56 protein-coding genes (2 of these 56 running past the window's edge) are annotated in these 56,062 nt (G+C 67.1%); 18 read left to right on the top strand and 38 right to left on the bottom strand.

The window, feature by feature from the left end:
- On the top strand, positions 1–30 hold the 3' end of the coding sequence (locus ABRP34_RS11185) for a hypothetical protein (protein WP_353710242.1). It extends 510 nt beyond the left edge of the window; 30 of the gene's 540 nt are visible here — the last part of the coding sequence; the start codon falls outside the window, past its left edge; the stop codon is at positions 28–30.
- A gap of 111 nt (positions 31–141) precedes the next feature.
- Here ABRP34_RS11185 and ABRP34_RS11180 read toward each other — a convergent pair whose 3' ends face one another.
- The gene (locus ABRP34_RS11180; protein ID WP_353710241.1) at positions 142–750 is read right to left on the bottom strand and encodes a LuxR C-terminal-related transcriptional regulator; all 609 of its coding nucleotides are present in this window, start codon (positions 748–750) and stop codon (positions 142–144) included.
- A 150-nt stretch (positions 751–900) separates the two neighbouring features.
- On the opposite strand from ABRP34_RS11180, the gene ABRP34_RS11175 reads away from it, so the two are divergent.
- Positions 901–2,121 carry an alkaline phosphatase family protein gene (locus ABRP34_RS11175; protein WP_353713349.1) on the top strand — a complete coding sequence of 407 codons (1,221 nt, stop codon included), beginning with the start codon at positions 901–903 and terminating at the stop codon, positions 2,119–2,121.
- A 13-nt stretch (positions 2,122–2,134) separates the two neighbouring features.
- Here ABRP34_RS11175 and ABRP34_RS11170 read toward each other — a convergent pair whose 3' ends face one another.
- A complete protein-coding gene (locus tag ABRP34_RS11170; protein ID WP_353710240.1) occupies positions 2,135–2,323 on the bottom strand; it encodes a hypothetical protein in 189 nt (62 codons plus the stop codon).
- 447 nt (positions 2,324–2,770) lie between these two features.
- On the bottom strand, positions 2,771–3,442 hold the full coding sequence (locus ABRP34_RS11165) for a GntR family transcriptional regulator (protein ID WP_003806277.1): 672 nt from the start codon (positions 3,440–3,442) through the stop codon (positions 2,771–2,773).
- Between the two features lie 153 nt (positions 3,443–3,595).
- Here ABRP34_RS11165 and glyA point away from each other — a divergent pair, with 153 nt between their 5' ends.
- The 7 genes from glyA to purU are packed head-to-tail and all read left to right on the top strand — an operon-like array spanning position 3,596 to position 12,397.
- A complete protein-coding gene (glyA, locus tag ABRP34_RS11160; protein WP_353713275.1) occupies positions 3,596–4,936 on the top strand; it encodes a serine hydroxymethyltransferase in 1,341 nt (446 codons plus the stop codon).
- Complete coding sequence (locus ABRP34_RS11155) at positions 4,933–6,153, top strand: sarcosine oxidase subunit beta family protein (protein ID WP_003806275.1); 1,221 nt, start codon at positions 4,933–4,935, stop codon at positions 6,151–6,153. Before glyA ends, ABRP34_RS11155 begins: the two co-directional genes overlap by 4 nt.
- Before the next feature lie 30 nt (positions 6,154–6,183).
- The gene (locus ABRP34_RS11150; protein WP_306926244.1) at positions 6,184–6,555 is read left to right on the top strand and encodes a sarcosine oxidase subunit delta; all 372 of its coding nucleotides are present in this window, start codon (positions 6,184–6,186) and stop codon (positions 6,553–6,555) included.
- The gene (locus ABRP34_RS11145) at positions 6,552–9,494 is read left to right on the top strand and encodes a sarcosine oxidase subunit alpha family protein (RefSeq protein ID WP_353713274.1); all 2,943 of its coding nucleotides are present in this window, start codon (positions 6,552–6,554) and stop codon (positions 9,492–9,494) included. The genes ABRP34_RS11150 and ABRP34_RS11145 overlap by 4 nt, the downstream gene beginning before the upstream one ends.
- Entirely contained in the window at positions 9,487–10,122 is a 636-nt protein-coding gene (locus tag ABRP34_RS11140; RefSeq protein ID WP_003806272.1) for a sarcosine oxidase subunit gamma family protein, read from the top strand. Before ABRP34_RS11145 ends, ABRP34_RS11140 begins: the two co-directional genes overlap by 8 nt.
- Positions 10,122–11,495, top strand: coding sequence for an L-serine ammonia-lyase (locus ABRP34_RS11135; RefSeq protein ID WP_353713273.1), 1,374 nt, complete (start codon positions 10,122–10,124; stop codon positions 11,493–11,495). The genes ABRP34_RS11140 and ABRP34_RS11135 overlap by 1 nt, the downstream gene beginning before the upstream one ends.
- A 2-nt stretch (positions 11,496–11,497) precedes the next feature.
- Complete coding sequence (gene purU / locus ABRP34_RS11130; RefSeq protein ID WP_353713272.1) at positions 11,498–12,397, top strand: formyltetrahydrofolate deformylase; 900 nt, start codon at positions 11,498–11,500, stop codon at positions 12,395–12,397.
- Between the two features lie 126 nt (positions 12,398–12,523).
- On the opposite strand, the gene bcp is transcribed toward purU, so the two are convergent.
- The 7 genes from bcp to ABRP34_RS11095 form a co-directional block, all read right to left on the bottom strand.
- The gene (bcp, locus tag ABRP34_RS11125; RefSeq protein ID WP_003806269.1) at positions 12,524–13,003 is read right to left on the bottom strand and encodes a thioredoxin-dependent thiol peroxidase; all 480 of its coding nucleotides are present in this window, start codon (positions 13,001–13,003) and stop codon (positions 12,524–12,526) included.
- Positions 13,004–13,078: 75 nt separating this feature from the next.
- Complete coding sequence (locus ABRP34_RS11120; protein WP_353713271.1) at positions 13,079–13,879, bottom strand: winged helix-turn-helix domain-containing protein; 801 nt, start codon at positions 13,877–13,879, stop codon at positions 13,079–13,081.
- Between the two features lie 10 nt (positions 13,880–13,889).
- On the bottom strand, positions 13,890–15,233 hold the full coding sequence (allB, locus tag ABRP34_RS11115; RefSeq protein WP_306926227.1) for an allantoinase AllB: 1,344 nt from the start codon (positions 15,231–15,233) through the stop codon (positions 13,890–13,892).
- A complete protein-coding gene (locus tag ABRP34_RS11110) occupies positions 15,226–16,467 on the bottom strand; it encodes a glycerate kinase (RefSeq protein WP_003806264.1) in 1,242 nt (413 codons plus the stop codon). Before ABRP34_RS11110 ends, allB begins: the two co-directional genes overlap by 8 nt.
- Before the next feature lie 68 nt (positions 16,468–16,535).
- A complete protein-coding gene (gene gcl, locus ABRP34_RS11105; protein WP_353713270.1) occupies positions 16,536–18,314 on the bottom strand; it encodes a glyoxylate carboligase in 1,779 nt (592 codons plus the stop codon).
- Positions 18,315–18,435: 121 nt separating this feature from the next.
- The gene (locus ABRP34_RS11100; protein ID WP_353713269.1) at positions 18,436–19,314 is read right to left on the bottom strand and encodes a 2-hydroxy-3-oxopropionate reductase; all 879 of its coding nucleotides are present in this window, start codon (positions 19,312–19,314) and stop codon (positions 18,436–18,438) included.
- Between the two features lie 88 nt (positions 19,315–19,402).
- Complete coding sequence (locus tag ABRP34_RS11095; protein ID WP_353713268.1) at positions 19,403–20,203, bottom strand: TIM barrel protein; 801 nt, start codon at positions 20,201–20,203, stop codon at positions 19,403–19,405.
- Positions 20,204–20,386: 183 nt separating this feature from the next.
- Between ABRP34_RS11095 and ABRP34_RS11090 the strand changes: the two genes are divergently transcribed.
- On the top strand, positions 20,387–20,623 hold the full coding sequence (locus tag ABRP34_RS11090; protein ID WP_353713267.1) for a hypothetical protein: 237 nt from the start codon (positions 20,387–20,389) through the stop codon (positions 20,621–20,623).
- 30 nt (positions 20,624–20,653) lie between these two features.
- On the opposite strand, the gene ABRP34_RS11085 is transcribed toward ABRP34_RS11090, so the two are convergent.
- The 3 genes from ABRP34_RS11085 to ABRP34_RS11075 all read right to left on the bottom strand — a co-directional run bounded on the left by ABRP34_RS11085 (position 20,654) and on the right by ABRP34_RS11075 (position 22,720).
- Positions 20,654–21,067 (bottom strand): SRPBCC domain-containing protein, encoded by a 414-nt coding sequence (locus tag ABRP34_RS11085; protein WP_353713266.1) that lies wholly within the window; start codon positions 21,065–21,067, stop codon positions 20,654–20,656.
- Entirely contained in the window at positions 21,064–21,378 is a 315-nt protein-coding gene (locus tag ABRP34_RS11080) for a metalloregulator ArsR/SmtB family transcription factor (RefSeq protein WP_353713265.1), read from the bottom strand. The genes ABRP34_RS11085 and ABRP34_RS11080 overlap by 4 nt, the downstream gene beginning before the upstream one ends.
- 142 nt (positions 21,379–21,520) lie before the next feature.
- Entirely contained in the window at positions 21,521–22,720 is a 1,200-nt protein-coding gene (locus ABRP34_RS11075) for an IS110 family transposase (protein ID WP_353713264.1), read from the bottom strand.
- A gap of 504 nt (positions 22,721–23,224) precedes the next feature.
- Here ABRP34_RS11075 and ABRP34_RS11070 point away from each other — a divergent pair.
- On the top strand, positions 23,225–23,431 hold the full coding sequence (locus tag ABRP34_RS11070; protein ID WP_003806251.1) for a hypothetical protein: 207 nt from the start codon (positions 23,225–23,227) through the stop codon (positions 23,429–23,431).
- 13 nt (positions 23,432–23,444) lie between these two features.
- On the opposite strand, the gene ABRP34_RS11065 is transcribed toward ABRP34_RS11070, so the two are convergent.
- The 7 genes from ABRP34_RS11065 to ABRP34_RS11035 are packed head-to-tail and all read right to left on the bottom strand — an operon-like array spanning position 23,445 to position 32,658.
- Positions 23,445–24,860: a UDP-glucose/GDP-mannose dehydrogenase family protein gene (locus ABRP34_RS11065; RefSeq protein WP_353713263.1), complete on the bottom strand. Its 1,416-nt coding sequence runs from the start codon at positions 24,858–24,860 to the stop codon at positions 23,445–23,447.
- Between the two features lies 1 nt (position 24,861).
- A complete protein-coding gene (locus tag ABRP34_RS11060; RefSeq protein ID WP_353713262.1) occupies positions 24,862–25,962 on the bottom strand; it encodes a phosphotransferase in 1,101 nt (366 codons plus the stop codon).
- Positions 25,959–27,254 (bottom strand): aminoglycoside phosphotransferase family protein, encoded by a 1,296-nt coding sequence (locus ABRP34_RS11055; RefSeq protein ID WP_353713261.1) that lies wholly within the window; start codon positions 27,252–27,254, stop codon positions 25,959–25,961. Before ABRP34_RS11055 ends, ABRP34_RS11060 begins: the two co-directional genes overlap by 4 nt.
- Complete coding sequence (locus tag ABRP34_RS11050) at positions 27,251–29,158, bottom strand: ABC transporter ATP-binding protein (RefSeq protein ID WP_353713260.1); 1,908 nt, start codon at positions 29,156–29,158, stop codon at positions 27,251–27,253. Before ABRP34_RS11050 ends, ABRP34_RS11055 begins: the two co-directional genes overlap by 4 nt.
- A complete protein-coding gene (locus tag ABRP34_RS11045; RefSeq protein ID WP_353713259.1) occupies positions 29,155–30,360 on the bottom strand; it encodes a glycosyltransferase family 4 protein in 1,206 nt (401 codons plus the stop codon). The genes ABRP34_RS11050 and ABRP34_RS11045 overlap by 4 nt, the downstream gene beginning before the upstream one ends.
- Positions 30,360–31,577 carry a glycosyltransferase gene (locus tag ABRP34_RS11040; protein WP_353713258.1) on the bottom strand — a complete coding sequence of 406 codons (1,218 nt, stop codon included), beginning with the start codon at positions 31,575–31,577 and terminating at the stop codon, positions 30,360–30,362. Before ABRP34_RS11040 ends, ABRP34_RS11045 begins: the two co-directional genes overlap by 1 nt.
- Complete coding sequence (locus ABRP34_RS11035; RefSeq protein WP_353713257.1) at positions 31,564–32,658, bottom strand: glycosyltransferase; 1,095 nt, start codon at positions 32,656–32,658, stop codon at positions 31,564–31,566. The genes ABRP34_RS11040 and ABRP34_RS11035 overlap by 14 nt, the downstream gene beginning before the upstream one ends.
- Positions 32,659–33,033: 375 nt before the next feature.
- Here ABRP34_RS11035 and ABRP34_RS11030 point away from each other — a divergent pair, with 375 nt between their 5' ends.
- Positions 33,034–33,177, top strand: a complete 144-nt coding sequence (locus ABRP34_RS11030; protein ID WP_353713256.1) for a hypothetical protein — start codon at positions 33,034–33,036, stop codon at positions 33,175–33,177.
- On the opposite strand, the gene ABRP34_RS11025 is transcribed toward ABRP34_RS11030, so the two are convergent.
- The 5 genes from ABRP34_RS11025 to ABRP34_RS11005 form a co-directional block, all read right to left on the bottom strand.
- Positions 33,174–34,133 (bottom strand): SRPBCC family protein, encoded by a 960-nt coding sequence (locus tag ABRP34_RS11025; protein ID WP_353713255.1) that lies wholly within the window; start codon positions 34,131–34,133, stop codon positions 33,174–33,176. The genes ABRP34_RS11030 and ABRP34_RS11025 overlap by 4 nt on opposite strands.
- A 284-nt stretch (positions 34,134–34,417) precedes the next feature.
- Positions 34,418–34,999 (bottom strand): AAA family ATPase, encoded by a 582-nt coding sequence (locus ABRP34_RS11020; protein WP_353713254.1) that lies wholly within the window; start codon positions 34,997–34,999, stop codon positions 34,418–34,420.
- A gap of 384 nt (positions 35,000–35,383) precedes the next feature.
- Positions 35,384–36,232, bottom strand: coding sequence for a PhzF family phenazine biosynthesis protein (locus tag ABRP34_RS11015; protein WP_353713253.1), 849 nt, complete (start codon positions 36,230–36,232; stop codon positions 35,384–35,386).
- Between the two features lie 19 nt (positions 36,233–36,251).
- Positions 36,252–36,773: a YbaK/EbsC family protein gene (locus ABRP34_RS11010; protein WP_353713252.1), complete on the bottom strand. Its 522-nt coding sequence runs from the start codon at positions 36,771–36,773 to the stop codon at positions 36,252–36,254.
- Complete coding sequence (locus ABRP34_RS11005; protein ID WP_353713251.1) at positions 36,770–37,282, bottom strand: hypothetical protein; 513 nt, start codon at positions 37,280–37,282, stop codon at positions 36,770–36,772. The genes ABRP34_RS11010 and ABRP34_RS11005 overlap by 4 nt, the downstream gene beginning before the upstream one ends.
- A gap of 160 nt (positions 37,283–37,442) precedes the next feature.
- Here ABRP34_RS11005 and ABRP34_RS11000 point away from each other — a divergent pair, with 160 nt between their 5' ends.
- Together ABRP34_RS11000 and ABRP34_RS10995 are read left to right on the top strand one after the other, a co-directional pair.
- Positions 37,443–39,206, top strand: a complete 1,764-nt coding sequence (locus ABRP34_RS11000) for an ABC transporter ATP-binding protein (protein ID WP_353713250.1) — start codon at positions 37,443–37,445, stop codon at positions 39,204–39,206.
- Positions 39,203–41,209 (top strand): ABC transporter ATP-binding protein, encoded by a 2,007-nt coding sequence (locus tag ABRP34_RS10995; RefSeq protein ID WP_353713249.1) that lies wholly within the window; start codon positions 39,203–39,205, stop codon positions 41,207–41,209. Before ABRP34_RS11000 ends, ABRP34_RS10995 begins: the two co-directional genes overlap by 4 nt.
- A 10-nt stretch (positions 41,210–41,219) precedes the next feature.
- Here ABRP34_RS10995 and ABRP34_RS10990 read toward each other — a convergent pair whose 3' ends face one another.
- Positions 41,220–41,369: a lmo0937 family membrane protein gene (locus ABRP34_RS10990; protein WP_139023443.1), complete on the bottom strand. Its 150-nt coding sequence runs from the start codon at positions 41,367–41,369 to the stop codon at positions 41,220–41,222.
- Between the two features lie 155 nt (positions 41,370–41,524).
- Positions 41,525–42,448, bottom strand: coding sequence for a LysR family transcriptional regulator (locus ABRP34_RS10985; RefSeq protein WP_003806232.1), 924 nt, complete (start codon positions 42,446–42,448; stop codon positions 41,525–41,527).
- 264 nt (positions 42,449–42,712) lie between these two features.
- Here ABRP34_RS10985 and ABRP34_RS10980 point away from each other — a divergent pair, with 264 nt between their 5' ends.
- On the top strand, positions 42,713–43,114 hold the full coding sequence (locus tag ABRP34_RS10980; protein WP_003806231.1) for a YgjV family protein: 402 nt from the start codon (positions 42,713–42,715) through the stop codon (positions 43,112–43,114).
- An 84-nt stretch (positions 43,115–43,198) separates the two neighbouring features.
- Positions 43,199–43,678 carry a hypothetical protein gene (locus ABRP34_RS10975; protein WP_003806230.1) on the top strand — a complete coding sequence of 160 codons (480 nt, stop codon included), beginning with the start codon at positions 43,199–43,201 and terminating at the stop codon, positions 43,676–43,678.
- 62 nt (positions 43,679–43,740) lie between these two features.
- On the opposite strand, the gene ABRP34_RS10970 is transcribed toward ABRP34_RS10975, so the two are convergent.
- The 3 genes from ABRP34_RS10970 to ABRP34_RS10960 are packed head-to-tail and all read right to left on the bottom strand — an operon-like array spanning position 43,741 to position 46,588.
- Entirely contained in the window at positions 43,741–45,153 is a 1,413-nt protein-coding gene (locus tag ABRP34_RS10970) for an MFS transporter (RefSeq protein ID WP_353713248.1), read from the bottom strand.
- Between the two features lie 39 nt (positions 45,154–45,192).
- The gene (locus ABRP34_RS10965; RefSeq protein ID WP_353713247.1) at positions 45,193–45,897 is read right to left on the bottom strand and encodes an SCO1664 family protein; all 705 of its coding nucleotides are present in this window, start codon (positions 45,895–45,897) and stop codon (positions 45,193–45,195) included.
- Between the two features lie 34 nt (positions 45,898–45,931).
- Positions 45,932–46,588, bottom strand: a complete 657-nt coding sequence (locus ABRP34_RS10960; RefSeq protein WP_353713246.1) for an MSMEG_4193 family putative phosphomutase — start codon at positions 46,586–46,588, stop codon at positions 45,932–45,934.
- 57 nt (positions 46,589–46,645) lie between these two features.
- On the opposite strand from ABRP34_RS10960, the gene ABRP34_RS10955 reads away from it, so the two are divergent.
- Both ABRP34_RS10955 and ABRP34_RS10950 read left to right on the top strand, forming a co-directional pair.
- Complete coding sequence (locus tag ABRP34_RS10955) at positions 46,646–48,034, top strand: sigma 54-interacting transcriptional regulator (RefSeq protein WP_003799007.1); 1,389 nt, start codon at positions 46,646–46,648, stop codon at positions 48,032–48,034.
- A gap of 30 nt (positions 48,035–48,064) precedes the next feature.
- A complete protein-coding gene (locus ABRP34_RS10950; protein ID WP_353713348.1) occupies positions 48,065–50,071 on the top strand; it encodes a VWA domain-containing protein in 2,007 nt (668 codons plus the stop codon).
- Between the two features lie 19 nt (positions 50,072–50,090).
- On the opposite strand, the gene ABRP34_RS10945 is transcribed toward ABRP34_RS10950, so the two are convergent.
- From ABRP34_RS10945 to ABRP34_RS10910, 8 genes are all read right to left on the bottom strand, one after another.
- Positions 50,091–50,420 (bottom strand): hypothetical protein, encoded by a 330-nt coding sequence (locus ABRP34_RS10945; RefSeq protein ID WP_353713245.1) that lies wholly within the window; start codon positions 50,418–50,420, stop codon positions 50,091–50,093.
- A 95-nt stretch (positions 50,421–50,515) separates the two neighbouring features.
- On the bottom strand, positions 50,516–51,505 hold the full coding sequence (locus tag ABRP34_RS10940; protein WP_353713244.1) for a cyclase family protein: 990 nt from the start codon (positions 51,503–51,505) through the stop codon (positions 50,516–50,518).
- Entirely contained in the window at positions 51,502–51,759 is a 258-nt protein-coding gene (locus ABRP34_RS10935; protein WP_003799015.1) for a hypothetical protein, read from the bottom strand. Before ABRP34_RS10935 ends, ABRP34_RS10940 begins: the two co-directional genes overlap by 4 nt.
- A 13-nt stretch (positions 51,760–51,772) precedes the next feature.
- Positions 51,773–53,107, bottom strand: coding sequence for a TRAP transporter large permease subunit (locus ABRP34_RS10930; protein WP_353713243.1), 1,335 nt, complete (start codon positions 53,105–53,107; stop codon positions 51,773–51,775).
- Between the two features lie 75 nt (positions 53,108–53,182).
- Positions 53,183–53,968: a DUF1932 domain-containing protein gene (locus ABRP34_RS10925; RefSeq protein WP_353713242.1), complete on the bottom strand. Its 786-nt coding sequence runs from the start codon at positions 53,966–53,968 to the stop codon at positions 53,183–53,185.
- 15 nt (positions 53,969–53,983) lie between these two features.
- Positions 53,984–54,610: a methyltransferase gene (locus ABRP34_RS10920; RefSeq protein WP_003799022.1), complete on the bottom strand. Its 627-nt coding sequence runs from the start codon at positions 54,608–54,610 to the stop codon at positions 53,984–53,986.
- 98 nt (positions 54,611–54,708) lie between these two features.
- Positions 54,709–55,710 (bottom strand): tripartite tricarboxylate transporter substrate binding protein, encoded by a 1,002-nt coding sequence (locus ABRP34_RS10915; RefSeq protein WP_353713241.1) that lies wholly within the window; start codon positions 55,708–55,710, stop codon positions 54,709–54,711.
- A gap of 52 nt (positions 55,711–55,762) precedes the next feature.
- Positions 55,763–56,062, bottom strand: the end of a protein-coding gene (locus ABRP34_RS10910; protein WP_353713240.1) for a tripartite tricarboxylate transporter permease. Its footprint extends 1,200 nt past the window's final position; only the last 300 of its 1,500 coding nucleotides appear in the window; its start codon lies off the right edge, out of view; it ends in the stop codon at positions 55,763–55,765.

Here is a 56,062-nt window from a genome sequence, read left to right as displayed (position 1 = left end):
AAAGGCGTGATCGGAGGCGGCGGCCGCTAGAAGCCACCTGAATTCACGCAAGAACAAGGAATCCCCCGGGACGGTCCCGGGGGATTCCCCGTTCCCCGCAAACGGTTCCTCACATCCCGTTGCCCCACCTGCGACGCGTCCTCAGATCCTGCCATTTGGTACCACTACCAACGGCTGGCCCAGCAGACCCAACCGGGCGGCTTTTTGAACGGCCATCAGGCGGTCGCCCACGTCAAGCTTGCGGTAGATGTGTTCGAGGTGCTTTTGGGCCGTCCGCGGCGAGATGTTGAAGTGATGGCCCAGGGATGTGGCGGTCAGCCCCTGGCCGAGCAGCTCCAGGACGGCGAGCTCCCGCTGGGTCAGTCCGGGCCGGTCTGCCGCCTTGTCCTCCGAGGCCCAGGAAAGTTGCCGGTACAGGCCTGTCAGCATCGGTTGAAGGGCCATGGCCAGGGTGAGCTCGTCCTCGTTGAACTCGCGGTCAGGTCTCGCCAGCAGGTAAGCGCGGTGAACGGGTCCATCCAGAAGCAGAGGGATGGCCAGCTGGTAGTTGATTCCCATCGGCTTGACCAGATCCTGCCATGCGGATTGCATGTGCCAATCCGCCACTTGGCTGGGGACCCGGGCCAGCGACTGGGGACCGGAAAGTCCGGATACGGCGTACCAGCGCAGCAGCGGCTGCCAGGTGGCATCAGGAATGCGCGGGCCGGGCGGCAGCTTGGGAAGATAATCGCCGGGCCAGCAGCCTTCCATATGGTCTACCCAGTCCGGCCCGACGCTGCTGCGGCTGCAGCAGGCAGCGTTGAACGACGCTGCGAGCCGCTTCGAGATGTCCTCTTCCGGACTGGGGTGGGCCGCAAATGCACGGCAACCGGCTTAAAGGCTGACAACAGTCCCGTGGAGATGTCGTTCCTGAAATTCGTCGTCACAGGTACCGGAGGCACGGTCACGGCCGCCAAGCTGCGGCTCTTCGTGGCGGACCCCTCGCCGGTTGGCGGCCAGTTCCGGCACGTGCCGGACAACGGCTGGGCCGAAGGATCTGTGACCTGGTCAAACGCCCCTGCCGCCAGCAGCACGAACATCGCATCGCTTGGAGCGGTCAGCACCGGAAGCTGGGTTGAAGTGGATGTCTTCAGTCTCATCAAGGCCGACGGCACATACTCCTTGCGCATCAGCAGCACGAACTCCGACGGAGCCATCTACAACTCAAGGGAATTCAGTGACGCCACCCGCCGGCCGCAGCTCGTCCTTACCACCGGCTCCACGCCTCCGCCGCCCCCGCCACCCCCGCCGGGAACCAATCCCTGCGGGACAGCGGCCGCACCGCCGGCGACCTACGACCACGTTATCTGGATCATTTACGAGAACAAGAGGTACTCCCAGGTCATCGGCAGCCCAAGCGCACCCTATATGACGCAGATGGCCCAAAAGTGCGCCAGCCTGACCAACTGGAGCGACGCTGGGTCCCAGTTCCCCTCATTGCCCAGCTACCTGGCGATGACATCGGGAAGCACGCAGGGTGTGTCGACAGACAATAGCCCGGGGAGCCTCCCGCCCATCACCGCGGATAATCTCTTCCGCCAGGTCCGGGCACGCGGACTGACCCAGAAGAGTTACCAGGAAGACATGCCGTCCAACTGCAGGCTGACCAATTCCGGTCTTTACGCGGTGCGGCACAATCCGGAGGCGTATTACCAAGGGACGGGCGACAGGGCCGCCTGCGCCACGAACAACGTCCCGCTCGGGACCACGACGTCCGGGAACCTGTTCAACGACCTGACGAACAATACGCTTCCCAGCTTCTCGCTGATCACCCCGAACGTCTGCAACGACACGCACGACTGCAGCATCACCACCGGCGACACGTGGCTTTCAAGGTGGCTGCCGGTAATCCTGGCGAGCCAAAGCTACCAGGCGGGAGGTACCGCCGTCGTGGTCCTGTATGACGAGGACACGCCCATCCCTAACTTCGTGGTGGCTCCATCCATCATTCCGGGGACTGTCGTTACCGGCGCCTACAGCCACTACTCGCTGTTGAGGGCCACGGAGGAAATGCTGGGCATCACCAACCTCCTGCTGAATGCCAGGACAGCGCCGAGGCTCCGGCCGCCGCTGAACCTCTAGCCCCGCTCCAGGCCTAGCCCCGGTCCAGGTTCACGGTCCAGCTGCCGCTGGCATTGACAGAGGAGCACTGGAATGCCGTGGGCGCGGGTTTGCCGGCCGTCGGGTCAGTGTATGAGCCGGTGGTCTCAAAAGTGCCGCTCTTCGCCTTGGCGTTGGACTTTGTTCCGGGCTGGACCTCGGCGGTGGGGTACTTCTCCGTCACGCGCATTTCGCAGACCGTGTTGGCCTGGTCCAGGAGCTCCGCGGCCGCCGGTTTCGCTGCTTCCTCCGTAGGGGAAGCGGAGGCCGGCGACGCGGAGCCCGGCGCGTCGGTGTCGGCGGCCGCAGATGAAGGGGAAGGGGGGTGGTGGCGGCCTGCTGGTCCGTCCGGGGTGCCTGCGCAGAAACGGCGATGGCCACACCCACCAGGACCACCACCACGGCAGCAAGGAGGATCAAAAGCAGACGACGCCGGGACGCGGCTGGAGGGGGCGGTGAAACGGACACGGCGTGCCTCTTTCGAAACGCTGGTCAGGCCTGGAAGTGGCAGGTACCTGGCCCTGCGGTCACCCTCATTGGCGGCGGACGTTTCTGGCAGAATAACCGCCGCCGTGACCGTCAACAAGCGCTCTGGCCGCCAACAAGGCCTGCGGCGATCCGACGCCGCGGTTCACAGCACCTTGCGGATGGTTTCCTCGAAGCTCGTGACGTGGTGCAGTGCGAGCTCGCCCGCCTTGTCCGCGTCACCCTCGGCCACGGCCTTGAGCAGGTCCACATGCTCGCTGATGTGGCCGCTCACCGACGGGACCTTGTCCAGGACCAGGCACCAGATGCGCGTGGCGAGGTTGTCGTAGCGGATCAGGGTGTCCTCGAGATGCGGGTTGGCCGCGGCACGGTAGATCAGGCGGTGCACCGTGAGGTCGTAGCGCATGAGCTCCCGCGACTGGGCTGGGGTGGGCGCCAGCTCCGAGATGGCCTTGGCGACGTCCAGCAGCTCCTCGCGCATGGCAGTGTTGGCCCGCTTGGCAGCCCGGCGCGCCGCGAGCGGCTCAAGCAGTTCCCGGATTTCCGAGACGTCGGCGAGTTCCGTGAAGTCCACGGTGGTGGCGAATGTTCCCCGGCGGGGGTAGGACACCACCAAGTGGTCCACCTCCAGCCGCTTGATGGCTTCACGCACGGGCGTCCGCCCGAAGCCCAGTTCAGTCGCCAGCTGGCCGTCATTGATGGGCTCGCCCGGGCGGATGTCCAGCATGATCAGCTTGTCGCGGAGCTGCCGGTAGGCAGCCTCGGCCTGGGACAGCGCTTCGTCCTCGGCGGGTGGCATGGCGGGAAGAGCATTCACAGCGAGGCTCCGTTCCTTGCTTTCAAGGGCTTCAGGCGGAAGCGAAGTGCCATTTTGCTTCCTGCTATTGACTATGTTGTGAGCTCAATCATACCATTGACCTCACACTGATATATCAGTCATAAGTAAAGTGGTATTTCATAAGGAGCATTCGTGGTTGAGCAGTTGAACGACCGACTTTCCGCAGTCGATCCCGAGATCCAGCAGGCCGTCGCACGCGAGCTGGACCGCCAGCAGTCCACGCTGGAAATGATCGCCTCGGAGAACTTCGCTCCTGCGGCCGTCATGGAGGCGCAGGGCTCGGTCCTCACGAACAAGTACGCCGAGGGCTACCCGGGCAAGCGCTATTACGGCGGCTGCGAGCACGTCGACGTCGTCGAGCAGCTGGCCATCGACCGCGTGAAGGCACTCTTCGGCGCCGAGTTCGCCAACGTCCAGCCGCACTCCGGCGCGCAGGCCAACGCCGCCGCCATGTTCGCGCTGCTGAACCCGGGCGACACCATCCTCGGCCTGGACCTGGCCCACGGCGGCCACCTCACCCACGGCATGCGCATCAACTTCTCCGGCAAGCTCTACAACGTGGTCCCGTACCACGTCCGCGAGTCCGACTTCCGCGTGGACATGGCCGAGGTCGAGGCCCTGGCCCTGGAGCACAAGCCGAAGCTCATCGTGGCCGGCTGGTCCGCCTACTCCCGCCAGCTCGACTTCGCCGAGTTCCGCCGGATCGCCGACCTCGTCGGTGCCTACCTGATGGTGGACATGGCCCACTTCGCCGGCCTCGTCGCCGCAGGCCTGCACCCGAACCCGGTGCCGTACGCCGACGTCGTCACCACCACCACGCACAAGACCCTGGGCGGTCCCCGCGGCGGCGTCATCCTCGCCAAGGAGCAGTACGCCAAGAAGATCAACAGCGCCGTCTTCCCCGGCCAGCAGGGCGGCCCGCTGGAGCACGTCATCGCCGCCAAGGCCGTGGCCTTCAAGCTGGCAGCAACCGAGGGCTTCAAGGAGCGCCAGGAGCGCGTCCTGGAGGGCGCCAAACTGCTGGCCGAGCGCTTCCTGCAGCCCGACGTCGAAGCCGCCGGCATCACCGTGGTCAACGGCGGCACGGACGTCCACCTGGTCCTCGTTGACCTGCGGAACTCCGAGCTGGACGGCCAGCAGGCCGAGGACACGCTGCACCGGATCGGCATCACCGTCAACCGCAACGCCGTCCCCTTCGACCCCCGCCCTCCGATGGTTTCCTCCGGCCTCCGGATCGGTACCCCCGCCCTGGCCACCCGCGGCTTCGGCGCCACCGAGTTCACCGAGGTAGCGGACATCATCGCCACGGCACTGACCACTGCCGCCGGCACCGGAACCCTCGACGACGGCACCGCCGTCGAACTCCGCGCCCGCGTCACTGCACTGGCCGAGCAGTTCCCCCTGTACCCCCAGCTCAGCGGCGCACCCGAGATTGCCGCTTTCGAAGATGACATGATTGGAGCAGCCCAGTGAGCACCCACCAGCTCCCGGAGCACCCGGATTTCCTGTGGCACAACCCCGAGCCCAAGTCCTCCTATGACGCCGTGATCGTCGGCGGCGGCGGGCACGGCCTGGCCACCGCGTACTTCCTGGCCAAGAACCACGGCATGACCAACATCGCGGTGCTGGAAAAGGGCTGGCTGGCCGGCGGCAACATGGCCCGCAACACCACCATCATCCGTTCCAACTACCTCTGGGACGAGAGCGCCGCCATCTATGAGCACGCCCTGAAGCTGTGGGAGATCCTGCCCGAGGAGCTGGAGTACGACTTCCTCTTCAGCCAGCGCGGTGTGATGAACCTGGCCCACACCCTGGGCGACGTGCGCGAGAGCATCCGCCGTGTGGGCGCCAACAAGCTCAACGGCGTGGACGCGGAATGGCTCGACCCGCAGCAGGTCAAGGAACTCTGCCCCATCCTGAACATCCGCGACGACATCCGCTACCCGGTCATGGGCGCCACCTACCAGCCGCGCGCCGGCATCGCCAAGCACGACCACGTCGCCTGGGCCTTCGCCCGCAAGTGTGACGAGATGGGCGTGGACATCATCCAGAACTGCGAAGTCACCGGCTTCGTCAAGGACGGCAACCGCGTGGTGGGCGTCAAGACCAACCGCGGCACCATCAACACCGAGAAGGTGGGCCTCTGCGCCGCCGGCCACAGCTCGGTCCTGGCGGAAATGGCCGGCTTCCGGCTCCCCATCCAGTCCCACCCGCTGCAGGCTCTGGTCTCCGAGCTGCACGAGCCCGTGCACCCCACCGTCGTCATGTCCAACCACGTCCACGTGTACGTCTCCCAGGCGCACAAGGGTGAGCTGGTCATGGGCGCCGGCGTCGACTCCTACAACGGCTACGGCCAGCGCGGTTCCTTCCACGTGATCGAGCACCAGATGGCGGCCGCCGTCGAACTGTTCCCGATCTTTGCCCGGGCACACGTGCTCCGGACCTGGGGCGGCATCGTTGACACCACCCTCGATGCCTCACCGATCGTGGGCACCACCCCGGTGGACAACATGTTCGTCAACTGCGGCTGGGGAACCGGCGGCTTCAAGGGCACGCCGGCTGCCGGCCTGACCTTCGCGCACACGATCGCCACCGGAGCACCGCACAAGCTCAACAGGCCGTTTGCCCTGGAGCGCTTCGAAACCGGTGCCCTGATCGACGAACACGGCGCAGCCGCCGTCGCCCACTAGCCACGGTCCACAAGAAAGAAGAAGACGCACATGCTGCTTATCTCCTGCCCCAACTGCGGCCCACGGGACGAAACCGAGTTCCACTACGGCGGCCAGGCCCACGTGCCCTACCCCGAGAACCCCAACGACCTCACCGACCGGGAATGGGCCGAGTACCTGTTCTACCGCGAAAACACCAAGGGCACCTTCGCCGAACGGTGGGTGCACAGCACCGGCTGCCGGCAGTGGTTCAACATGCTCCGCGACACGGTCACGTACGACATCCAGGCCGTGTACCAGATGGGGGTGCCGCGGCCCGCCGCGCCCGTCCCACCCGCAGCTGACACCGGCACCGCAAGCACCGGCGCCGCCAGCACCACCCCCCTCAGCCCCAGCACCGCCCCGGAAGGAGCGACCAAGTGACCTCCCAGAACGCGCGCCTCAGCACCGGCGGCCGCATCGACCGCAGCATCTCCTGGCGCTTCACCGTGGACGGCGAGGAATTCACCGGACACCCGGGCGACACCCTGGCCTCCGCGCTGCTGGCCAACGGCCGCATCGCCGCCGGCAACTCGCTCTACGAGGACCGTGCCCGCGGCATCCTGGCTGCCGGCGTGGAAGAGCCCAACGCCCTGGTCCGGATCGAAGCCCGGTTCCCCGGTGACGTTGCCGAGTCCATGCTTCCCGCCACTACCGTTTCGCTGGTGGACGGCCTGAAGGCCGGCTTCCTGAACGGCCTGGGCAAGCTGGACCCCGCGGATGACCGCGCCGAGTACGACAAGAAGTACGTCCACACCGACATCCTCGTCATCGGCGGCGGCCCCGCCGGCCTGGCCGCGGCCCGCGAAGCAGTCCGCACCGGCGCCCGCGTCATCCTGATGGACGACCAGCCCGAACTCGGCGGTTCGCTGCTCTCCGGTTCCACCGCCTCCGAACTGGCGGTAACCATCGAGGGCAAGCCCGCCCTGGAATGGGTTGCCGACGTCGAGGCTGAACTCGTCTCCGGTGCCGAAAGCACCGTGCTGAACCGCACCACCGCCTTCGGCGCCTACGACGCCAACTACGTCATCGCCGTGCAGAACCGCACCGACCACCTCTCCAGCCCGGCCGCCGCCGGCGTCTCCCGGCAGCGCATCTGGCACATCCGTGCCAGCCAGGTTGTCCTGGCCCCGGGTGCCCACGAGCGTCCGCTGGTGTTCGAGAACAATGACCGCCCGGGTATCATGCTCGCCTCGGCTGTCCGCAGCTACCTGAACCGCTACGCCGTGGCCGCCGGGTCCCGCGTGGTCATCAACACCACCAACGACAGCGCCTACGCCCTGGCCGCGGACCTGCTCGCCGCCGGCGTCAAGGTCGCGGCCGTCGTCGACGCCCGTCCGGCCCTCACGCCGGTGGCTGCCGCCGCCGTCGAAGCCGGCACCCGGGTGCTTATCGGCAGCGCGGTTGCCAACACGGCCGCCGGCTCGGACGGCCGCCTGAACAGCGTCACCGTCCGCAGCATCAACGACGACGGCGAACTCACCTCGGGCATCGAAGAGATCGCCGCCGACCTGCTGGCAGTGTCCGGCGGCTGGAGCCCGCTGGCGCACCTGCACTCGCAGCGCCAGGGCAAGCTGCGCTGGGACGAGGACCTCGCGGCCTTCGTGCCGGCCACCGTGGTTCCGAACCAGCAGACCATCGGTTCCGGCCGCGGCAGCTTCGAACTCGAGGACTGCCTCGCCGAGGGCATCTCGGCCGGAGCCGCGGCCGCGATCGCCGCCGGCTTCGAGACCGCCGTCGAGCCCTCCGCCCTGGCGGAGCCGAAGGCATCCGCGCCGACCCGCCAGCTGTGGTTGGTCCCCGGCCAGACCGGAACCCCCGACGACTGGCACCACCACTTCGTCGACTTCCAGCGTGACCAGTCCGTGGCCGACGTCCTGCGTTCCACCGGTGCCGGCATGCGGTCCGTGGAGCACGTCAAGCGCTACACCTCCATCAGCACCGCCAACGACCAGGGCAAGACGTCCGGCGTCAACGCGATCGGCGTCATCGCCGCTGCACTGCGCACCGCAGGCGAAGCGTCCCGGGGCATCGGCGACATCGGCACCACCACCTACCGTGCGCCGTTCACCCCGGTGGCCTTCGCGGCGCTGGCCGGCCGCCAGCGCGGCGAGCTGTTCGATCCCGCCCGCGTCACCTCGATCCACCCGTGGCACGTTGCCCAGGGCGCACTGTTCGAGGACGTCGGGCAGTGGAAGCGTCCGTGGTACTACCCGCAGAACGGGGAAGACATGGACGAGGCTGTGCTCCGCGAGTGCGCCGCCGTCCGCGACTCCGTGGGCTTCATGGACGCCACCACCCTCGGCAAGATCGAAATCCGCGGCAAGGACGCCGGTGAGTTCCTGAACCGGATCTACACCAACGCGTTCAAGAAGCTGGCCCCGGGCTCCGCCCGCTACGGGGTCATGTGCCTCTCGGACGGCATGATCTTCGACGACGGCGTGACCCTGCGCCTGGACGAGGAAACCTACTTCATGACCACCACCACCGGCGGCGCCGCCAAGGTGCTGGACTGGCTGGAGGAATGGCTGCAGACCGAATGGCCGGAACTCGACGTGCACTGCACCTCGGTGACCGAACAGTGGAGCACGATCGCCGTCGTCGGGCCCAAGTCCCGCGACGTCATCGCCAAGGTTGCCCCGGAACTGGCCGCCAACGGCGGACTCGACGCCGAGGCGTTCCCGTTCATGACCTTCCGCGAAACCACCCTCGCGTCCGGCGTGGAGGCCCGCATCTGCCGGATCTCGTTCTCCGGTGAACTGGCCTACGAAATCAACGTGCCGTCCTGGTACGGGCTGAACACCTGGGAATCCGTTGCCGCGGCAGGTGCCGAGTTCAACATCACCCCCTACGGCACCGAGACCATGCACGTGCTGCGTGCCGAGAAGGGCTACCCGATCGTCGGGCAGGACACCGACGGCACGGTCACCCCGCAGGATGCCGGCATGGAATGGATCGTCTCCAAGGCCAAGGACTTCATCGGCAAGCGCTCCTACTCCCGGCTGGACCAGCAGCGCGATGACCGCAAGCACCTGGTCAGCGTCCTGCCGGTGGACGGCTCGCTGAGGCTTCCGGAAGGAACCCAGCTGGTGGAAAAGGGCATCAGCACCAGCCCCGCCTACGGCCCCGTCCCGATGCAGGGCTTCGTGACCTCCAGCTACCACAGCGCCGCGCTGGGCCGCTCGTTCGGCCTGGCCCTGATCAAGAACGGCCGCAACCGGATCGGCGAGACCCTGGTGGCCGCTGCAGGCAACCAGCTCGTCGACGTAGTCGTGGCCGAAACCGTACTTTTTGACCCCGAAGGGACCCGCAAAGATGGCTAACACCGCAGCCTTCACAGGCATCAATGGACTCCGGGAAATCCGCCGCAGCCCAGCCTCACACCTGGCCGAAGCATTCGACACCGGGTCCGTGCAGGGAACAGTCACCCTGAACGAGGGTCCGTTCCAGACCATGGTCGGAGTCCGGGTGGACCGCAGCTCCGAGGCCGGCGCCCGGATTGCCTCCGTCACCGGCGGCCTGCCGGAGCGCTGCGGCGATGTCGGCGGCACGGAACGCGTCAGCGTCCTGTGGCTCGGCCCGCAGGAGTTCCTGGTGGTGGCCCCGGAAGACGCCCACGACTCCCTGGGCGGGGACCTGATCGGCTCCCTCAAGTCCGCCCTGGGCGACGCCGCCGGGCAGGTGGTGGACCTGTCCGCCAACCGCACCACGTTCGAGCTGTCCGGCCCGCGGGCCCGCGCCGTGCTGGAGAAGGGCTGCGCCCTGGACCTGCACCCCCGCACCCTCAAGCCGGGCACCGCCCTGAACACCGAGGTCGGCAACATCCCGGTGGCCCTGTTCAAGACCGGGGAGGAAAGCTTCCGGCTGTTCCCCCGCGCCTCGTTCGCGGATTACCTGGGCCGCTGGCTCCTGGACGCCATGAGGGAGTTCGCTTCCCCCGAGGTGCCCTGATGGCGCTAAGCGCCCTGGATCTGTTTTCCGTTGGCATCGGGCCGTCGTCGTCACACACGGTCGGCCCGATGCGGGCGGCAAAGCAGTTCGCCGACGGGCTCAAGGGCGGTGGACTGCTGAGTGCCACCACCCGGGTCCAGGCAGAGCTCTTCGGGTCCCTGGGTGCCACCGGCCGGGGCCACGGCTCCGACAAGGCCGTGGTGCTGGGGCTGCAGGGCATGGAACCGGAGACGGTGGACACCTCCACCGCCGACGACCAGGTGGCAGCCGCCGCCCTCGACGCCGAACTCCGGATCGGCGGCGACCACCGGGTGGACTTCAACTGGGACGAGGACGTGGTGCTGCACCGCCGCAAGTCGCTGCCGGCCCACCCCAACGGCATGACCTTCCGCGCCCTGGACCACGCGGGCACGGTGCTGAGCGAACGGAGCTTCTACTCCATCGGCGGCGGGTTCGTCGTTGACGGGGATGCCGACGCCGGTGCCAAGGTGATTGCGGACGAAACCCCGCTGCCGTACCCCTTCACCACGGCCAACGGGCTCCTGGAGATCTGCAGCCGCGAAAACATGTCCATCTCGGACGTCATGCTCGCCAACGAACTGGTCTGGCGCAGCGAGGCGGAACTCCGTGAGGAACTGCTGAAGTTGTGGGCCGTCATGCGCGAATGCGTGGACAACGGCTGCGCCGCGGAAGGCATCCTTCCCGGCGGGTTGAAGGTGAGGCGGCGGGCGCCGTCGCTCTTCAAGACCCTGTCCAAGGACTCCGGCAGCACGGACCCGCTCCGCGCCATGGAGTGGGTGAACCTCTACGCGCTGGCCGTCAACGAGGAGAACGCGGCCGGCGGCCGCATCGTCACCGCCCCCACCAACGGGGCAGCCGGCATCGTGCCGGCGGTCCTGCACTACTACATGAAGTTTGTTCCGGGAGCGGACGACGACGGTGTGGTGCGCTTCCTGCTGGCGGCGGCCGCCGTCGGGATTCTGTTCAAGATCAACGCCTCCATCTCCGGTGCGGAGGTGGGCTGCCAGGGCGAGGTCGGCTCCGCATGCTCCATGGCCGCGGCCGGACTCTGCGAGGTGCTGGGCGGCACGCCCGAACAGGTGGAGAACGCCGCTGAGGTGGGGATCGAACACAACCTCGGGCTGACCTGCGACCCCGTGGGCGGCCTGGTGCAGATCCCGTGCATCGAGCGGAACGCGATCGCCAGCGTCAAGGCGATCAACGCCGCGCGGCTGGCCCTGCACGGGGACGGCAGCCACAAGGTGTCGCTGGACAAGGCCATCAAGACCATGCGCGACACCGGCGCCGACATGAAAACCAAGTACAAGGAAACCTCTCGAGGAGGCCTCGCTGTGAATGTAATTGAGTGCTGAACATGACTGCTATCCAGACTGAAGACCGTGCCTCCGGGCAGGCAAACAGCGGCGTCGAGCACGTCCTGACCCTGGACTGCCCCGAAGGCCCGGGCATCGTGCACGCCGTCTCCGGCTTCCTGCTGGAATACGGCTGCGACATCATCGACAACAAGCAGTTCGGCGACCGGTCCGAAGGCCACTTCTTCATGCGGGTGCACTTCGCGTCCGACGGGAACGATTCCACGCTGGAGCAGCTGCGTGCCGGCTTCAGCCCGGTTGCCGAGAAGTACAACATGAAGTGGCGGCTTGAACGGAATGGGTCCCGCCGCAAGGTCCTGATCATGGTCTCGAAGTTCGGCCACTGCCTCAACGACCTGCTTTTCCGGGCCCGCGTGGGGGAACTGCCCATCGAGGTTGTGGGCGTGGTTTCAAACCATACCGACCACCAGGCCCTCGTGGACTGGCACGGCATTCCGTTCTTCCACATCCCCGTCACCGCGGCCACCAAGCCGCAGGCAGAGGCGCGGCTGCTGGAAATCGTGGACGAGCTCGACGTCGAACTGGTGGTGCTGGCCCGGTACATGCAGGTTCTCAGCGACGACCTGGCGCGGAAACTGGATGGCAAGGCAATCAACATCCACCACTCATTCCTGCCCTCGTTCAAGGGTGCCAAGCCGTACCACCAGGCCTACGCCCGCGGAGTGAAGACGGTTGGTGCCACGGCGCACTACGTGAACGCGGAACTCGACGAGGGCCCGATCATCGCGCAGCAGGTGGTCGAGGTGGACCACACCTTCGGCCCCGAGGACCTGGTTGCCGCCGGTAGGGACACCGAGTGCAAGGCGCTCAGCAACGCCGTCCGCTGGCACTGTGAAGGCCGCATCATCCTGAACGGCAACAGGACCGTGGTCCTGAAGTAAGGACGCGTCCTCATATCCTGCCGCTTAAGCCGAAACGCTCCTGCAGTTCTTGCAGGAGCGTTTCGTTTTAAGCGACCAAAGGTGAGGACGCGTTTGGGGTGAGGCGACGAAAGGTGAGGGAGCGTGTCAGACGCCGAGCTGTTCGCGGAGCGCCTGGACGTGGCCCTGCGCCTTGACCTGGTACTGGGCCAGCGTGACCTTGCCTTCGGGATCCAGGACTACGGTGGAGCGGACGATGCCCTCTTGCACCTCGCCGTCGACGAGCTTCTCGCCCCAGGCGCCGTAGGCCAAGGCCACTGCGTGGTCCTCGTCAGCCAGCAGCGGGAAGGTGAGCCCGAAGTCGCCCGTGAAGTTGGCCAGCTTCTCCGGCGCGTCGGGGGAGATGCCCAGCACTGCATAGCCGGAGCCCTGGAAGGAGGCCAGGTTGTCGCGGAAGTCGCAGGCCTCGGTGGTGCAGCCGGGAGTTGCGGCTTCGGGGTAGAAGTACACGATGACGTTCTTGCCGCGGTAGTCGGCCAGCGCGGTCTGCTTGCCTTCGGCGTCCTGCAGGGTGAAATCCGGCGCCTGGGTTCCGGGCTGGAGCTTGGTGGTCAGTTTGGGGCTCATGGCATTCCTTCTGATGGATCTGGGTCGAGCGAAAAATCTGGTCAAGCACAATGACTGATATGGATAACAGCAGCCCTAGATACTGTATTCCGCCGGTCCGCGCACCGTGGCTGCGGGTCCGCAGATGAAGCGGTAGCCGCCGCCGCGGACCGTGGCGATCGCGTGCCGGCCGCCGAGCAGCTTCCGCCGTACCCGCCCCACGTAGACGTCGATGGAACGGGTGGCGGCGCCGGGGCTGTCGAACGACTCCAGGAACAGCCGCAGCTCCTCCCGGTCAACAGTCCGCGAGCAGTGCTCCACGAGGTAGCGCAGCAGCTTGAATTCGACGCCGGTCAGCGGCACCCGCTCGCCGTCCAGCAGCACTTCGGACCGGGCAAGGTCCACGGCCACCCGGCTGACGTGCCCAGCCGACGGCGGGAGGTGGGCGGCGCCGCCGTCGTCCGTTTCCGTGGACGACGGTACTGAGGAGTTCAGTTCCGCTGGTTCCGGTTGCGGGGAATCCTCCAGGGAGGACGACGGCGGCACGGGAGTTCCGCCGTCGGGCGCACCGTTGGGTTCCCCCTCCCCTGGGGGCCTGCCTGGGTGCGTCCCGGCGGCGGAAGTTGCAGCTCCGGCGGCGGGCCAGTGGACTTCCGCCTCCGGAGCAAATTGAAGGGCCCGCGCCAGCACCAGCTCGGCGGCCCGGGCCAAGACCGCCGGATCGATGTCCTGGCCTTCGGGGGGAGCTACCCAGACCGCCAGGCCGTGGGCTTTAGCAGTCCCCGGGGCCATGGCAGGCCTGTGGGCGTTGGCTGGTCTGGGGGCGTTGGCAGCACCGTGGGCCTTGGCGCCCCAGGGGGCCGAAGTGCCGCGCGGTGAATGGGCATGCACAGCCACCGCGCGGTCCTCAGATGCCGCCGCGGCGGATCAGCTTGCCGCCGGGGGTCTGGCCGTCCACCACGCTGCCGCGCAGGTAGGTGCGGCGTACGACGCCGGAGAGTGCCTTGCCGTCGTACGGGGTGATGGGGTTCTTGTGCTTGAGCTTGGAGACGTCCACCACGAAGGCCTCGTCCTGGGCGAAGACGGAGAAGTCGGCGTCGTAGCCCAGGGCAAGCTGGCCCTTGTTGGAGAGGCGGGCCAGTGCGGCCGGCTTCTCGGCCATCCACGAGACCACCTGTTCCAGCGGGATGCCGCGGTGCCGGGCCTCGGTCCAGATCAGGGACAGGCCCAGCTGCAGCGAGGAGACCCCGCCCCAGGCCACGGCGAAGTCGCCGTTTTCGAGGTCCTTCAGGTCCAGCGTCGAGGGGGAGTGGTCGGAGACGATGCAGTCGATGGTGCCGTCCTGCAGGCCCTGCCAGAGGAGCTCGCGGTTGGAGGCCTCGCGGATGGGCGGGCAGCACTTGTATGCGGTGGCGCCGTCGGGGATTTCCTCGGCCATGAGCGTGAGGTAGTGCGGGCAGGTCTCCACGGTGAGGTGCACGCCGTCGCGCTTTGCCGAAGCGATCATGGGCAGCGCGTCCGACGACGAAAGGTGCAGGATGTGGGCGCGGGCGCCGGTCCAGCGGGCGCGCTCGATCACCTCGGCGATGGCCTTGTTCTCGGCGCCGCGGGGGCGGGAGGCGAGGAAGGTGGAGTAGTGGGCGCCGCCGGGATGGGGTGCGTGGTCGATGGCGTGCGAGTCCTCGGCGTGGACGATCATGAGCGAGTCGAAGGACTTCAGCTCGCGCATGTCCTCCTCCATCTCGTCCGCCTCCAGGTGCGGGAACTCGTCCACGCCGGAGTGCAGCAGGAAGCACTTGAAGCCGAAGACGCCCTCGTCGTGCAGCGGCCGCAGATCGGCCTTGTTGCCGGGGATGGCGCCGCCCCAGAAGCCGACGTCCACGAAGGCCTGGTCCTCGGCCACCTCGCGCTTGAGCTTGAGGCCCTCCACATTGGTGGTGGGCGGGATGGAGTTCAGCGGCATGTCGATGATGGTGGTGACGCCGCCGGCGGCTGCCGCGCGGGTCGCGGAGGCGAAGCCCTCCCACTCGGTGCGGCCGGGCTCGTTGACGTGGACGTGCGTGTCCACCAGGCCCGGGATCAGGGTTTCGTCGTCGGCCAGTTCGATGACCTCGGCGCCCGCGAGGCCGTTGCCGAGCGGCTCGAGGGCCACAATCTTTCCGCCCCGCACGCCCACTTCACGGGCGGCGATCCCGGCGGTGGTGAGGATGCGCCGGCCCCGGATGACCAGGTCAAAGCGTTCTTCAGACATTCAGGGGCTCCTTCGTGTAAGCACTGTCGGTCAGGTGCACGCCGATGTGCTGACCCAATTCTTCAAGCAGTCGGCCTGCTTCAGCTATACATATCTCTACATTGCTTTCCAGTGCCGTCAGTGGGTAGACCTGCCGGAAACCGGATGTCTGCTGCTGTTCCGGCGTCAGCGTTGTCCGTCCGCAGACGGCGAGCACCGGCACGCCGGCCGCAGCTGCAGCGCGGGCTACGCCCATGGGCGTCTTGCCCAGAAGGCTCTGTTCGTCCAGGCTTCCTTCGCCGGTGATCACCAGGTCCGCGCCGGCCAGCCGTTCTGCCAGCCGGGTGAATTCAAGCACGACGTCGATGCCCGGGCGGCGTGATGCCGCCAGCGCCGCGATCGCGGCGTAGCCGACGCCGCCGGCCGCTCCGGCGCCCGGCGCGCTGGCGGCCTTGACCGCGCGCGGCCCGATCTCCGCGGCGAGAACCTGGACGAAGTTGGCCAGGGCCGCGTCGAGCTCGCCGACGTCGGCGGCGGTGGCACCCTTCTGCGGCCCGAAGATGGCTGCCGCGCCTTCCGGTCCGAGCAGCGGGTTGTCCACGTCGCTCGCGAGGATGAAGCGGGATTCCTCCAGCCGGGCGTCGAAGCCGGAGAAGTCGATGGCTGCCAGCTGCGCCAGCGCCGCGCCGCCGAGGGGCAGTTCGTTGCCGGCGGCGTCAAGCAGCCGGGCGCCGAGACCCTGCAGCACCCCAGCGCCGCCGTCGGTGTTGGCGCTGCCACCGACGCCGAGGATGATCTGCCGGCAGCCGGCGTCGAGCGCCGCGCGGATCAGTTCCCCGGTGCCCAGGCTGCTGGCAGTCCGGGCAGAGTCCGAACCCGGCCGCCCGCCGTCGTGCTCGGACACAGCGGAAGGCGGCAGGACGGCGAGGCCGGACGCGACGGCCATTTCGATCACGGCCTCCCGGCCGCGGACCGCGAACTCCGCCGTCAGCGGCTGCCCGGTGGGGCCGCTGACCACGGCGCGGCGGCGGGTGAAGCCGGAGCCGACGGCGGCGTCGAGGGTGCCCTCGCCGCCGTCGGCCACGGGAATCCGCAGTACCTCAAGGGTGCCCGGTCCCTCAGCGGTGCCCAGTCCCGCAGGGCCGGGGCCGTCCGCTGTGGCGGCGCCCTTCCGGAGCCCTGTTTCAAGGTGCCGGGCGACGTCCGGGGCGGAGAGTGAGCCCTTGAACTTGTCCGGCGCGATCACGATGCGCATTGCTTGCCTATCTTCGGTACTTTTGGGTGCGGCTGTATTGTCCGGCTGGGTGCCAGTCCTGCAGGTTGTTAGTCCTGCAGGGCCAGGATGGCGGTGGGGGCGTCGGCGGCGGAGGCTGCCAGGTCCTCGAACTCGTTCACGGCGTTGATCTCGAGGCCCATCGAGATGTTGGTGACCTTTTCCAGGATCACTTCCACCACCACGGGAACCTGGAACTCGCCCATCAGTGCCTTGGCCTTGTCGAACGCGGCCGGCATGTCCTCGGGGTTAGTCACGCGGATGGCCTTGCAGCCCAGGCCTTCAACCACCTTGATGTGGTCAACGCCGTAGCCCTCGGTCTCGGGGGAGTTGATGTTGTCGAAGCCCAGTGACACGTGGTAATCCATGTTGAACCCGCGCTGGGACTGGCGGATCAGGCCCAGGTAGGAGTTGTTCACCACCACGTGGATGTACGGCAGGTTGAACTGCGCGCCCACGGCCAGTTCCTCGATCATGAACTGGAAGTCGTAGTCGCCGGACAGCGCCACCACCGTCTCGCCCGGCTTGCCGCGCACGACGCCGAGGGCGGCCGGGGCGGTCCAGCCCAGCGGGCCTGCCTGGCCGGCGTTGATCCACTTGCGGGCGCCGAACACGTGCAGCATCTGGGCACCGGCGATCTGGGACAGGCCGATGGTGGACACGTAGGTGGTGTCCTTGCCGAATGCCTTGTTCATCTCCTCGTACACGCGCTGCGGCTTGATCGGCACGTTGTCGAAGTGCGTCTTGCGGTGCAGGGTGGCCTTGCGCTCGGCGCACTCGGCAACCCAGCCCTTGAAGTCCGGCAGGGTTCCGGCGGCCCGGCGTTCACGGGCGATCTCCAGCAGGCCGTCCAGGGCGGCGCCGGCGTCGGAGGCGATGCCGAAATCCGGGGAGAAAACGCGGCCGATCTGGGTGGGCTCGATGTCGATGTGCACGAACTTCCGGCCCGCGGTGTAGGTGTCCAGGCCGCCGGTGTGGCGGTTGGCCCAGCGGTTGCCGATGCCGATCACGAAGTCGCTGCGCAGGAAGTTCTCGTTGCCGTAGCGGTGGCTGGTCTGCAGGCCCACCATGCCGGCCATCAGCCCGTGGTCGTCCGGGATGGCGCCCCAGCCCATCAGGGTGGGGATGACGGGAACGTTCAGCAGCTCGGCCAGTTCCACCAGCTGCGCGGAGGCGCCGGCGTTGATGATGCCGCCGCCGGCCACGATCAGCGGGCGCTCGCCGGCCGTCAGCATGTCCAGGGCCTTCTCCAGCTGCTTGCGGGAGGCCTTGGGCTTTTCGGCGGGCAGGGGCTCGTAGGTGTCGATGTCGAATTCGATCTCGGCCATCTGCACGTCGATCGGCAGGTCCAGCAGCACCGGGCCGGGGCGGCCGGAGCGCATCAGCTGGAAGGCCTTCTGGAAGGCGCCGGGAACCTGGCCGGGCTCCAGGATGGTCATGGCCATCTTGGTGACGGGCTTGGCGATGGACTCGATGTCCACGGCCTGGAAGTCTTCCTTGTGCAGCTTGGCAACCGGGGCCTGGCCGGTGATGCAGAGCATGGGGATGGAATCGGCCCACGCCGCGTACAGGCCGGTGATCATGTCGGTGCCGGCGGGGCCCGAGGTGCCGATGCAGATGCCGATGTTGCCGTCGGCGGCACGGGAGTAGCCGTCGGCCATGTGGCTGGCGCCTTCAACGTGGCGGGCCAGCGTGTGGCGGATGCCGCCGTGGGCCCGCATGGCCGAATAGAACGGGTTGATCGCCGCGCCTGGCAGGCCGAACGCCTCGGTGGCGCCCTCCTTTTCCAGGATGGCGATGGCAGCGTCTACGGTGCGCATCTTGGTCATTGTGTACTCCTAAAATCTGTGGGAAAGCCTGTTTTTGGGTGTGCCGGGGGAGCCGCCGTCGTTATGTACGACGGCGGGTGCCCTGGTTTGTTGTTTGTTGTCCGCCCTGGTGGCGGCTGGCTTACTTCCGGCCGCTGAGCTGGAGGACCTGCTTGAAGAGTCCCGAGTGGTCCAGGCCGCCGTCGCCCTGGTTGACGGTGGCGGCGACCAGCTGGGCGACGACGGCGCCGAGTGGGATGGAGACGTTGGCTTCGCGGGCGGCCGAGGTGACGATGCCCAGGTCCTTGTGGTGCAGGGCCAGGCGGAAGCCGGGGTCGAAGTTGCGGTCCAGCATCTTCTGGCCCTTCTGGTCCAGGACCTTGGAGCCGGCCAGGCCGCCGCCGAGGACCTTGAGGGCGGCGTCGGTGTCCACGCCGTAGGCCTCGAGGAATGCGATGGCCTCGCCCAGGACCTCGATGTTGACGGCGACGATCAGCTGGTTGGCAGCCTTGACGGTCTGGCCGGAGCCGGAGGGGCCGACGTGGACGATGGTCTTGCCGACGGCGTTCAGGACGTCCTGGGCTGCCTCGAAGTCTGCGTTGTCGCCGCCGACCATGATGGACAGGACGGCGTCGATGGCGCCCTGTTCGCCGCCGGAAACCGGGGCGTCGAGGGGGCGGACGCCGGCTGCTACGGCGTCCTCGGAGAGGCGCTTGGCGACGTCGGGGCGGATGCTGGACGCGTCGATCCAGAGGGTGCCCTGCTTGGCGTTGGCGAAGACGCCGTCGGCGCCGCTGACCACACCTTCGACGTCGGGGGAGTCCGGCACCATGGTGATGACGACGTCGGCGTCCTTGACGGCGTCGGCGATGCTGGAGGCGCCCTTGCCGCCTTCGGAGATGAGCTTGTCGATCTTGTCCTGGCTGCGGTTGTAGCCGGTGACGGTGTGGCCGGCCTTGACGAGGTTGATGGCCATGGGCAGGCCCATGATTCCGAGTCCGATGACTGCAACATTGCTCATGATGGTTCTCTTTCTGAAGTCTGTGGTGGTTCTGGTCGTCGCTGGTTGAGCTTGCCGAAACCGAGATCTCGACAAGCTCGCTCAGCGGCTAGTTGGCGGCGTGTTCGCGGATCGCCCAGCTGAAGGCGGTTTCCTGCGGTTCCTTGTATTCGAGGCCGATGTAGCCGTCGTAGCCGAGTTCGCGGCTGCGGGCGATCCACTCGCCGAGGGGAAGCTCGCCGGTTCCGGGAGCCCCGCGGCCGGGGTTGTCGGCAATCTGGATGTGGCCGAAGTCCTTGGCGTGCTTTTCGATGACGGCGGCGACGTCGTCCCCGTTGACGGCCAGGTGGTAGAAATCGGCGAGCAGCTTGATGTTCTGCGCGCCGGATTCCGCCTTGACCCGGGCGATCACGTCGAGCGCGTCCTGGGCCTTGAGGAGCGGGTACCGCGGGGCTCCGCTGACGGGTTCGAGGAGGACGGTGCCGCCGATCCGGGCCACGCCTTCGGCTGCGGCGGCGAGGTTCCTGGCAGCCAATTCGTCCTGCTCCTCCGGGCTGAATTCCTCCTGGCGGTTGCCGTAGAGGGCGTTGAAGGCCGTGCAGCCGAGGCGTTCGCCGATGCCGGCGACGACGTCGATGTTGTCCTTGAACTCACCTTCACGGCCCACCCAGGAGACCAGGCCGCGGTCACCGCCCGGCATGTTGCCGGCGTTGAAGTTCAGGCCGGAGAGCTGGACGCCGGCGTCGGTGATGGCGCGCTCGAAAGCCGTGGTCTCGGCGTCGGAAGGGACTGAGCTCTCAAAGGGCCACCAGAACTCGACGGCGTCAAAACCCGCCGCCTTCGCGGCTGCGGGGCGCTCGAGCAGGGGCAGTTCCGTCAGCAGGATGGAGCAGTTCACTGTGTACGTCATCGTAGGTCCTTCCGGGGGAGGGGCTTTGATCTATCTTCCCTGCTTATCGGCTGTTCTACCGTTTCCGCTTTGTGGAATTTAGATTCTGCTTTATGAAAAGTGTAGGGAAGGGTTGGCAGGGTAGTCAAGGGGAGTGGTTAGGGTGAAAGTACGAAGCGGTCTGATAACCAGCGAGGAGCAGCCGTGGCCGCAGAATTCCGGATGACCGACGACGACAGGGTTGGCCCCGCCGCGAGCCTGGCCGAAGACATGCTCGAGCTGCAGTTGCTCACAGTGGAGGACAACGGACTGGGCGCCATGGACTGGGCTGACGGTGACGGCTCTCTGGACGGGTCGCTAACATCCCGCAGCGTTAAAGCCATCCTGAGGCTGCCTGGAAAAGCAGGAAGGGCCGGCACCCGTGGTGCCGGCCCTTCCTGAAATTTGACGTCCGTATTTCGCCCTGTCAGCCTAAGGGCGCGCCGCGTCGACGAGGACCCCGTCTATCCGCGACAGGATGCCGGGCCAGCCGTTGCCCATGCCCTGCAAGGCCTGCTGGCCCATCGGGGTATCGAGCTTGAAGCCGGCGTGCTCCAGGTGCAGGACTGTGCCGTCCTCGACGGGTTCAAGCGTCCACGTGATGGTGGTGTCTAGGGCGCCTTCGGCAAACAGGAATTTGATGGACGTGCCGGGGTCAACGCTGAAAACCTCGCACTGCTGGGTGCCCCAAGCTCCCATGTCGAGGGTGAAGCGGTGGCCGACGGTGGGGGCGATGTCACCCGGCGCCCACCAGCGGGCGAGCAGTTCCGGCGTCGTGATTGCCTTCCAGACCGCCTCCGGTGGATGCGGGAAGTGGCGCGTGAGGCGGATCGTGTTGTCAGTCATGATGGGTTCTCCTCGTCAAGTAGGTCGCCCAGCGCGTCGAGGCGCCGGCTCCAATAGTGCTCGTAATGCTTTAGCCAGCTGCCCACCTCGGCCATGCCCTCGGCCTGCAGGTGATACACCCGATGCCTGCCGCGCCGCTCTTCCCGGACGAGTCCGGCCTCGCGGAGCACGGCGAGGTGCTCCGATGCTGCGGAGCGGCTCTGCTCGAGCAGACCCGTGAGGTCGCCGGCTGTCCGCGGGCCGTTGCGGAGCTCGTCGAGGATCGTGCGCCGTGCCGGGTTGGCCAGGGCGCCGAAGATATCGGGAAGCACGCCTGCAGGATATGTCGGAAAAATCCGAAATGAAAGCCGGGGCCGGTCAGCCGAGTCGGTGGCCCGAACAAATCTGCACCACTTTCCCGGCGGTGCCGGCGCTGATTCCGTGGTTTCCGGGGGGGGGTCCCTATGCTTTTCGTCAAGCGGCTTGGGTGGGTTTCTCCTCGTAGAGAGTGCCGTTTCTGAGCATGGAGTAGATAACGTCGCAGCGGCGCCGGGCCAGGCAGATGACGGCGGCGTTGTGCTTCTTTCCCTGGTCCCGTTTCTTTTGGTAGTAGGCCTTCGAGGCCGGGTGGTGGCAGCTGGCGATCCATGCGGATCTGAACAGGGCGTTCTTGAGCTGTTTGTTGCCGGAGCGGGCAGGGAATTCACCGCGGATCGAAGTGCCGGAGCGCCGTGTGACAGGGGCGATGCCTGCGTAGGCGGCGAGGTGTCCTGCGGAGGTGAAGGTGCCGGCGTCGCCGATGGTCAGGAGTATCGTCGCTGCGGTCTTGATGCCGACTCCCGGCATGGACATCAAGACCTGGGAAAGAGGGAAGTCATCCAAGAGCTTTTCGACTTCCTCGGCCACGATGACCCGCTGGTGTTTGAGCTCCTTAATTTGCGCCGCGACACGGGGGATGACCAGTTCGACGGCTTCGGTGCCGATGACCGTGACGGTCTGCTCGCCCAGCGCCGTGAAGATCGCGTCGATGAGGTTCACAGGGTCCTTCCGGCTGTGGTTCCGAGCCCAACGCAGCACATGGCCCCGGCCAGCGGCCCGCAGCCCGGTGGGTCCGGAGTACTTGATGAACAGCTCAAGGACCAGGGCGCGAGTCAGCACGGTTCCTGGGAAGACACGCTCCAAGGCGGGGATAATCTGCAGCAGCAGGGACCGCAGGCGGTTGATTGCCCGGGTGCATTCGTGGGTCAGATCGGCGTCGAATCCGGAGAGCACTTTCAGCGCCGCGAGCACCTCACTGTCCCGGTCGACGGCCCGCAGCGTGTGCGGCATCGCACGCGCCGTCTCGGCGATGATGAACGCGTCCCGCGCATCCGTCTTGGACTTTCCCGGGTACAGGTCAGCGGCTTTGCGCATCGCCAGGCCCGGCAGGTAGGCAACGGTGCAGCCGCAGTCGCGCGCCACCGCTATCGGCAGCGCGCCGATCGTGTTGGGCTGGTCCACGATCACCAGCACCCTGCCGTGCTGCTGCAGGCCGGTGAAAAGCTCGCGCAGCCGAGCCTCGTCCTGCGGCAACGGCTTGTCGAAGACCCTCTCGCCGACGGCGTTCAACGCCGCGGCGTGATGCTCAGACTTGCCGACGTCCAGCCCGCAGTAAACCTCGTACCCTTCGTCCATCCGGCGCTCCTTTGCACCATTCCTGGCCGCAGTCACGACACCCGATGCTGGCACCCACGTTACAAAGAGACCTTGCCCCACGGAAGGAGCTGGCCGTGTCCCTATCAGCAGTCAACGCGTGTCTCCGAACCTGGCGACAACACCCCCCGGATCATCAGTGACAGGGCAAGAAAGTCATACCAGGTCCAGCGACCAAATCCCCGGCCCTCGGGGACGGAATAAATGTAACGGGGTGGGTCCTCCGGCTGTGCAGCAAAGCGGTGCAGATTTGCCGGATATTCGCTTGATTTGGGGATCCGGGAAACCTGAAAAGCCCTGTTTTACGGGGCTCCGGGCTCGTAAAATAAAGGTGGGGCCGACGGCAAGAGCCCCGGAGAGCGATCCTTACGAGCCCGGGGCGCCTTCCCAAACGCCGCCGGCCCTTATGAATGCCGCCAGGTTCCGATCCGGTCACGCTCCGGCGGCAACTCTTCCCGCAAAGTCACGACCATGTGACGATGGGGCATGGGCGAAGAACTTATGGCGGCGGCACCCTCCGGCGGTGGCGTTCCCCGCAATCCAACGGCCGGACTGATCCACTCCGAAGGCTCCGAGGCAACACGGAAGATGCGTGAGCAGGCCAAACGGCGTCGGGAAGCAGAAGCGAAACTGCAGCTGCACCTGATGGAAACCCGCAACAAGTCAGCAGGAACACCGGACCCCGCGCTCTGACGGGTCCTGCCTGCTATACGGGCTCAGCCACATGCGCCGCTGCAATGAATGAACCCTGCCCCTGGGAAACCGGGGCCGGCAGCTTGCTCGGGGCGCCCAGGGCGCGGTAGTCCCAGCCGGCGGCGCGGTAGGCCTCGGCGTCGAGTGCGTGCCGGCCGTCGACGATGTTCCGCCGCTGCACCAGGGCGCCGAGCGCGGCGGGGTCCGCCCGGCGGAAAACGTCCCATTCGGTGAGCAGGGCCACGATCTCGGCGCCGGTGACGGCGGCTTCGAGGGTGTCGGCGTAGGCGAGGTCCGGGTAGGCGCGCCGGGCGTTGTCCATGGCTTTGGGGTCGAACACCGTGACCTTGGCTCCGGCCTGGTGGAGCATGCGGGCCACGTCGAGGGCGGGGGCGTCGCGGATGTCGTCGGAGTCGGGTTTGAAGGCTGCGCCGAGGACGGTGACGTGCACGCCGGCCAGGTCCCCGCAGGCCATTTCCGTGATGAGGTCCACGGTGCGCTGGCGGCGGCGCTGGTTGATGGCGTCGACCTCCTGCAGGAAGCCCACGGCCTGCCCGACGCCGAGCTCCCGGGCCCGGTGGGTGAAGGCGCGGATGTCCTTGGGCAGGCAGCCGCCGCCGAAGCCGAGGCCGGGTGTGAGGAACCGGCCGCCGATGCGGTTGTCGTAGGAGAGGGCCGTGGCGAGCTGGTTGACGTCGGCGCCGGTGGCTTCGCAGATTTCGGCCATCGCGTTGATGTAGGAGATTTTGGTGGCCAGGAAGGAGTTGGCGGCGGCCTTGACCAGTTCGGCGGTGGCGGGGTCGGTCTCCACCACTGGGGTGCCGTCGGCGATGATCGGAGCGTAGCAGGCTGCCAGCCGATCCCGGGCCCACTCGGACGCCACACCGAACACGAGCCGGTCCGGGTGCAGGGTGTCCTCGACGGCGTGCCCTTCCCGGAGGAACTCCGGGTTCCAGGCGAGTTCGGCTTGATCACCCGCGGGCGAGCTCGACCGGAGGAATGCTGCGAGCCGCTCGGCGGTGCCGATGGGCACGGTGGATTTGCCGGCGACGAGGCAGGCCCTGTCCAGATGCGGTGCCAGCCGGGCGAGGGCGCCGTCCAGGAAGCGGAGGTCGGCGGCCGGCGAGTCGGGCATCTGCGGGGTACCGACGCACAGGAAATGAATATCTGCGCCCGCCGCGGCGGAGAAGTCGGTGCTGAAGCTTAGCCTGCCGCACGCCAGCATCCGGTGGAGCAGTTCCTGCAGTCCCGGTTCGTAGAACGGCAGTGTTCCACTGGCCAGTGAACGGATCTTGTTCTCGTCGACGTCGATCCCCACCACGCTGTGCCCCAGCAGCGCCATGCAGACCGCGTGCGTGGCGCCAAGGTACCCGGTCCCGATAACGGACAGCGACAGCGCGTCCGCTTCCCGCCTTGGGAAATTGATCATGTTAGTGTCGGCTTTCTGGCTGTTCCCGCGGCGCCGGGTCCAGGGACGTTAGGTACGTGGCTGCCTGCGGCCCCCAAGGCGGCCGGAACGAATACAGGCATGCCAGCCGGAGCCGTGTGGAAGCGGCATAGGCGGCAAGCCTGCCGGGGCTGGCGTGAACGCGTTCGGCCGCGGACATTATGCTGGCGTGGGCGATGTCATACCGTCGGGTGGTCAGCAGTTTTTGCCGCCACCTGAGTTCCAGATGCACATCCAGATTGGCCAGATCCAAGGCCGCCTCGGCCGTGCAGGCCTCGTCAAAATCCAGCAGGCCCGGCGCACCCGGGTAGCCCTGGCCAAGCATCTGCTTGTCATGCAGGTCCCCGTGGGCCCAGCCCAGGCGATCCCGCGGCGTGGCGAGGAGGCCGGCCGTCACCACATCGGCCCGTGCCAGGAGAGCCGCGCGTTCCTTAGCGGCTTCGGCGATGCCCTCGCTGTGGCGCAGCCAGTGCTCGATCCAACGCCGCAGGATGACCAGTTCCTCCTCTGCGTCGTGCAGGGGAAGGCGCTCCAGAAAGGCCGTGCTGCCGGCTCCGGATAAAGTCGCCGTCCAGGCCCGCTGCCACTCATCCCATTTGCTGGCATAGAACGCATCGGTGATGCCGGTTTGATCCTGGCCGAGCTCGTAGAAGGAACGGCCAGCGACGGGGCTGAAGACCAGGACATCCTGCCCGGCGCTGATCAGCCGGGGGGTTCTGAAGCCGCCACCGGCCGGGGGAGCGGTGGCTGTGCCGTGGCCGACGGCCGCCGCGGGCGCCCATCCGGGGCGGAACACCTTGATGTAGCTTGCCGAAGTGCGCAGCACAGCGCGTTTGTGGGCCCGGTGAACCACAACTTCGCCCTTCGACGATTCTGCGGAGAGGGCGGGCAAGCGGTGGTCATTGACAGTGACGGGGTCGAACCGGCCCTCACTGAAGTGGCCCGCCAGGACACCGGGCCGGGCCGGATTCCGGACTTCCAGGACATACCGGCCCGCCGAAGCGCCGGGCCACGCCCGCCGGACGGACCAGACGGTTCCGGCGGCGTCGGCCACCCGGTGGGGAACGGGAGGATGCCAGTTCACGAGATCAGCTCCATTGCCCGGTTGAGATGCCAGGACATGCCTGCCGCCCATTCCGGGGACCGGTTCCGGAAGGGCTCAACGCTGTTGTTAAAGAGCCGGAAAGCAGCCCAGGCATCTACCGCGGTCTGTGAGAACCGGCCGCCCGCTCCGACGTAGCCTTCGATGAGGCGGGCTGTCTTCGGGCCACCTGCATGTGCTCTCTCCCATCCCGGCAGCACCGTCTCCTCCACTGCGGCGAACGATCCCAGATCGGCCTCCGCCATCCCGGGACGCGCACGGTCGAAATCGATAAGACGAACCTCTGACCCTCCCACCAGCACCTGATCCGGAGAGAAGTCGCCATGAACCAGGACCCGGCCGGACCCGGCTCCTTCCAACAGCAGGAAACCGAGCTCGGCCTCGATGCACCGTGCCGGTTCCTCGTATGCAGGGACTAGGGAGGAGACCATGCTGCGGGTGGCCTTCAGCTGCGCGGTGACCTGGGCCAGCCAGCTGCCCGCTCCGTCCTGGAGGCTGGAATCAGCCGCTTCGGCAACCGTCCTGCCGGTGATCGGTATCCCATGCAGTCTGGCCAGGGCTTCCCCGGCAGTGAAGGCTCTGGAATCGTCGTCGAACTCGGTGAGGTCACCCCCGCCCCAGGCCACGCAGGCGCTGATTCCATTCGCCAGGCATTCCGTGTCCCCCAACTGGGGGAGGAGGGGAACACCGTGCAGGCGTAGCCGGTCCAGGAAATGTGCTTGTTGTCCGGGAGAGGCAGGTTTCGCGGCGGCCTTGAGCACTACCGGGGCCGCGGTGCTGGATGCTAAGAGCACCAGCCGACGTTCGGGCTTGTAGCGCAGCACGCTGCTGCCGGCTGGCAGGCCAGTGTCCGGCCCGTAGTGGAGCCCCAGCCGTTCGATGCCGTGCTCGTAAAGCCACAACAGGTTCTTGTGCAGGGCCCAGTCGTCGGCAGTGCCGCCGACCGCCACCAGCATGTCGTCCTGCCTGGGATCGGGCCGGAGAATGCGTACGTTCCCGCCACGGGACCGTGATGTACTTTCGCGCCTCAACAGCTTGGCGGGAGAGGACAAGGTGTGCGCCCAGCCGTAATCGAAACTCCCGTTGCGGATGCGCCGGAATGCCACCAGCAGGGAGGTGCGGGGTTTGTAGCGGACCCGGGTCACGCGGACGGTTTCGCCGAGCAACGAGGACAGGCGGGCGTCGTCCAACAGGTAGGGCAGGCCGGGGAGCGCATCATCGCGTCCGGCCAAGGAACGGTCCGGGTTCTTGAACTCGGAGTGCGAGGCGTTCATTGCACTTCCAGCTTCTCGTCGGGCCGGCTGGGGTCTTCGTCATCCATCCAGCGGGAGAACCTGGACCCGGGATCCCGCAGCAGCTCCTCCGGGCGTCCCTCCTCCACAATCCTGCCGTTTTCGAGCCACACGATGCGGTCGCAGGAACGAGCGGAGTGGGGATCGTGGGTGATCGTGATGGAGGTCCGTTCGCGGGTTAGGGCGGCGAGGGCCTGCAGAACGGAATCCCGGGAGGCGGGGTCCAGGCCAGCTGTCGCTTCGTCGAGAATCACGATCGGGGCCCGCCGGAGAATGGCACGGGCAATGGCGATCCGCTGCCGCTGGCCGCCGGAGAGGTCCTTCGCCGCTTCGCCCAGTACTGTGTCGTAGCCGTCCGGAAGAGACCGGATGAAGTCGCCGGCCTGGGCCAGGGCAGCAGCCTCCTCGACTTCCCGGTCCGTGGCGTCGAGCCGGCCGAACCGGATGTTGTCCCGGACGGAGGCACCGAACAGCACGGAGTCCTGCAGCAGGATGGACACATGGGACCGCACGGACGCGATTTTAAGTTCCCGCAGGTCCGCGCCGCCCACCCTGACCGACCCCGTGGCGGGATCGAGCATGCGCAGGATCAGGCTGGCCAGAGTGGACTTTCCGGCGCCGGACGGGCCGAGGATGGCCACGTGCTCACCGGCCGGAATGGTCAGGTGGATCCCGTGGAGCACCATTCCGTCGCCGTGACCCGCTGAGACGCCTTCAATCACGATGTCCGGGTTCCTGTTGTCCAGGCGGCGGGCATGGGCGGACTCCGGCAGGTCCGTCTGTGCTTCCAGCAAGTCCGCCACGCGCTCACCGGAGGCTGTGGCCCGGGCGATCCGGCCAATTTGTTTCGCCACGTCCTTGAGCGGTTTCATTCCCGTCTTGAGGTACATCAGGAATATCACCAGGTCACCCGGCGTGATCACGTGCTCCATGACCCGCCAGCCGCCGCCGGCCAAGACCACTGCCGTGGCGACGCCGATCAGCACGTCCGTGCGCCGCTCGAGGCCTGCGGCGAGCCGCAGCGCCGCAACACCCGTTCCCAAGGTTGCCTGGTTGCTGCTGCGGAAGCTGGAACTGATGGTGTCCTCCAGGCCGTAAGCCTGGACCTCGCGGATGGCACCCAAAGTCTGCGCGGCCGTCGTGGCCAGGTGCCCTTCACCCTTGCGGGAGTTGCCGGCCGCCACCGTGATCTGGCCTGAGCTGGCGCGGGACAGGAGCACGAAGACGCCGCCTGCCAAAACCACTACCAACGAGAGCAGGGGATCCAGCAGGAGCAAGATGCCGATCATCGCCGCCAGGGTGGCCATGTTGCCCATGAGCGGCAGCCCGGCGGTGATTGCCACGTCCTGCAGGCGGGACACATCACCCACCAGTCGTTGAACTGTGTCCCCGGTGGACGCACGTGTGTGGTGGCGCATGGACAGGCTCTGCACGTGGCGGAAGGCCCGTGCCCTCAAGTCCGCGGCGACCCTCGAGCCGATGAGGGCGAAGCAGACTGCTGACCAGTAGTTGGCGATGGCGCGCCCGATGCTGATGGCCACCACCGCCGCCCCGCACAGGATGAGCGTCTGCAGGCTGGCGTCCATCGAGGGCCCGGGTTTGTGGAGTGTGGCGCCAAGCGAGCGGGAAACGGCATCGACCACTAGCTTGAGGGGCCACGGTTCCACCAGGCGGAAAACCACGTCGAACGTCAGTCCGGCGAATCCACCAGTCATGAGGAGGCGATGGCCCTGGAGATGCGGGCGCACGCACCGCAGCGTGCGCCGAAGCCCGGACTCCGGTACTGACGGCCCGGCGTTCCGCCCGCGCCGTGGCGGCCACGCCTGCTTCCGCGCGGCGGCCGCTTGCTGCGCTGACGGCTGGGCCCGGTGGGCGTGCGCGGTCATGGCCAAGCCACCTCCCGCCGGATTGCCAGCGACTCGGTGATCAGGGCAAGCACACCGTCCCAACTGTGGTGTTCGACGGCGGCGGCCCGGGCCTGGGTGCCCAGCCGTTCGCGGAGCGCAGCGTCAGCCGCCAGACGGTTCAATGCTGCGGCGAAGGCCGCCGGATCGCCCGGCGCAACGAGCAGGCCTGTGCGTCCGTCTTCCAGGATGGACGGTATCTGGCCCACCGCCGTGGCCACGATCGGCATGCCGGCGGCAAGGTACTCGTAGACCTTCAGCGGTGAAAAGTAGTCGTCCCGGTCGGGGACAGGCTGCGGGTATGGAGCAGCGGCGGCATCGCATTTATGCAGCAGCCCGGGCACCGCATCAGGCGGCACGGCGCCGGTGAACTCCGCCTCGACGCCCAGCCCCGCTGCAGCCCTCTCGAGGTCCTGCCTGCCGGGGCCGTCGCCAATGATCTTCACGGTCCACCTTCCGTCAGTGCCTGCCTCGGCGTTGGCCAGCGCCACCGCGGTGAGCAGGGCGGGGACACCGTGCCAGGGTTTCAGGCTGCCCACGAATCCCACGGTCAGTTGGCGCGGGTGGCGGCGGCCGCGCGGCCGGGGACGGATCCGTTCCGTGTTTACGCCGTTGGGTGCCAGCACGGTCCTGGCCTCGGGAACGCGCTGCTTCACCCACCGCACCACGGGCTCCGAGACAGCGGCCACGGTGTCCGCTGCCAGGGCGTTGCGATGGAGTACGGCCTCGGCCAGACGGCGGTCGAACAGCTGCCGGTACTGCTGCTGTTCCTCGATCAACGGCGCGTTGACCTCCAGCACCCCTGGGACCCGTAGGGCTCCGGCGGCCATGGCCAGGGCCGCGCTGAAGAGCGAGTAGCGCTCGTAGATCACGTCGCAGCCGTCCCGGACCACCGCCTCCGCCAGGGCCGCTGCTGCCTCTTCGATGGCACGTTCCCGCTCCTCCCCAGAAGCTGGCCCGGTCCCGCAAACAGGCCCTGCCCGGTCAGCGCGGTGAGGCGGGATTTCGACGACGGGCAGCCCGGCCAAATCCGCCGGCCGGTCAGTCCCGGCACGGGTGCAGTAGACCGTGACATCGGCCCCGGCCCGGTGCCAAGCCCGCACGATTTCCTGCACATGGACTGACGATCCCTTGGTGCCGAAGACCGGGACTCCCGGGTCGGCACAAACATAGGCGACGCGCATTACGCTACCTTCCTTGCCGCCGGCGACAGGGCCCGGAGCGCCTCCGCCTGCCGCCGCGCGTCGTATTCCTTCTCGATCAGTGCGCGGGCGTTCCTGGCCAGCACAACCCGGTCTGTGGCTGGTGAACTCATGCGGCGGATCGCTTGGGCGAGCAGATGGGGCTGGCCGGGCTGCGTCAGGATTCCGGTCTGCCCGTTCCGTACAGCCTCGGGAATGCCCGTTACTGCCGTAGAGATGCAGGGCACCCCGGCGGCCATGGCCTCCAGCAGGACCGTTGGCATCCCGTCCGCGTTGCCGTCCGCCGCTACGACGCAGGGAGCAACGAACACGTCGCAGGAATCCAGCAGCTCATGGACCTGGTCCTGGGTCTGCGGACCGAGCAGCCTCACGTGCCTGTCCAGCCCGAGCTGACCGACCGTGCACTGCAGCTGGTCGGCCAACACCCCCGTGCCGGCGATCCTCATGTCCAGCGGGAAACCCTGCGACACCAGCTCCGCGGCCGCCGGCATCAGATGCTGGAATCCCTTCTTCTCCACGAGCCGTCCGACGGCGGCCACCCGCACCGTGGCGCCGACAGGCCGGGGGTCGCGGTACGGGAAGCGCTCGAGCTCCAGGCCGTTCCGCACAAGGTGCAGGCGGGAGGTAACGTCCGGGAAGCGGCGGCGGAGGAACCTCAGGTTGTACTCGCTGATCGTGACGGCGTGGTGGGCCTGGGCAAACTTGGTCCGGAGATCGTCGTCGACGGCCCCAACGAAAATATCCACCGCGTGGGCCGTGAAGGAATAGGGGATGCCGGTAATGGCCGAGGCAAGCCTCGCCACGGTCGTGGGGATTGACGCGAAGTGAACGTGCATGTGCCTGATCTTGCGGTTCTGCAGGGTGACGGCGAGGTTTATGGCCTGAAGAGCATCGTTTGTGTCCATGGTGGCCAGTTCCGCGAATACCCGGGACACAGCCGGGGCGAGACCGGCGGCTTCCGCGGCGCGGAAGGTCTCCCAGGCACGCTCGGCGCTCTTCGGGCGGCCAACATATGTTACGGGTGCCTTGACCCGCGCCAGCTCGGGATGGAACCGCGGATCGTTGGGCGGGCGCAGGGAGAAGATCTCGATCCTGTCGCCGGCTGCCTCGCGTGCCAGAATCTCTGACACGATGAACGTCTCGGAGAACCGCGGGTACATTTTCAGGATGTAGGCGGTAGCCGGTTCAGATTGCAACATGCGCGGCACCTTCCCGTGAGCTGCTGGCCGCCGAGGATGCGTCAGGGTGCAGCAGGGGCTGCAGGAGTTCGGCCGCGAGCTGCGGCACGCGGACCAGCCCGTCAAGCCGCGCCTGCCTCCGGTCGACCCTGCTGCCCAGCCGGCGGACCAGCCAGCCGGAGAGGTACCTCGGCGTCAATGTGGTGATCTCGCGATATTCCAGGTACCCCGCGGAAGCCAGGGAGGCGGCCCTGATCCGCTGCTCGAAGCGGGCGTGGATGCGCGGCACAATCAGGGCAGGAACGTCGGTGCTCATGATTTCGCACACGGTGTTGTAGCCACCCATGGACACGATGGCCTGGGCCCCCCGCAGATGAAGCACCATGTCGTCCAGAGTGTCCACGATTCTGGTGCCCGCCGTGGCGTGTAGGCGCAGGTCGTTGAGCTGTTCGGCGGGCATTTGCGGCCCGGCAACGATCAGGTGCCCCACTCCCGGCGGCAGATCGGTCGCCGCTGCCATGGCTGCCAGGGCGTGCCCGTCAGCGCCGCCGCCCACCGTCGTCATGAAATAAGGGCGCTGCACGCGGAGCTTCCCGGAGCCGGGCGGCCGCCCTGCCGCAAGGTAGCCGGTGTAGTGGATCAGTTTCCCTACGGTCAGCGGTATTTCCCCGCACGCAACGGGATCATGCACAGAGGGGTCCCCATAAACCCAGATGGCGTCAAACAGGTCTTTGACCAGTGGCGCGCCGCCCACCTTCTCCCATTCGGCGATCGCTGCCTTAGGCTCATCCAGGACCTCGCGCAGTCCCAGAACTGTGCGGACGGGCCCGGCCGCGCGTGCCCGGCGCAGGGCGGCTTCAAGTTCGCGGTGGATGCCGGTGGCGTGGCGGTCAACCACCACCAGGTCGGGTCGGAAGCTGCCCAGCACGGATTCGAGCAGGCCGGCGCGGAGCGAGATGAGGTCCTGCATCGGAACGCTCAGGTTGCGGGGCTGATAGCCGGCAGTGCTCTTTTCCACTCCGGGCAGGATGACCCAGTCCCAGCAGGCAGGAACGTCAAACCCGGGGGCCAGTGCCGTGCCGGAAACGAGGATGCCTGTCACAGGACGACCCGTCAGGACGGGAAGCTGGTTACTCAGGGCGTGGGCAAGCGCGAGATTGCGCCGAACGTGACCGAGACCCACCGAGTCGTGTGAATAAAGAACAATTCTTAAGTGTTCCATTTGGGCCCCCACAGCCTGCCGAAGCGCAACACAACGCTTGTTCGGCAGGCCTCAATGAGAAGACTTTGTCGGAAATGAGAGAACCGCCAAAGATCTCAGATGTCCGGGCACGCGGCATCGCTGCCGCAACGATTGAGGCATTAACTTTAGTTTGCCGGGCATAGGCGCCACGGCAAGAAACGGCTTGCGCTCTGCCCCGAGCATTGGGGGCATGAAAGATGAATCCCACGTTGCCACGGCGTGACGTGGAGGTCAATGCTCAATACAAAGCGTTCGAACGGATATTTAAGGCAGCAAACGACCAAAAAAACGACGGCGGGTATTCCCGCCGTCGTTTTTGCGATTGTATTGGCTGCCGCCGTCGAAAAAACGGTCGACGGCGGCACTTGGTTTTGCTAGTGCTGGCCGGACGTGCCGCCCAGCGGCGGGATGGTGCCGGGATCGCGGTCTGCGCTTTCAGCCCGGTCTGCGGCGCTGCGTGTGTCGCTCGCGGCGGTTTCGTCCGAGTCGCCTTCGTCGTCAATCAGTCCGTTGGTCTGGTCGAAGGGATGGGCGACGGTCTCGTCCGTCAGCGCCGAGCCGGCGCCGGCCGCAGTTCCGCCGGCAACAGTTCCGCCGGCAACGGTGTCCGCCGCAGTTCCGCCGGAGAAGCCCGGGGCGTCGGTCGTGTCGGTAACGACGGTGGTTTCGGTGTACTCCGGAACCACCGGGGTGACGGTCTCGTCGACGACGTAAACGGTGTCGGCGTCCTTGTCCTTGCCGCCCGCGGCAACTGCTGCTGCCGCGCCCGCAGCAGCCGCCACTCCGGCAGCAGCCGCCATCTTGCCGGAGACGCCGGCCTTGCCGCTGTCGCCGAGCGACCCGGCAGCGTGCTCAACGCCAGGGGTCCCCACCGAGCCGCCTTCATTGACCGATCCCCGCCAGGCGCCGCTGGCGTAGCCTTCGTCCTCGATGAATGCCTTGAACCTCTTGAGGTCGGCCTCGGCCTGGTGCTCCACGACGTGCAGCTTGTCGCCGATCTTTTCCACGAGCCCCTCGGGTTCGTAGTCGATGAACAGCCTGATGGAGGCCTGGCCTCCGCCCACGTCTTCAAACTCCACCGAGCCGGCGTTGGTGGCCCCCTCCGTGGCGGCCCAGGCAACCTTCTGGTCCGGCTTCTGCTCGAGGATCCGTGCCTCCCACTTGCGCTTCACGCCCGCGATCTCAGCCACCCACTCGAGGCGGTCATCGCTGAGTTGGGTCACTTTCTTGACGCCGCCCATGAAATGCGGAAAATCTTCGAACTGGGTCCACTGGTTGTATGCCGTGCTGACCGGCACGTTCACCAGAATGCGCTTCTCAACCCTCGTGCTCATAGTGTCTCCTTCGTCGAAGTGAACAGATGATGGTCCGGCAATCCGAAGTCATCAGCATGCTTACTATATCGTTGAGGGCGGGGCGTGGCCAGAGGATGCCGTGGCCGGCGGTGTCGGGGTGAAGGCGGTGCGGAGAGTGAAAGGGGAAGCCTCCGCGCGAATCAGACGACTCCAGCGCGGAGGCTTCCAGCACTCCGGTTTGGGGGGAAAGAGGAGAGCTGGCACCAATGTACAGCCGGCGGAACCTGAGGGAAGGCCTATTTGGCCGTTTCGTGAATTCTTGACTAAACCTTGAGTCGACGGCGGAGATCGACGGCGTCAAGCAGCCTGGCCAGCACGTCGCCCGGGGTGCCGCCGGCGTCGATCCTAACCATGTCCGCGTACTCGGGCAGTGCGCGGTAGGCATTCCGGAGGGCGGCTAGTTCGGCCACGGATTCCTCGTCCGTCCCGCGCGCCAGGATCCGTTGGTGCGCGGTTTCGGGGCTCACGTCCAGATGGAGAACCACGTCCGGGGCGGGCAGCGTGCGGAGCAGCCAGGGAAGCAGCCGTCCGCGGCGCAGGCCCTTTGCCTCGCGCAGCGCCAGCTGGCAATGAAGGTGCCGGTCCATGACAACAAGGCCATGGAACCGGGATGCCCGGGTATGCGACACCAGCACGTTGAATACCCGCATGGTGGTTTCGGCGGCGTCGGCCAGGCGGGATGGCAGCCTGATGCCGAGCTTGGCGCTGAGCAGCGACATCCGCCGCCGGCCGGCATAGTTGCTCAGTAAAAGCGCGTCCTTACCCTCCGCCCGGACTGCGGCAACCAGGGAACGGGCCGCCGTCGTCTTTCCCGAACCGTCGATTCCTGTCAGAACAATGAGCATGTGGCCTCCTTCCGTTCCACTGTCCAACGTTCCGGGGCCGGGCAACGTTGCTGCTTTGAGGCGCACGTCACTTTCTTTGTTCCAATCAGCAGCCGTCCGCAGCAGTATTTACGGTCCGTGCACGGCCCTAAAACGCACGACGGCGGGCCCACCGGATCTTGCAGTGATCCTGCCCGAAAGTTGCGCCATTCTTGAGCGTTGCGGGGGACAGTATTGCGCAGGGGCCGTGCAGAAGCGCCGCGGCCCCGCAAGAGACCCGACACGAAGATCACCATCCAGGTCACCGACGAAGACCACGGACTGGGACGGGCAGGCGCAATGGGGCACCGGCCCGTCCCCGGCACGTTCGTCGAACGGGCGGGCGGAATTCAAGCGGCCTCGGAACTACAGGAAGACGCTGCCCCGGATGACTGTGCGGCTGGTGCCGCCGACCCAGATGCGGCCGCCTTCGCTGGTGATGGTCAGGCGGCCGCCGCGGCCCAGGATGGTGCCCTGGCTGACGGTGTAGTTGGCGGCCACTGCACCCGAACCGATCAGCCACTGGGCGAGGCCTGCGTTCAGGCTGCCGGTGACTGAATCTTCGGGGATGCCCAGGCTGGGAAGGAAGCCGCGCACCTCAAAGTCCGCCGGGCCGCCGTTTCCGTAGGGGCCGATGACACCCACGATCAGCCGCCCCATGGCCACGAAGTCGGGTGCCAGGTCGAGAACCTGCCGGGCCGAGGCCAGCCGGATACCGAGCCAGCCTGGTCCGTTGTCCACCCAGTTGCTGTCCAGAACCTGTTCGGATGTGATGCCCAGGCTCGCAGCGGCCCGCTCCAGCACTTCTGTTTCCACGGCACCGGCACGGAGCAGCGGCGGCGCCTCGAAGAACTGTTCGCTGTCGGTTCGGCTGATCTTCACGAGCCCCACCTCGCATTCCTGGACGAGTTCGCCCGGGCGCTGCGGGCGGCCGCCATTCTCCAGCCACGCGTGCGCGGAGCCGAGCGTGGGGTGCCCGGCGAAAGGAAACTCGGACGCCGGCGTGAAGATCCTCAGGCGGTAGTCAGCTTCCGGCTGTGTCGGCTTCAGCAGGAACGTCGTCTCGGAGAGGTTGGTCCAGTTCGCGAAGCTCTGCATCTGGTCGGCGGTCAGGGCGTCGGCGTCATGGACGACGGCAACCGGGTTGCCGGGCCTTGGCCCGGGGGCGAAAACGTCGACTTGCGTAAAGGGATATTCGTTTACGGTGGCGGACATGCTGTTCCTCCTCTGGACTTCAGCCCTGCATATCGTGGCTGGGGGCTGTACGCGCTCCGGCGAGCCCGTCCACCACCTCGACTCCCGGCAGTTTGAGGAGCTCGGCCGGGTCCAGGACGATCTTGCTGGACCTGTTGCCGCCTCCCATGACCACCCGGGGCACGTCCATCACGGCCTGGTCCACATACACGGGAAGCCCGACGATGCCGGGCGCGGTGACGCCGCCCACCAGCATGCCGGTCAGCGCGGTGGTGGTGCCGGCGTCGGCGAAGGAGGCACGCTTGACGTCGAGCAGGGCGCGGACCGAGCGGTTCACGTCCAGCCGGGTGGTGCCCAGGACCACGCACACCGCATACCGGGGCGGCTCCACCTTCTTGGAGGCGACCAGGATGGTGTTGGCCGCCTGCTCCAGGCTGAAGCCGTAGTGGGCGCAGAACTCCGCGGTGTCCGCCAGATCCGGTAAGCATTCCAGGACCTCGTGGGCCACGCCGTGGGCGGCCAGGGCCTCGGCCACGGCGGGCAGAAGGAGCGTGTCAGTCACAGAGGTTCTCCCTTGAGGGCGGTATCAGCGAGGCCGGTGTCAGCGAGGCCGGTGTCAGCGAGGGCCGTGTCAACGCCGGAAGGTGCCGGCACGGGATAGACGGGGACGCTGCGGTGCAGCACGAAAAAGCGGTTGGATGCGGGCACCCACATCAGCGTTGCCCCGGCCAGCGTCAGGACCAGCCCGGCAAGGATCAAGGCCGTCAGGTCGACGGGTGCGCCGAGCGCCGACAGGGCTGCGGCGACAGAGAGGAGAATGCGGGCCCATGTGGCACCATGCAGCAAATGCTGGGCCGCCAATACCTGCAGGGCTGTCAGCGGGACGGCGAACGCCACCAGATAGGGCACCGCCCAGTCCGGGATCGACTGGCCAAAGTCGATGCCAGCCACCTCCAGGATGACGGGCATCATGCCGGCCACCACGGCGCTGGCCACCCAGCAGGCTGCCGAGAGCCGGACAGCCGCCGGTATGTTTCCGGGCTCGCCAAAGCCCAACTGCTGATCGCTCAATGAAGTCCCCATTCTTCAATTTGCGGTGTTCGATTTACGGTGCTCAATTTGCCGTTTCCGGAATTCCGGCTACGGCCCCCAGCCTACAGTCTGTCCCCAGCCGCCGGACGTACACTGGCCTTCCCATCACTTCGAGGACCTGCTGCGAGGGTGCACCTGGATGCTTTGGAAGCTTCTTGTCAGGTACCTGCAGCCGCAACGGCGGCCGCTGATCGCCGTCGTCGTTTTTCAGTTGGCGCAGTCCGTTGCCTCCCTCTATCTCCCCACGCTGAACGCGGACATCATTGACCTGGGCGTTGCCCGAGGGGACACCGGCTACATCCTGCGCGTTGGCAGCCTCATGCTTTTGATCACCCTGCTGCAGATTGCCTGCGCGGTGACGGCAGTGTACTTCGGTGCCAAGGCGGCGATGGGGATGGGGCGCGACCTGCGTGGGGCGATCTTCACCCGGGTGGGCGGGTTCTCCGAGCAGGAGGTCACCCGGTTTGGCCCGGCGAGCCTCATCACGCGGTCCACGAACGACGTCCAGCAGGTCCAGCAGCTGGTGCTGATGTCCGCCACACTGATGGTGGCCGCGCCCATGCTCAGCATCGGCGGCGTGGTGATGGCCGTCCGGCAGGATGCCCAGCTGTCGTGGCTGATCGCGGTGAGCGTGCCGGTGCTGCTGATCGGTGTCGGCCTGATTGTGAGCCGGATGGTGCCGCTGTTCCGCCTGATGCAGCTGCGGATCGATGCCGTCAACCGGGTGCTGCGGGAGCAGCTGGCGGGCATCCGGGTGGTGCGGGCGTTTGTGCGCGAGGACCTGGAAACGGAGCGCTTCGCGGGCGCCAACGCGGACGTCACGGACACGGCGCTGCGGGCCGGGCGGCTGATGGCGCTCGCGTTTCCCGTGGTGATGCTGGTGCTGAACGTGTCCAGCGTGGCGGTGATCTGGTTCGGGTCGTTCCGGATCGAGGACGGCTCCATGCAGGTGGGCACACTGGTGGCGTTCCTCAGCTATTTGCTGCAGATCCTGATGTCCGTCATGATGGCCACCTTCATGGCCGTGATGATCCCGCGCGCGGCCGTCTCGGCTGACCGGATCGGCGAGGTGCTGGAGACGGAGTCGTCCGTCCGGCCGCCGGCAAACCCGGTGGTGTTCGCGGACGAGACCGGCACCGAGGCTGGAACCGGCACCGCCCGCGGTGAGCTGGAAATGCGCGACGTCGGATTCGCCTACCCGGGTGCCGAACGGCCGGTCCTGAGCGGCGTCAGCTTCACCGCCGCCGCAGGCCGGACGACGGCGGTCATCGGCAGCACCGGCTCGGGGAAAACCACCCTGGTGAACCTCATGCCGCGGCTTTTCGACGCCACCTCCGGGTCGGTGCGGATGGGCGGCGTGGACGTGCGCGAGCTGCATCCGGACCTGTTGTGGGGGCATATCGGCCTGGTGCCGCAGCGGCCGTACCTGTTTTCCGGGACGGTGCGGAGCAACCTGCTGTACGGCAAGCCGGACGCCACCGAGGAGGAGCTGTGGCGGGCGCTGGCCACCGCGCAGGCCGAGGACTTTGTGCGGCAGATGGAGGGCGGCCTGGACGCGCCCGTTTCACAGGGCGGCACCAACGTGTCCGGCGGGCAGCGGCAGCGGCTGGCGATCGCCCGGGCGCTGGTGAAGCGGCCCGAGCTGTACATCTTTGACGACTCGTTTTCCTCGCTGGACACCGCGACGGACGCCCGGCTCCGGCAGGCGCTGCGGCGGGACACCGCCGGTGCCACGCTGGTGATCATCGCCCAGCGCGTCTCCAGCATCGTGGACGCGGACCAGATTCTGGTGCTCGACGGCGGCAGGATCGTCGGGCGCGGAACGCACCGGGAGCTGCTGGAGACGTCGGAGACGTACCGCGAAATAGTGTCCTCGCAGCTGGCGGCGGAGGAGGCGGCATGAGCACCTCAAGCCGCCCCCGGGGAACCGGGGCTGCCCCGGGAACCCGGCAGGCCGACGTCGTACGCATTCCCCGGCCCGCCGGCGGACCGGGACGCGGCGGACCGTTCGCCGGGATGAATGTCCCGGCGGAGAAGGCGCTGAACTTCGGGCCGTCGGCCCTGCGGCTGCTGGGGGAGCTGCGCCCCGAGCGGGCGTGGCTGGTGCTGGTACTGGCGCTCGCCGTCGTCAGCGTGGCGTTTTCGGTGACCGGGCCGCGGCTGCTGGGCGAGGGCACCAACCTGATCTTTGCCGGCGCGGTGTCCAAGAACCTGCCGGCCGGGGCGAGCCAGGAACAGGTGATCGCCGGGTTGCGGGCGTCCGGCCAGGATGCGCAGGCGGACATGCTCGGGGCGATGACCCTTACACCGGGGGCGGGAATCGACTTCGCGGCGCTGGCGAACGTGCTGCTGTGGGCTCTGGCGCTGTATGTGCTGGCGTCGGCGTTCGGCTGGATTCAGGCGTACGTGCTCAACGGCGTGGTGCAGCGGACGGTGTACCGGCTGCGCGAGCGGATCGAGGCGAAGATCCACCGGCTTCCGTTGCGGTATTTCGACTCCATCCAGCGCGGCGAACTGCTCAGCCGGGTGACGAACGACGTGGACAACATCTCGCAGAGCCTGCAGCAGTCGATCAGCCTGGCCGTCACGTCGCTGCTGACGGTGCTGGGCGTGCTGGTGATGATGTTCCTGCTCTCGCCGGTGCTGGCGCTGATAGCGCTGGTCACAGTGCCGCTGACGCTGGTGACGACGGCGCTGATCGCCAAGCGTTCGCAGAAGCTGTTCGTGGCCCAGTGGAAGCACACGGGGGAGCTGAACGGGCAGATCGAGGAGACGTACACGGGGCACGCGCTGGTGAAGGTGTTCGGCCGGCAGCGGGAGGTGGAGGAGCGGTTCCGGGAGAAGAATGCGGAGCTGTTTGAGGCGAGCTTCGGGGCACAGTTCATCAGCGGCCTCATCATGCCGGCACTGACGTTCATCGGGAATCTGGTGTATGTGGGGATCGCGGTGGTGGGAGGGCTGCAGGTGGCGTCCGGTGCGATGCAGCTGGGCGATGTGCAGGCGTTCATCCAGTACTCGCGGCAGTTTACCCAGCCGCTGGCCCAGCTGGGGTCCATGGCCAACCTGCTGCAGTCCGGGGTGGCGTCCGCTGAGCGGGTGTTCTCGTTGCTGGATGAGGACGAGCAGTCGGTTGAGGATGCCGGCCCTGCTCCTGTTGGCGGCCGGGGCCGCCTGGTGTTCGAGAACGTCTCGTTCTCCTACTCACCGGACAAGCCGCTGATCACGGACCTCAGCCTGGTGGCGGAACCGGGGCAGACGGTGGCGATCGTCGGCCCCACCGGGGCCGGCAAGACCACCCTGGTGAACCTGATGATGCGGTTCTATGAGCTGGACGCCGGGCGGATAACGCTCGACGGCGTGGACGTCACCTCGGTTCCCCGGCGCGAGCTGCGCTCGCGGATGGGCATGGTGCTGCAGGATACGTGGCTCTTCGGCGGGACCATCCGGGACAACATCGCGTACGGCCGGCCCTCGGCGTCGGAAGCGGAAATCCTTGAGGCGGCGCAGGCGACATACGTGGACCGGTTCGTGAGCGCCCTGCCCGAAGGGTACGACACGGTGCTCGAGGATGAGGGCTCCAACGTGTCCGCCGGCGAGAAGCAGCTGCTGACCATTGCCCGTGCGTTCCTGGCCCGGCCATCGGTGCTGATTCTGGACGAGGCCACCAGTTCGGTGGATACCCGGACCGAGCTGCTGGTGCAGAAGGCGATGAGTGCGCTGCGGTCGGACCGGACGAGCTTCGTGATCGCGCACCGCCTCTCGACGATCCGCGACGCCGACCTCATCCTGGTGATGGAGGCCGGGCAGATCGTGGAGCAGGGCACGCACGCGTCCCTGCTGGCCGCGGGCGGTGCATATGCGCTGCTGTACGAGGCGCAGTTCGCGGCGCCCGCGGCGGAGGTTTAAACCTGTCGTCCTACACGCGGGAGGACCTGCCGCGGATGAAGTGGAAGACCAGGACCACCACGGCTATGACCAAAAGCAGGTGAATTAGTCCGCCGCCGATGTTGCCGAGCAGGCCGAGAAGCCAGAGAACTGCAATGATGATGGCTATCCAAAGCAACATGAGAATCTCCTTCGTTTCCTCGCGGATGGAAACGCTATGTGGCGTCCCCGCCGCTCCAGCTGCGGTGCTTTCACCCTACGCCCGGAGCAGGCAGCCGGAAATAGCCGTACCCCGCCTATGTGTCCAGAGAACACCGGACACATAGAGAGAGCAGGTCAGGTTGTCGACCGGGTGTCGAACGCCGCAGCCGATTCCCGCAGAAGGCGAGCTACCGTGTCCACCGGCATGCTGGCTGACCGTCGCCGGTCGAACCGCCGCAGAACGATGCGTCGCGTACCCAGCCCGGGGACGTCCAGGACGTCCACGCCGTCCTGGACGACTCCGGTCAGCGCCAACGTGGGCACAATGGCGACACCCTCGCCGGCGGCGATCAGTGCCAGGGCGGTCAGCGTGTCCTGGTACTGGTGCACGGTCTCCATCTGGGCGCCGGTGGACTCACGGAGCCGACCGAGCACCGCAGCGTTGGCGGCTGAGGGCTCGACGCCGAGCCACGGCAGAGGCAGCCGGCCAAGATCGATGTTCTCGGTGCTGAGCAGGGCACCCGCGGGTACGACCAGTTTCCAGGGCTCGTCCAGGAGGGGCTCCTCGGTCATGCCAGCGGAGAGCGAACGTTGACCGGGCGTCGTCGAATCTAACTCGACCACGACGGCGTCGAGCGCGCGCTGCCGGAGCAGCCGCATCAAGGCGGGGTAGTCGTCCTCAATCATCCGGATCTGCAGTTGCGGGTACTGGATGCGCCACTCGGGCAGGCGCGGGATCACCACCGTACGGACAAAGCTGGTGAATCCGCCCACCCGCACGACCCCCGCGATCTTGGCCCCGCCTTCTATCCGGGCGCGGGCGACGCTGAGTGCGCGTTCGATCTCCTCGCCGGCTTCAGCTATGGCCAGGCCCGCGGGTGTCAAAACCGAGCCTTTGGGCGTTCGCACCACCAAAGCGTGACCCGTCTCGTCCTCTAATTTGTTGAGTTGCTGGGACACGGCAGACGGCGTAATCCCCAGTTCGTCAGCCGCGGCGAGCACTCCGCCCGTACGGGCAACCGCAAGAAGAACTCGCAGCCGGCGCGGATCGATATCCATGTTAAGTAGTTCTAAACCATGTCTTCAGTGGAATGCAATTGATCTAAAGCTGTTCCGTCCCCATAATTGCAGTAAAAGTAGGGACAAGGGATACAAGCCGGACCGTCCAGCGATGGAGATCCCCGCCCGGACGGCTGAGCATGCGCCGATCCAGCGATGCCTGTTTCCCTCCGGCAATGACGCCTCTTCCAAACAAAACATATCGCCCGTCATCTTCACTCCGCCCAGCGAATGGCGGCCGGGCATCAACTCTGAAAGGACATCATGGAACTGCTGTGGGAGATCTCCGGTTGGGCCGGCGCGGTTGCGATTCTCAGTGCGTACCTGGCTGTGTCCATGGGTTGGCTGAAGGCCGGCAAAGGATTCCAGACCGCGAATCTCCTCGGTTCGTGCGCCTTCATTGTCAATGGCGCATTCCACGAAGCGTGGCCGTCCGTAGTCACGAACGTCGCGTGGTTCCTCATTTCCGCGGTGGCACTTCTTCGCATGCGCGCCACACAGGAGTCGCCGGCGCCCGCTGCAGAGGCCCCGCAGGTGCAGTTTCCGGGTGTCCCCGAAACCGGCCAGCTGGCCATTGTTGAAGCGCCGCAGGTGCAGTTTCCGGGTGTCCCCGAAACCGGCCAGCTCGCTATCATTGAAGCGCCTCGGGCTGCCCGCTGCGCATAACCCGGGCGCACGACCCGAAAGCGGTGAAATAGGTCTAGGGTGGGACCTGTCGGCAATCGCCGCAAATACCCTCAAGGAGGGTGCATGAACCCCATCCAAAGCAGCTCCGATCACTTCGGGCAGCATCTGAAAAGTGTCGGGGGCTCAGAAGCTGACGTCAGCGGCTCAGACTACCTCGTCACGCCAGAGGACACCGTTGAAAGCGCGGCATCGGGCCTCCGAATTAAACAGCAGCAGCAAGGCAGCGCACCAAGCAAACAGTCCACTCTCCATGCTGCCGCCCAAGTGCTCATAAGCCGACGGGACGAGCAGGACCCCGGCAATTATCCCGGGACGTCCCAGCCCGGGGAGTACCAATTGGACATCCATCACGAGACGGGCCGCACCACGCGGGAACCCATCCCCGAGACCGATCTGGAGGCAGCTCAGATCTGGGCCCAGGGACGGATCGAAGCGGACGCCGCTAACTTTGGCGCCATCTACTTCCCGGCCGGAGGAGGCACTGACCCAGGTACAGGCGCGCTGGAGTGCAACTACGACCGCGCCGTGGGCTGGTACCGGTAGCCCTGCATCAGCGCCGCGGACCTAGGCCTCGCGGTTTATGACCGCCGCGGAGGCCCGGAAGGTCATCCCGCTTCCGGGCCAGCAGCGGCCCGCGCATACGATGCCGAAACCCTGCGGTAGACCGGCGTCAGAAAAGCCGCCAACGCTGCCGCGATCATAATGACTCCTGCCGCCAGGAAGACCAGGGCGATGCCGCGGGAGGTGCCTTCGCCCAGGAGCGGGGCCAGCTGGGCGGCGCCCTCGGCGGACCGTGCGTACGGGATGATCCAGAACTGGGCGATCGGGGCAATGAGGAATGCGGTGACCGGTGCCGCAGCGGACTCGAAGGCCATGGCGAATCCGAACACCCGGCCCTGGCGGGGCAGGGGCACCACCTGCTGGATGACGGTCTGCTCGGCGGCTTCCACGAACGGTATCAGGACCAGATACAGCCAGATGCCCGCGACGTACAGCCAGGCCCACTCCCGCAACGTGAACATCGCACCGAGGAGCCCCATCACCGCCACGGCGATGAGCATGGTGCGCAGCGGGTTGGCGCCGAGCCCGAATTTGCCGATCAGTGCGCCGCCCACGATGAAGCCGGTGGAGCCGAGAGCGAAGACGGCCCCCCACATCTCCACGGAGAACATCTCCAGTCCGTACGGATCCATCAGCGCCATGTAGACGCCGCCGATGAAGTTGTTGAACGTGGAAAACAGGATGAGCGCGAACAATCCGGCGATGGCAAGCACGGCAGCGAGTGAACCGCGCAGGTCGAATCCGCCTTGCGCATCTGTGGCGGCGGCACGCACTTCCTCTGGCATGCGCAGGGTGAGCAGGTGCGCGAACGCCAAGGCGGTGAGAACCAGGGCGACGACGATCGTCCACCCCATGCCCAGCAGCCCGACGGACAGCCCGGAGAGCAGCGAGGTGATGATGAACATCAGTCCCTGCACCATTCCCACGAGCCCGTTGGCGTTGGCCCTCCGGTCCGGCTCGATGAGGATGGTGACCGTGGTGGACAGCGCAATGTTGCGCATGTTTTCCACCACCGCTCCGACCAGGATGATCAGCGTAAAGATCCAGAACCAGGGCTGGGCCAAATCCAGGATTTGGGCGGCGGGCGTAAGGAGGAACATGACCCCGGACAGCACGAACATCACCAGGGTGAAACCGGCAGCGAAGCGCATCACGGCCAGTTTGCGGTAGCGGTCCACGAAGGTGCCGAAGCTGATGCTGGAAAGGGCGATCAACAGCATGTAGGCGCCGCCGACCACGCCGGTGGCGATCACATTGCGCGTCTCCAGGTACACCCAGAACGTCAGGGCGAACCAGAGATAGCTGGTGGTGATGTTGGCAAGCGCCGTATTCACCAGGATTCCGGCGAAGGTGCGGGACCGCTGTTTGGGACTGCGCAAGGACGTATCGACTGTGTCGGGATCGGTCAGAGTCGGAGCCTCGGCATCCGCGACCGGGGCGGGTTCCTGCTCGGTCATGCGTTCCAGTGTACTGACAGCAGACCGGCACGGATACGGCTACACCAGCGGCCACGGGTAGCGCATGCCGGTGCGGTCCACCGGCAGCACCGGTTCGTGCAGCAGGCGCCGAACCCGCCGCTGCAGGGCGGCGACCTCCGAACCGTCGAGGAGCTCGGTCACACCGGCGGGCACGGCCTCGGCGAGCGGGGCGATGTCGTCGAGCAGGGCTTGGGGGATGGGGTCACCCGCGAAGTCCCAGATCACGGTGCGCAGTTTGAAGATGGCCGAGAAGCACAGCCCATGGTCGATGCCCCACACCCGCCCGTCGTCGCCCCGCAACACGTGCCCGCTTTTGCGGTCCGTGTTGTTGGCGACGTAATCGAACAGGGCGATCCGCGCCAGGTCGCCGTGCGTTTCCGGGACGTCGGCGTACAGGGTGAAGTAGTGCTCGCTGAAATCGCAGTCGATGAACCACTGCAGCGAACCTATCCCCAAGGGTGCTTCCTCGCGGATCACCGTCGGCGGCACGATTCCCCAGCCGAGGGACTCGCTGAGCAGGTACGCCGCGCGTTCCCGCCGGTACAGCCCGGGCTCGAAATCGGACAGCGGCCGTTCCCCGGCCTCTGGCTTGTACACCGCATAGGAGGAATCGTCCCCGGCGGAGACCTCCACCAGGAACGTCTCGTTGCTGCTGCGCGGGATGCGTCCGAGCAGCTCGACTTCGCCATCAGCAAGGAGGCTCAGCTCCCGTCCGGACACCATGTCAACCTCTGCCCCATGTCACGGCACCTGACCTTCACGCCCGCAGCCCGCTCAGCGGTTCCGACGTCGAATTCACCGTGAGCACGGCGGGCGCCTGCCCGTCTGAATAGGAGATGGCCGAGACCGACCCCGGGCTGATGACAATTCTCTGGAAGAGGTCCAGGGGCGTGCCCAAGGCATGCGCGACTGCCGCCTTGATGGGATCGGCATGGGAGAAACAGACGACGACGCCCCCGGCGTGCGCTGTCCCCAGCACCTCGAGCGCCCCGACGATCCGCGCCTGCATCTGCGTGAAGCTCTCGCCGTTGGGGAAACGAAAGGCCGACGGGTTGTGCTGCACGGTATGCCATTCCGGCAGGCCCGCCAGGTCGGTGAGGGCGGCGCCGGTCCACTCGCCGAAGTCGCATTCGATCAGGCCGGCCTCCTCGCGCACCTCAAGTCCTGCGCTCTTTGCCGTGGGCTCGGCCGTCTCGCAGGTTCGCTCCAGCGGGGAGGAGTAGACGGCGTCGACCGCCAGGCCGGCCAGCCGTTCCGCGACCCGTTCTGCCTGGGCCCGTCCCCGCTCGGACAGGTGCAGTCCAGGGGCCCGCCCCGGCAGCACCTTGCCCGTGGTGGGGGTCTCCCCGTGGCGCACCAGAAGGAGGAGCGTGCCCTGGGGTCCCGCCGGCGGCGTTGCTGCAGTCATCAGCATTAAGGGTATCGGGCAAATTGCTCGATTCCCCGTACCGCCGAGGACTACGGTAGAGGGGTGAGTGATCGTCCCGATATCTTCACCGTTGGCGAACTTCGTGCAGCCGGCCATGTCCACAAGGATCTGCGCCACGAAATCCGCGACAACCTGATCGCCGCGCTCGCCGCCGGGCGCGATCCGTGGCCCGGGTTGTTCGGGTTCAGCCGGACCGTCCTGCCGCAGCTCGAGCGTGCCTTGATCGCCGGCCACGACGTCGTCCTGCTGGGCGAACGCGGGCAGGGCAAGACCCGGCTGCTCCGCACCCTGGCCGGGCTGCTGGACGAGTGGTCGCCGGTGATCGAGGAGTCGGAACTCAACGAGCACCCGTACGAACCGATCACCGAGCAGTCCCGCTCCCGTGCCCTCACCGAGGGGGACCGGATGCGGGTGGCATGGCGCCACCGCTCGGAACGGTACGTCGAAAAGCTTGCGACGCCGGACACCTCCGTCGCCGACCTCATCGGCGACGTCGACCCGATGCGCGTGGCCGAGGGCCGCCGTCTTGGGGACCCCGAGACGATCCACTACGGCCTCGTCCCGCGCTCCAACCGCGGGATCATCGCCATCAACGAGCTGCCCGACCTCGCCGAGCGGATCCAGGTGTCGATGCTCAATGTCATGGAGGAGCGCGACATCCAGATCCGCGGCTACGTGCTGCGGCTGCCGCTTGACGTGCTCGTCGTCGCGTCCGCCAACCCCGAGGACTACACCAACCGAGGCCGGATCATCACGCCCTTAAAGGACCGCTTCGGCGCCGAAATCCGCACCCACTACCCGATCGAGCTGGATGACGAGGTTTCCGTCATCCGGCAGGAGGGGAAGCTGGTGGCCGACGTCCCGCCCGTCATCCTCGAGATCCTGGCCCGCTACACCCGGGCCCTGCGGCAGTCGCCGGCCATCAACCAGACCTCAGGGGTTTCCGCACGGTTCGCCATCGCGGGCGCCGAAACCGTCGCCGCGGCTGCCCTGCGCCGGGCCAGCGTACGCGGGGAAGACCAGGCCGTGGCGCGCATCATCGACCTGGAGACCGCGGTGGAGGTCCTCACCGGGAAGATCGAGTTTGAGTCGGGTGAGGAAGGGCGCGAACAGGGCATCCTGGACCACCTGCTGCGCACGGCCACGGCAGAGGCTGTCCGCGCGCACTTCCAGGGCCTCGACATGGGCCCGCTCGTGGCCGCCCTCGACGGCCACACCACCGTGACCACCGGGGACCAGGTCACGGCGCGGGAGTTCCTCGAGAACCTTCCGTCCCTCAACGGATCAAGCCTTTACGACAAAATCGGTGAGCGCCTGGGCGCGCAAAACGACGGCCAGCGAGCCGCCGCCGTCGAACTTGCGCTGGAGGGCCTCTACCTCGCCCGGCGGATCTCCAAAGAGTCCGACGACGAGGAAACGGTGTACGGCTAAGGACAGATTCTGCTCGGTACAGGAGGCATGATGACCCTGCACAACCGGTCCAGGTACGGCCGGTACGCCGGTGGTCCGGATCCGCTCGCCCCGCCGGTCGACCTGGCAGAAGCGCTCGACGCGATCGCCGAGGACGTCATGGCCGGCTACTCACCCCGGCATGCCCTGCAGGAGTTTCTGCGGCGCGGCGGCCGGGACCGCGAAGGGCTCGACAACCTGGCCCGGCGCGTCCAGCAGCGCCGGAGTGAACTGCTGAGCCGGCACCGGCTGGACGGCACGCTCAACGAGGTGAAGAAGCTGCTCGACACCGCCGTGCTGGAGGAACGCAAGCAGCTCGCCCGCGACGCCATGATGGACAACACCGAGCGCGACTTCCGCGAGATGCAGCTGCAGAACCTGCCCCCGTCCACGGCGGCAGCGGTCAACGAACTGGCCTCCTATGACTGGCAGTCGAGCAGTGCCCGCGAAGCCTACGACAGGATCAAAGACCTGCTGGGCCGCGAGGTCCTTGACCAGCGGTTCGCCGGCATGAAGCAGGCCCTCGAAAACGCAACCGACGAAGACCGCGAAGCCGTCAGCGAGATGCTGCGCGACCTCAACGAACTGCTCGGCAAGCACCGCCGCGGCGAGGACACCGACGAGGATTTCCGGCAGTTCATGGCCAAGCACGGTGACTACTTCCCGGAGAATCCACAGTCCGTCGAGGAACTGGTGGACGCCCTCGCCAAGCGCGCGGCCGCAGCCCAGCGGCTGCTGCAATCGATGTCTCCCGAGCAGCGCGAAGAGCTGATGCGGCTGTCCGCCCAGGCGTTCGGCTCGGCCGAACTCATGGCCCAGCTTAATCAGCTCGACGACAGCCTGCGCGCGCTGCGCCCCGGTGAGGACTGGAACGGCTCCGAGCGCTTCGGCGGCCAGGAAGGACTTGGACTGGGCGACGGCACCGGCGTGCTGCAGGACATCGCCGAGCTCGACGAGCTGTCCGAACAGCTCTCCCAGCACTACAACGGGTCCTCCCTCGATGACCTGGACCTGGATGCCCTGGCCCGCCAGCTCGGGCAGAACGCCGCGGTGACTGCCCGCACCCTCGCGGAGATCGAGCGGGCGATGCAGGACGGCGGCTACCTGCGGCGCGGAGCCGACGGTGACCTCAGGCTGTCACCCCAGGCCATGCGGCGGCTCGGGAAATCGCTGCTGCGGGACACTGCCAAGCAACTGTCCGGCCGGCAGGGCGGGCGGGATACGCGCGTCGCCGGAGCCGCAGGTGAGCAGACCGGCTCAAGCCGGCAGTGGGAATTCGGCGACGCCGAGCCATGGGACGTGACGCGCACCATGACCAACGCGATCCGGCGCACCATGGCCGACGGCGGTGATCCGGGCCGGGGACTGCACCTCGCCGTCGGCGACATCGAGGTGACGGAGACGGAAGCCCGGACCCAGGCCGCCGTCGTCCTGCTCGCTGACGTGTCCTTTTCCATGTCGGCCGAAGGACGGTGGGTGCCCATGAAACGCACGGCGCTCGCCCTGCACCATCTTGTCTCGACCCGGTTCCGCGGGGACCGGCTGCAGCTGGTCACGTTCGGCCGTTACGCGCAGTCCATGGACATCGGCGAGCTCACGGCCCTGCCGCCCCTGCGGGAACAGGGAACCAACCTGCACCACGGCCTGCTGCTGGCCGGCCGCTTCTTCCGTCAGCACCCGTCGATGCAGCCCGTCCTGCTCGTGGTGACCGACGGCGAGCCCACCGCCCATCTGCTGGCCGACGGCGAGTCATGGTTCTGCTGGCCGCCGGACCCGGAAACCATCCGCGTCACGGTCGCGGAGCTGGACCGGCTGGCGCGGTCCGGCACGCAGGCCACGTTCTTCCGGCTCGGCGACGACCCGGGACTTGAACGGTTCGTCCAGCGACTGGCCCGCCGGATCGACGGCCGGGTGGTGGCGCCCGAAACCGGGGACCTTGGGGCCGCCGTGGTGGGGGCATACCTCCGCACGCACTTCCGGGACGGCCTGTACGACGACGACTGGACCGCCGGGATTTAACCCTGAGGCTGGCGGAACGTCAGGCGGCTGCCAGCACAGGTGCGGCGACCGGGAGAGCTACCAGCGTCGGTGCCAGGATGCTGAACCGGTAGTCGCGCTGGAGCGGATCGACCTGCAGCGGAAGGTGGTGGGAGCGGGCGCAGCCGCGGAGTTCCTCCAGGGCCTGGGGCTCCACCTCGGCAAGGGTCATATCCAGTTCCAGGGCCAGCCCCGGGACTAGCGAGTCGGCGCGCTTCATGACGTCGTACAGGCCCTGAATGCTCTGGACGGTCACATGACCCTGCGTCTTGACCCGGGCCTTGGCGCCGTCGAGGTCAACGCTGACCAGCACCCGCAGCTTCTCATTCACTAAGTTGTCTCCCCAATTTTGAAAGGGCCACCACGCTGTGGCCCCGGACAACCATAGACGAATGTGACGTGGCTAACAAGTCGGGGGTGGAGTTGCTACGTCACTGCCGTCGCGTTGGCCGGGGAACCGGTGGCTCCCGTGATGTTCAGCGGTTTGACGGTGACGAGCGAGTCCCAGCTGCCGGCGGCTTTCATGTGCCGGCAGAGCGGTCCGAGCTGCCAGAGTTCGCCGAGCGGAAGGCCGAGTTTGGCGAGGAACTGCTGGTGCATCATGCCGTGGTCGTTGGGTGCCGTATCCCGGAACGGGCTCGCCGGGACAGGCGGCAGGCATTCGACGGCGAAGTTGTCCGCGGCGATGACGGCGAGCCGGTTGTCCCAGGCCCAGGCGACGAACTCGGCCGACTGTTCGATGCCGCTGGCCCGGCGGCTGTCGCGCTGGCTCTCCTTTTCCCCGGCGGGCAGCGCGAGGAACCACTCACACCACCCCGTGTGGATCATGAGGATGTCCCCGGGCCGCAGAGCCAGGGACTGGGCCTCGGCTGCGGCCCGGATCAGTTTCAGGCCAAGGGGCTGCCCGGCTGCATGGTCGATGGGCGTGCCCTGATCCCGGCAATATCCGTCGACGTCCACCAGTACGCCCCGGCCGACGATGGGCTGCTCCGCCCACACCTGGATGCCGAGGGCCGCTGTTCCTTCCCGGATGTCGCCGTCGGGCGTGCCGTTGTAGAAGCCGACGTCGTCCGCCCTGCGGTGCCGGAGGCCGTCGATCTGGCTGGAGCCCTGCAGGTAGTACCCGTCAAGGTAGTCGTCGCGGTGGGCGGGGTGCGCCGAGTAGATCGTGTGCCGGGGAGCCCGCCGTTTCAGGGACATCCCGGGGTCGAAGGCGTCGGCGGGGTAGTCGAGGCCGAAGACGGCGCCGGTCCTGACGCAGCCGGCGGCATCCCGGACGGAACCGGGCTGGATGAAGGACGGAGTGCCGCGCCCGGCATCGGGAAACAGGCCCCAGGAGGTGCCCGCAAGCTGCCCTTCCCGTTCCAGGAGTGCCTCGTAGGAGGGGTAGGTCGTGCCGGATTCCGAGGACGTCATGGTGTGCGGGCTTCCTGCTGCGGGTTGTTCTGGTTCGCGGGGGTCTTGTAGCTGAGCAGAAATCCGGCGATGGCACAGACAGACGCGGCGATGCACGCCGGGCCCTTGACGGCCGCGTTGAGGACCGCCAGCCAGCCGCCCTGCCCGGTGGCCAGGGCGAGGGCCTGCCCGGCCACGAAAACTATTCCGGCGATGAGGAGCACCGCGAGGCTGATCACGAAGATGACGTTGATGGTGTGTCGCAACTTCTGCATTTCCACGTTTTCCTTAGATCGGCAGGACGCCGACGGCGATCAGCACGCCGATGGCCAGCAGCGGCAGGGCGTAGAGGACGAACAGGCGGGCAAACGTTTTGTACGGGTCCACGTCGGCGATGCCGCACGCGACGTAAAGCGGAGCGCCGCCGGGCGGCACTGCCGCCTCGCAGGAGGAAAAGACCAGCACCGCGACTGCCGCGGTGGTTGCCGGAACGCCTGCGGCCACCAGCGTGGCCACACCCACGGTTCCGACGGCGGCCATGGTCGCCGTCGCGGACAGGGGCGCGGCGACGGCGATGACGATCAGTCCGATCAGGATGGCCAGCAGCCACAGCGGCAGGTGGAGGTCGTTCAGCAGTGCTGTCATCTGCTTGGGCAGGCCGGTGGCGGCCAGCGCGTTGGCCCCGGCGAATGCGAACACCACGGTGACGCCGACGACGCCGAAGCGCGGGGCGGACTGCTGCAGAAAGTCCCAGTAGGCCTTCGGGCTGCGCGGCAGCCGCTTCCGGCCAAGGATGGTGCCCGTGATGATCAGGACCACAGGAATCCAAGCGATGACGCTGACGGACTTGGCCACGTCCGAGCCCGTCCAGTCGGAGAGGGCGTTGGCGATTGCCCCGGAGGTGATGATCAGCGGGATGGCCACCACCACGAACAGGAGCGTGGTGCCCCAGCCCTGGGCGAAGGCCCGGCGGAAAGGCGTCCGGTGCGCCCGATCGAGGGGTGCCATGTCGCTCTTGCGGATCAGCACGTAGGTAACGATCAGGCGGTGCAGGAAGCACCAGAGTCCGCCAATCAGCAGGGGTAGGACGAGGTCGTTGACCTGCAGCAGCGGGCCGACCGTGGCGGATCCCACGAGCACGAACATCGAGGCGCTGAACGGGAAGGTGATGCCCATGCCTGCGTTGCCTGCCACCAGCGTTGCCGCAGACGGCTTGTCGAGGCGGGACTTTTCCATCCACGGGATGGTCACCGATCCCACGGTCGCGGCGATCGCGGCCTGGTTGTGGACCACGCCGCCCAGGCCGGCCGACGCGACCGTGGAGACCCAGGCCGGGCCGCCTTTGACCCCGCCGATCAGGGAGTTCAGCAGGTCGATGAGCCGGTCCAGCACGCCGGTCCGCTCCAGCAGGTAACCCATGAAGACGAACGCCATGGTGGCATAGACGATCTCATCGGTGATGGCGTCATAGAACGCATCCCAGCCGGTCCGGGCGGCGGAGCCCGTGAACGGAAGGACAACGAGAAATCCGAGGAGCATGGCCTCGCCGACGCTGCGTTTGATGACAGTTGTCCAGAGCAGGATGACGGCCAGATAGGCCCCCAGTGCCCAGATGCCGATCATCGGCCGCTCCTTCGGGTTCGCTTGCTTCCGGGTTCAACGTTGACTCCCTGTTCATTGATTCTGCCTCATGCGCGCTCAGCGCAGGGCGGCCTCCGGTGCCGGTGTTGTGGCAATCCGCGTCAGCGCTGCCGCGGAGGCTTCCGTCATTTCTGCGGGTACGCCGAGTTCGGCGAGGTAGCTGGCCGTATCCTGCATTTCGTGGGACCGGCGCACCGCGTGCTTGGACGTTCCGGTGAGGAACCTGTCGATGACGGACTGTCCGTCGCCGGCGAGCTGGCGGGCGATCTGCTCCCGGATCCATCCTTCCAGCCCGGCGGCCCGGCCGGCGGTGACGGCTTCTACCACCACCGACGCGAGGCCTTTCATCAGGACGCTGCGCAGCAGCTTGTGGGACATGGCCGCCCCCGGCCCGCCGTCGGCGGTTTCGACGTCGACGCCCAAGGGCGCCAGCAGCCGCACCACGGCATCGGATCCGGGGCCGCTGACCATCAGCGGGGTTTTGGCGCCGAGGGCGGCGACCGGCCCAAGGATTGCGACGTCGGCGAAGTGAACCTGGCCGGCCTGCTGGCCGAGCTCCTGCATCACGGCGGGGGAGGATGAGGTGAAGTCCGCGTAGGTGCTGCCCGCAGGGAGCACCGGCAGGCAGTCCTTGGCGACGCTGCGGGCAGCGGCAGCGCCGGTGAGCACCAGGACGATGTCCGCGCCCCGGCAGGCTTCAGCGGCGGTGGCTGCCCGCGTTGTTCCGGCCGGGGTGTTCGGGGCTACGGGGTCAAAGCCGGTGACCTGGTGGCCGGCTGCTGCCAGCGCGGAGGCGTAGGCTGCACCCGCTTCGCCCAGGCCGATGATGGTGCACTTGGTCATGAAACTGTTCCTTACTTACTGGCCGCGGGCGGCGATGATTGACGCCCGTCGGTTGGTTTCGTCGGCGAATACCGCTTCGGCGGCTTCCGCCACGGCTGTGGCCTGCTCGCTGGGGATGACCACGATGCCGTCGGAGTCACCGATGATGATGTCGCCGGGCAGGACGGGGACGCCGCCGAAGGCGATGGGACCGCCGAGCCGGTGCGGCCCGTTCTTGTACGGGCCCGCCGGGGTGACGGCCCGGGCGAAGACCGGCATGCCGATCTCGCCGAGGGCCTCGGCATCGCGTGCCGCACCGTCAAGGGCGAAGCCGGCGATGCCGAGGTTGATGGCGCGCTCGCCAATGAGCTCACCGAGGAGGGCGCGGGACTCGTCGCCGCCACCCGCCACAACGATGACGTCCCCCGGCTGCGCCAGCTTCAGTGCTTCGTGGATGCCCTGGTTGTCCCCGGGGCGGGTCCAAACGGTGAAGGCAGGTCCGGCGATTTTCGCGCCCGGCCAGACCGCCTGAATCGCGGAATCTGCCACACCGAGCCGGTCCACCGCGTCGCCGATGTTGGCGGCGGGCAGCTTGGCCAGACGGTTGATAAGTTCCTGGTCCGGTCGGGTGAAGGAGGTGTCCTGAAGGGCGTGGGTGGTCATGGCGTGTCTTCCCTGGTGGTGTCGGTTTGAACGGGGTGGGCTGTCTGGGCCGTATGCGGGCGGGCTGGTCCTTCTTCTGGCCCAGTCCTTCTCTTGAACTAGTCCTTCTTCTGGACCAGGGGCAGGACCTTCTTGAAGTCCGCTTCCTGTCCTGCCCAGAACGTCTGGTAGTCCTTGCCGGAGAGGTAGCTGGTCTGCAGGCCGAGGTCGTTCATCTTCTTGACGACCTCCGGGTCCTCGATGGCCTTCTGGAGGGCGGCTTCGAGCTTCTTGGCGACGGCGTCCGGAAGGCCGGCGGGGGCGGAGTAACCGCGGGCGGTGCCGGCTTCGACGTCGTAACCGCTTTCCTTGAACGTGGGAACGTCCGGCAGGGACGGGGACCGCTCGGTGGTCATGATGCCCAGTACCCGGGCCTTGTTCTGCTTGGTCAGGTCGGTGACGTCGCTGACATTGGCAACCAGGATGTCGACGTGCTTGCCGAGGAACGCCGTGGTGGCCTGGGAGGCCCCTTCGGAGAAGTGGACCGGCGCGAATTCGGCGCCGGTGGTTTCCTGGATCTGGGCCAGCGCGAAGTGTTCGCCGGTCTGCAGGCCGGTGGTGCTCGCGGTGAGGGACTTGGGGTTGGCCTTGGCGGCGTCGAGCAGTTCCTTCAGCGTCTTGTACGGGCTGTCCGGCTGGACGGCGATGACGGCCGGGTCAATGACTTGGCGGCCCAGCGGCTGGAAGCTGTCGCGCGTGTATTTTGCGCCGCGGCTGGGGTCCAGCGGGGATACGACGACAGACGGGGAGCCGGTGGCTCCGATGGTGTAGCCGTCAGGCTTGGCGCTGGTCAGCTGGGTGTAGCCGATCTGGCCGCCGGCACCGGGCTTGTTGATGACCTCGACGTTGGTGCCGAGTTCCTTCTCCAGGACGGGCTGGACCAGGCGGGCCGCGGTGTCCACGGCGCCACCGGAGGAGAAGGCGACGATGAGGTCGATGGACTTTCCCTTCTTGGGGAAGTCGCCGCCGGCAGCGGAGGTTGCGCCGGCGTTGGCGCCGCACCCGGTGAGGGCGAGAAGGGCAGCAGCGGCGATGGCCGCGGTGATTTTGGTGCGTGACAAGTTCTTCTCCTTCGAAGAGGCTGATTGTTTGTTGGGGGGAGTGCGGGCGGGTTTAGGTTTCGGGGTCGTCCATCAGGGCCTTGGGCTTGCGGAGCTTCAGCAGCGGGCTGCAGATGATCAGGACGCCGAGGATGATCAGGACCAGGGAAATCGGCCGGTTGAGGAAGATGCTGAAGTCGCCCTGGGAGATTTCCAGTGATTCACGCAGCGACCGTTCCATCAGCGGACCCAGGACCAGGGTGAGGACCATGGGGGCCAGCGGGATCTCCAGGTGCCGGAGGGCCAGCCCCAGCAGGCCGAAACCGATCATCACGAAGACGTCGAAGACGCTGAAGTTGATGGTGTAGGCGCC

The sequence above is a fragment of the Arthrobacter sp. K5 genome (assembly GCF_040448525.1).
Lineage (GTDB): Bacteria > Actinomycetota > Actinomycetes > Actinomycetales > Micrococcaceae > Arthrobacter > Arthrobacter globiformis.
This window is presented reverse-complemented; position numbering and strand designations above follow the sequence as displayed.

Bases quoted from the DNA above. Each gene is read 5' to 3' on its own strand.
- ABRP34_RS11000 (WP_353713250.1), top strand. From the start codon at position 37,443: ATGCTTTGGAAGCTTCTTGTCAGGTACCTGCAGCCGCAACGGCGGCCG.
- ABRP34_RS11110 (WP_003806264.1), bottom strand. From the start codon at position 16,467: ATGCGCATCGTGATCGCGCCGGACAAGTTCAAGGGCTCACTCTCCGCC.
- ABRP34_RS11100 (WP_353713269.1), bottom strand. From the start codon at position 19,314: ATGAGCAATGTTGCAGTCATCGGACTCGGAATCATGGGCCTGCCCATG.
- ABRP34_RS11070 (WP_003806251.1), top strand. From the start codon at position 23,225: ATGGGCGAAGAACTTATGGCGGCGGCACCCTCCGGCGGTGGCGTTCCC.
- ABRP34_RS11150 (WP_306926244.1), top strand. From the start codon at position 6,184: ATGCTGCTTATCTCCTGCCCCAACTGCGGCCCACGGGACGAAACCGAG.
- purU (WP_353713272.1), top strand. From the start codon at position 11,498: ATGACTGCTATCCAGACTGAAGACCGTGCCTCCGGGCAGGCAAACAGC.
- ABRP34_RS10940 (WP_353713244.1), bottom strand. From the start codon at position 51,505: ATGACGTCCTCGGAATCCGGCACGACCTACCCCTCCTACGAGGCACTC.
- ABRP34_RS11020 (WP_353713254.1), bottom strand. From the start codon at position 34,999: ATGCTCATTGTTCTGACAGGAATCGACGGTTCGGGAAAGACGACGGCG.
- ABRP34_RS10925 (WP_353713242.1), bottom strand. From the start codon at position 53,968: ATGACCAAGTGCACCATCATCGGCCTGGGCGAAGCGGGTGCAGCCTAC.
- ABRP34_RS10920 (WP_003799022.1), bottom strand. From the start codon at position 54,610: ATGACCACCCACGCCCTTCAGGACACCTCCTTCACCCGACCGGACCAG.
- ABRP34_RS10960 (WP_353713246.1), bottom strand. From the start codon at position 46,588: ATGCTGATGACTGCAGCAACGCCGCCGGCGGGACCCCAGGGCACGCTC.
- ABRP34_RS10980 (WP_003806231.1), top strand. From the start codon at position 42,713: ATGGAACTGCTGTGGGAGATCTCCGGTTGGGCCGGCGCGGTTGCGATT.
- ABRP34_RS11045 (WP_353713259.1), bottom strand. From the start codon at position 30,360: ATGCGCGTCGCCTATGTTTGTGCCGACCCGGGAGTCCCGGTCTTCGGC.
- ABRP34_RS10970 (WP_353713248.1), bottom strand. From the start codon at position 45,153: ATGACCGAGCAGGAACCCGCCCCGGTCGCGGATGCCGAGGCTCCGACT.
- ABRP34_RS11025 (WP_353713255.1), bottom strand. From the start codon at position 34,133: ATGAGCACGAGGGTTGAGAAGCGCATTCTGGTGAACGTGCCGGTCAGC.
- allB (WP_306926227.1), bottom strand. From the start codon at position 15,233: ATGTCTGAAGAACGCTTTGACCTGGTCATCCGGGGCCGGCGCATCCTC.
- ABRP34_RS10935 (WP_003799015.1), bottom strand. From the start codon at position 51,759: ATGCAGAAGTTGCGACACACCATCAACGTCATCTTCGTGATCAGCCTC.
- ABRP34_RS11065 (WP_353713263.1), bottom strand. From the start codon at position 24,860: ATGATCAATTTCCCAAGGCGGGAAGCGGACGCGCTGTCGCTGTCCGTT.
- ABRP34_RS10990 (WP_139023443.1), bottom strand. From the start codon at position 41,369: ATGTTGCTTTGGATAGCCATCATCATTGCAGTTCTCTGGCTTCTCGGC.
- bcp (WP_003806269.1), bottom strand. From the start codon at position 13,003: ATGAGCCCCAAACTGACCACCAAGCTCCAGCCCGGAACCCAGGCGCCG.
- gcl (WP_353713270.1), bottom strand. From the start codon at position 18,314: ATGACCAAGATGCGCACCGTAGACGCTGCCATCGCCATCCTGGAAAAG.
- ABRP34_RS10930 (WP_353713243.1), bottom strand. From the start codon at position 53,107: ATGATCGGCATCTGGGCACTGGGGGCCTATCTGGCCGTCATCCTGCTC.
- ABRP34_RS11095 (WP_353713268.1), bottom strand. From the start codon at position 20,203: ATGACGTACACAGTGAACTGCTCCATCCTGCTGACGGAACTGCCCCTG.
- ABRP34_RS11085 (WP_353713266.1), bottom strand. From the start codon at position 21,067: ATGACTGACAACACGATCCGCCTCACGCGCCACTTCCCGCATCCACCG.
- ABRP34_RS11135 (WP_353713273.1), top strand. From the start codon at position 10,122: ATGGCGCTAAGCGCCCTGGATCTGTTTTCCGTTGGCATCGGGCCGTCG.
- ABRP34_RS11075 (WP_353713264.1), bottom strand. From the start codon at position 22,720: ATGGACGAAGGGTACGAGGTTTACTGCGGGCTGGACGTCGGCAAGTCT.
- ABRP34_RS11050 (WP_353713260.1), bottom strand. From the start codon at position 29,158: ATGACCGCGCACGCCCACCGGGCCCAGCCGTCAGCGCAGCAAGCGGCC.
- ABRP34_RS11175 (WP_353713349.1), top strand. From the start codon at position 901: ATGTCGTTCCTGAAATTCGTCGTCACAGGTACCGGAGGCACGGTCACG.
- ABRP34_RS11040 (WP_353713258.1), bottom strand. From the start codon at position 31,577: ATGTTGCAATCTGAACCGGCTACCGCCTACATCCTGAAAATGTACCCG.
- ABRP34_RS10950 (WP_353713348.1), top strand. From the start codon at position 48,065: ATGACCCTGCACAACCGGTCCAGGTACGGCCGGTACGCCGGTGGTCCG.
- ABRP34_RS10985 (WP_003806232.1), bottom strand. From the start codon at position 42,448: ATGGATATCGATCCGCGCCGGCTGCGAGTTCTTCTTGCGGTTGCCCGT.
- ABRP34_RS10995 (WP_353713249.1), top strand. From the start codon at position 39,203: ATGAGCACCTCAAGCCGCCCCCGGGGAACCGGGGCTGCCCCGGGAACC.
- ABRP34_RS10965 (WP_353713247.1), bottom strand. From the start codon at position 45,897: ATGGTGTCCGGACGGGAGCTGAGCCTCCTTGCTGATGGCGAAGTCGAG.
- ABRP34_RS11015 (WP_353713253.1), bottom strand. From the start codon at position 36,232: ATGTCCGCCACCGTAAACGAATATCCCTTTACGCAAGTCGACGTTTTC.
- ABRP34_RS11180 (WP_353710241.1), bottom strand. From the start codon at position 750: ATGGAAGGCTGCTGGCCCGGCGATTATCTTCCCAAGCTGCCGCCCGGC.
- ABRP34_RS11030 (WP_353713256.1), top strand. From the start codon at position 33,034: ATGCTCAATACAAAGCGTTCGAACGGATATTTAAGGCAGCAAACGACC.
- ABRP34_RS11055 (WP_353713261.1), bottom strand. From the start codon at position 27,254: ATGAACGCCTCGCACTCCGAGTTCAAGAACCCGGACCGTTCCTTGGCC.
- ABRP34_RS10975 (WP_003806230.1), top strand. From the start codon at position 43,199: ATGAACCCCATCCAAAGCAGCTCCGATCACTTCGGGCAGCATCTGAAA.
- ABRP34_RS11140 (WP_003806272.1), top strand. From the start codon at position 9,487: ATGGCTAACACCGCAGCCTTCACAGGCATCAATGGACTCCGGGAAATC.